Annotated in this window: 45 protein-coding genes, 1 tRNA gene, 2 pseudogenes and 1 riboswitch (2 of these 49 running past the window's edge); of the genes and pseudogenes, 19 read left to right on the top strand and 29 right to left on the bottom strand. The window is 62.5% G+C overall.

Features of this window, described 5'->3' with window-relative positions; genetic code table 11:
• The 3 genes from gyrA to SIN04_RS18335 all read right to left on the bottom strand — a co-directional run.
• On the bottom strand, window positions 1-171 hold the 5' end (the start) of the coding sequence (gene gyrA, locus SIN04_RS18345) for a DNA gyrase subunit A (RefSeq protein ID WP_134491577.1). It extends 2595 nt beyond the left edge of the window; the window shows 171 of its 2766 coding nt (coding positions 1-171); it begins with the start codon at window positions 169-171; the stop codon falls past the left edge of the window.
• 279 nt (window positions 172-450) lie between these two features.
• The gene (gene ssb / locus SIN04_RS18340; RefSeq protein ID WP_134491569.1) at window positions 451-957 is read right to left on the bottom strand and encodes a single-stranded DNA-binding protein; all 507 of its coding nucleotides are present in this window, start codon (window positions 955-957) and stop codon (window positions 451-453) included.
• A gap of 157 nt (window positions 958-1114) precedes the next feature.
• Window positions 1115-2440, bottom strand: coding sequence for a dicarboxylate/amino acid:cation symporter (locus SIN04_RS18335; protein ID WP_134491561.1), 1326 nt, complete (start codon window positions 2438-2440; stop codon window positions 1115-1117).
• A 255-nt stretch (window positions 2441-2695) separates the two neighbouring features.
• On the opposite strand from SIN04_RS18335, the gene uvrA reads away from it, so the two are divergent.
• The 4 genes from uvrA (at window position 2696) to SIN04_RS18315 (ending at window position 7641) form a co-directional block, all read left to right on the top strand.
• On the top strand, window positions 2696-5686 hold the full coding sequence (uvrA, locus tag SIN04_RS18330; protein ID WP_244605885.1) for an excinuclease ABC subunit UvrA: 2991 nt from the start codon (window positions 2696-2698) through the stop codon (window positions 5684-5686).
• A 74-nt stretch (window positions 5687-5760) separates the two neighbouring features.
• Window positions 5761-5934 (top strand): hypothetical protein, encoded by a 174-nt coding sequence (locus SIN04_RS18325; RefSeq protein WP_166795989.1) that lies wholly within the window; start codon window positions 5761-5763, stop codon window positions 5932-5934.
• A complete protein-coding gene (locus SIN04_RS18320) occupies window positions 5924-6904 on the top strand; it encodes a class I SAM-dependent methyltransferase (protein ID WP_134491555.1) in 981 nt (326 codons plus the stop codon). Before SIN04_RS18325 ends, SIN04_RS18320 begins: the two co-directional genes overlap by 11 nt.
• Window positions 6901-7641 (top strand): pseudouridine synthase, encoded by a 741-nt coding sequence (locus SIN04_RS18315; protein WP_134491548.1) that lies wholly within the window; start codon window positions 6901-6903, stop codon window positions 7639-7641. Before SIN04_RS18320 ends, SIN04_RS18315 begins: the two co-directional genes overlap by 4 nt.
• Window positions 7642-7680: 39 nt before the next feature.
• On the opposite strand, the gene SIN04_RS18310 is transcribed toward SIN04_RS18315, so the two are convergent.
• The 3 genes from SIN04_RS18310 to SIN04_RS18300 all read right to left on the bottom strand — a co-directional run bounded on the left by SIN04_RS18310 (window position 7681) and on the right by SIN04_RS18300 (window position 10604).
• A complete protein-coding gene (locus tag SIN04_RS18310; RefSeq protein ID WP_244605884.1) occupies window positions 7681-8262 on the bottom strand; it encodes a nucleoside deaminase in 582 nt (193 codons plus the stop codon).
• Window positions 8263-8282: 20 nt separating this feature from the next.
• Entirely contained in the window at window positions 8283-8780 is a 498-nt protein-coding gene (locus SIN04_RS18305; protein WP_134491539.1) for a DUF2165 family protein, read from the bottom strand.
• Between the two features lie 66 nt (window positions 8781-8846).
• A complete protein-coding gene (locus SIN04_RS18300) occupies window positions 8847-10604 on the bottom strand; it encodes an autotransporter outer membrane beta-barrel domain-containing protein (RefSeq protein ID WP_166795988.1) in 1758 nt (585 codons plus the stop codon).
• A gap of 309 nt (window positions 10605-10913) precedes the next feature.
• Window positions 10914-11013: riboswitch (TPP riboswitch) on the top strand.
• A 73-nt stretch (window positions 11014-11086) separates the two neighbouring features.
• Between SIN04_RS18300 and thiC the strand changes: the two genes are divergently transcribed.
• Window positions 11087-12919, top strand: a complete 1833-nt coding sequence (gene thiC / locus SIN04_RS18295; protein WP_341264122.1) for a phosphomethylpyrimidine synthase ThiC — start codon at window positions 11087-11089, stop codon at window positions 12917-12919.
• 103 nt (window positions 12920-13022) lie between these two features.
• Here the strand turns inward: thiC and SIN04_RS18290 are convergent, their stop codons facing one another.
• Together SIN04_RS18290 and SIN04_RS18285 are read right to left on the bottom strand one after the other, a co-directional pair.
• Window positions 13023-13748: a beta-ketoacyl-ACP reductase gene (locus tag SIN04_RS18290; protein WP_134491536.1), complete on the bottom strand. Its 726-nt coding sequence runs from the start codon at window positions 13746-13748 to the stop codon at window positions 13023-13025.
• Between the two features lie 295 nt (window positions 13749-14043).
• Window positions 14044-15216: an acetyl-CoA C-acetyltransferase gene (locus SIN04_RS18285; protein WP_134491534.1), complete on the bottom strand. Its 1173-nt coding sequence runs from the start codon at window positions 15214-15216 to the stop codon at window positions 14044-14046.
• A gap of 399 nt (window positions 15217-15615) precedes the next feature.
• Between SIN04_RS18285 and phaR the strand changes: the two genes are divergently transcribed.
• The gene (gene phaR, locus SIN04_RS18280) at window positions 15616-16212 is read left to right on the top strand and encodes a polyhydroxyalkanoate synthesis repressor PhaR (protein WP_134491532.1); all 597 of its coding nucleotides are present in this window, start codon (window positions 15616-15618) and stop codon (window positions 16210-16212) included.
• Window positions 16213-16308: 96 nt separating this feature from the next.
• On the opposite strand, the gene SIN04_RS18275 is transcribed toward phaR, so the two are convergent.
• Window positions 16309-16767, bottom strand: coding sequence for a cupin domain-containing protein (locus SIN04_RS18275; protein ID WP_134491530.1), 459 nt, complete (start codon window positions 16765-16767; stop codon window positions 16309-16311).
• A 5-nt stretch (window positions 16768-16772) separates the two neighbouring features.
• Complete coding sequence (gene gloB, locus SIN04_RS18270) at window positions 16773-17543, bottom strand: hydroxyacylglutathione hydrolase (protein ID WP_134491528.1); 771 nt, start codon at window positions 17541-17543, stop codon at window positions 16773-16775.
• Between the two features lie 240 nt (window positions 17544-17783).
• Here gloB and SIN04_RS18265 point away from each other — a divergent pair, with 240 nt between their 5' ends.
• Window positions 17784-18536 carry a class I SAM-dependent methyltransferase gene (locus tag SIN04_RS18265; protein ID WP_134491526.1) on the top strand — a complete coding sequence of 251 codons (753 nt, stop codon included), beginning with the start codon at window positions 17784-17786 and terminating at the stop codon, window positions 18534-18536.
• Here the strand turns inward: SIN04_RS18265 and SIN04_RS18260 are convergent.
• Window positions 18520-19218 (bottom strand): alpha/beta hydrolase, encoded by a 699-nt coding sequence (locus SIN04_RS18260; RefSeq protein WP_134491524.1) that lies wholly within the window; start codon window positions 19216-19218, stop codon window positions 18520-18522. The two genes, SIN04_RS18265 and SIN04_RS18260, sit on opposite strands and share 17 nt — an antisense overlap.
• A 293-nt stretch (window positions 19219-19511) precedes the next feature.
• Between SIN04_RS18260 and SIN04_RS18255 the strand changes: the two genes are divergently transcribed.
• The gene (locus SIN04_RS18255) at window positions 19512-19727 is read left to right on the top strand and encodes a hypothetical protein (protein ID WP_134491522.1); all 216 of its coding nucleotides are present in this window, start codon (window positions 19512-19514) and stop codon (window positions 19725-19727) included.
• A 65-nt stretch (window positions 19728-19792) separates the two neighbouring features.
• On the opposite strand, the gene msrB is transcribed toward SIN04_RS18255, so the two are convergent.
• The 7 genes from msrB to htpG all read right to left on the bottom strand — a co-directional run bounded on the left by msrB (window position 19793) and on the right by htpG (window position 30614).
• Entirely contained in the window at window positions 19793-20194 is a 402-nt protein-coding gene (gene msrB, locus SIN04_RS18250; RefSeq protein ID WP_134491520.1) for a peptide-methionine (R)-S-oxide reductase MsrB, read from the bottom strand.
• Between the two features lie 88 nt (window positions 20195-20282).
• Window positions 20283-22748, bottom strand: coding sequence for a DNA topoisomerase (ATP-hydrolyzing) subunit B (gene gyrB / locus SIN04_RS18245; protein WP_341264121.1), 2466 nt, complete (start codon window positions 22746-22748; stop codon window positions 20283-20285).
• 281 nt (window positions 22749-23029) lie between these two features.
• Window positions 23030-25624, bottom strand: coding sequence for an ATP-dependent chaperone ClpB (gene clpB, locus SIN04_RS18240; RefSeq protein ID WP_134491518.1), 2595 nt, complete (start codon window positions 25622-25624; stop codon window positions 23030-23032).
• 254 nt (window positions 25625-25878) lie between these two features.
• Window positions 25879-26118 carry a GCG_CRPN prefix-to-repeats domain-containing protein gene (locus SIN04_RS20320; protein ID WP_423136036.1) on the bottom strand — a complete coding sequence of 80 codons (240 nt, stop codon included), beginning with the start codon at window positions 26116-26118 and terminating at the stop codon, window positions 25879-25881.
• A 111-nt stretch (window positions 26119-26229) separates the two neighbouring features.
• A complete protein-coding gene (locus tag SIN04_RS18235; RefSeq protein ID WP_134492653.1) occupies window positions 26230-27267 on the bottom strand; it encodes a DUF4167 domain-containing protein in 1038 nt (345 codons plus the stop codon).
• Window positions 27268-27715: 448 nt separating this feature from the next.
• Window positions 27716-28606 carry a peptide chain release factor N(5)-glutamine methyltransferase gene (gene prmC, locus SIN04_RS18230; RefSeq protein WP_134491514.1) on the bottom strand — a complete coding sequence of 297 codons (891 nt, stop codon included), beginning with the start codon at window positions 28604-28606 and terminating at the stop codon, window positions 27716-27718.
• A 34-nt stretch (window positions 28607-28640) separates the two neighbouring features.
• Window positions 28641-30614 carry a molecular chaperone HtpG gene (htpG, locus tag SIN04_RS18225; protein ID WP_341264120.1) on the bottom strand — a complete coding sequence of 658 codons (1974 nt, stop codon included), beginning with the start codon at window positions 30612-30614 and terminating at the stop codon, window positions 28641-28643.
• A gap of 345 nt (window positions 30615-30959) precedes the next feature.
• Here htpG and SIN04_RS18220 point away from each other — a divergent pair, with 345 nt between their 5' ends.
• Window positions 30960-31391, top strand: a complete 432-nt coding sequence (locus SIN04_RS18220) for a DUF2794 domain-containing protein (protein ID WP_134491510.1) — start codon at window positions 30960-30962, stop codon at window positions 31389-31391.
• A gap of 5 nt (window positions 31392-31396) precedes the next feature.
• Window positions 31397-32323 (top strand): DUF4436 family protein, encoded by a 927-nt coding sequence (locus SIN04_RS18215; RefSeq protein ID WP_134491507.1) that lies wholly within the window; start codon window positions 31397-31399, stop codon window positions 32321-32323.
• A 69-nt stretch (window positions 32324-32392) separates the two neighbouring features.
• Here the strand turns inward: SIN04_RS18215 and SIN04_RS18210 are convergent, their stop codons facing one another.
• The 4 genes and pseudogenes from SIN04_RS18210 to SIN04_RS18195 form a co-directional block, all read right to left on the bottom strand.
• Window positions 32393-33178 (bottom strand): Bax inhibitor-1/YccA family protein, encoded by a 786-nt coding sequence (locus SIN04_RS18210; protein WP_134491505.1) that lies wholly within the window; start codon window positions 33176-33178, stop codon window positions 32393-32395.
• A 139-nt stretch (window positions 33179-33317) separates the two neighbouring features.
• A complete protein-coding gene (locus SIN04_RS18205; RefSeq protein WP_341264119.1) occupies window positions 33318-35927 on the bottom strand; it encodes an ABC transporter permease in 2610 nt (869 codons plus the stop codon).
• A gap of 25 nt (window positions 35928-35952) precedes the next feature.
• A complete protein-coding gene (locus tag SIN04_RS18200; protein WP_134491503.1) occupies window positions 35953-36300 on the bottom strand; it encodes a cupin domain-containing protein in 348 nt (115 codons plus the stop codon).
• A gap of 74 nt (window positions 36301-36374) precedes the next feature.
• Window positions 36375-36977: pseudogene (locus SIN04_RS18195) on the bottom strand (ABC transporter ATP-binding protein); the annotation flags it as partial.
• Between the two features lie 95 nt (window positions 36978-37072).
• On the opposite strand from SIN04_RS18195, the gene SIN04_RS18190 reads away from it, so the two are divergent.
• Both SIN04_RS18190 and thpR read left to right on the top strand, forming a co-directional pair.
• The gene (locus SIN04_RS18190) at window positions 37073-37852 is read left to right on the top strand and encodes an arylesterase (protein WP_134491499.1); all 780 of its coding nucleotides are present in this window, start codon (window positions 37073-37075) and stop codon (window positions 37850-37852) included.
• 119 nt (window positions 37853-37971) lie between these two features.
• Window positions 37972-38505 carry an RNA 2',3'-cyclic phosphodiesterase gene (thpR, locus tag SIN04_RS18185; protein WP_174511899.1) on the top strand — a complete coding sequence of 178 codons (534 nt, stop codon included), beginning with the start codon at window positions 37972-37974 and terminating at the stop codon, window positions 38503-38505.
• 20 nt (window positions 38506-38525) lie between these two features.
• Here thpR and SIN04_RS18180 read toward each other — a convergent pair whose 3' ends face one another.
• Window positions 38526-39932, bottom strand: coding sequence for a cytochrome P450 (locus SIN04_RS18180; protein WP_134491497.1), 1407 nt, complete (start codon window positions 39930-39932; stop codon window positions 38526-38528).
• 140 nt (window positions 39933-40072) lie between these two features.
• Here SIN04_RS18180 and SIN04_RS18175 point away from each other — a divergent pair.
• Window positions 40073-40148: transfer RNA gene (locus tag SIN04_RS18175), tRNA-Glu, on the top strand.
• Between the two features lie 176 nt (window positions 40149-40324).
• Window positions 40325-42022 carry a SulP family inorganic anion transporter gene (locus tag SIN04_RS18170; protein ID WP_134491495.1) on the top strand — a complete coding sequence of 566 codons (1698 nt, stop codon included), beginning with the start codon at window positions 40325-40327 and terminating at the stop codon, window positions 42020-42022.
• 1321 nt (window positions 42023-43343) lie between these two features.
• Here the strand turns inward: SIN04_RS18170 and dinB are convergent.
• Window positions 43344-44462 (bottom strand): DNA polymerase IV, encoded by a 1119-nt coding sequence (dinB, locus tag SIN04_RS18165; RefSeq protein ID WP_134491493.1) that lies wholly within the window; start codon window positions 44460-44462, stop codon window positions 43344-43346.
• A gap of 94 nt (window positions 44463-44556) precedes the next feature.
• On the bottom strand, window positions 44557-46626 hold the full coding sequence (locus SIN04_RS18160) for an ATP-dependent helicase (RefSeq protein ID WP_341264118.1): 2070 nt from the start codon (window positions 46624-46626) through the stop codon (window positions 44557-44559).
• 414 nt (window positions 46627-47040) lie between these two features.
• Here SIN04_RS18160 and SIN04_RS18155 point away from each other — a divergent pair, with 414 nt between their 5' ends.
• The 4 genes from SIN04_RS18155 (at window position 47041) to SIN04_RS18140 (ending at window position 51885) form a co-directional block, all read left to right on the top strand.
• The gene (locus tag SIN04_RS18155; RefSeq protein ID WP_134491489.1) at window positions 47041-48999 is read left to right on the top strand and encodes a hybrid sensor histidine kinase/response regulator; all 1959 of its coding nucleotides are present in this window, start codon (window positions 47041-47043) and stop codon (window positions 48997-48999) included.
• A 380-nt stretch (window positions 49000-49379) separates the two neighbouring features.
• Window positions 49380-49937, top strand: a complete 558-nt coding sequence (locus tag SIN04_RS18150) for a DUF4142 domain-containing protein (RefSeq protein WP_134491487.1) — start codon at window positions 49380-49382, stop codon at window positions 49935-49937.
• A 260-nt stretch (window positions 49938-50197) separates the two neighbouring features.
• Window positions 50198-50515, top strand: coding sequence for a hypothetical protein (locus tag SIN04_RS18145; protein WP_134491485.1), 318 nt, complete (start codon window positions 50198-50200; stop codon window positions 50513-50515).
• A gap of 92 nt (window positions 50516-50607) precedes the next feature.
• On the top strand, window positions 50608-51885 hold the full coding sequence (locus tag SIN04_RS18140; protein ID WP_134491483.1) for a DUF763 domain-containing protein: 1278 nt from the start codon (window positions 50608-50610) through the stop codon (window positions 51883-51885).
• A gap of 1 nt (window position 51886) precedes the next feature.
• On the opposite strand, the gene SIN04_RS18135 is transcribed toward SIN04_RS18140, so the two are convergent.
• Window positions 51887-52183 carry a DUF3175 domain-containing protein gene (locus SIN04_RS18135; protein WP_134491481.1) on the bottom strand — a complete coding sequence of 99 codons (297 nt, stop codon included), beginning with the start codon at window positions 52181-52183 and terminating at the stop codon, window positions 51887-51889.
• Window positions 52184-52376: 193 nt separating this feature from the next.
• Between SIN04_RS18135 and SIN04_RS18130 the strand changes: the two are divergent.
• Window positions 52377-52571: pseudogene (locus SIN04_RS18130) on the top strand (hypothetical protein); the annotation flags it as partial.
• Window positions 52572-52769: 198 nt separating this feature from the next.
• On the opposite strand, the gene SIN04_RS18125 reads toward SIN04_RS18130, so the two are convergent.
• The 3 genes from SIN04_RS18125 to SIN04_RS18115 all read right to left on the bottom strand — a co-directional run.
• On the bottom strand, window positions 52770-55571 hold the full coding sequence (locus tag SIN04_RS18125; protein ID WP_134491479.1) for a hsp70 family protein: 2802 nt from the start codon (window positions 55569-55571) through the stop codon (window positions 52770-52772).
• Window positions 55572-55634: 63 nt separating this feature from the next.
• The gene (locus SIN04_RS18120; RefSeq protein WP_134491477.1) at window positions 55635-57476 is read right to left on the bottom strand and encodes an Hsp70 family protein; all 1842 of its coding nucleotides are present in this window, start codon (window positions 57474-57476) and stop codon (window positions 55635-55637) included.
• A 95-nt stretch (window positions 57477-57571) separates the two neighbouring features.
• Window positions 57572-57671, bottom strand: the end of a protein-coding gene (locus tag SIN04_RS18115) for a DUF2760 domain-containing protein (RefSeq protein ID WP_134491475.1). Its footprint extends 515 nt past the window's final position; the window shows 100 of its 615 coding nt (coding positions 516-615); the start codon falls outside the window, past its right edge — the gene reads right to left on this strand; it ends in the stop codon at window positions 57572-57574.

Genomic DNA, 57671 nt, shown 5'->3' with positions numbered 1-57671 from the left:
CAAAATGCGCCGGTGCACCGGCTTCAGACCGTCTCGCACGTCGGGCAAGGCCCGGCTGACGATCACGCTCATCGCATAATCGAGATAGCTGCGGCGCATCTCGTCAGAGATGGAAACGGGTCTGATGTCGGATCCGGGGGCAGCCGGTCCGGTGTCGTCAGTATCGGCCAATGAAAGCTAGTCCAAAAATGAGTTCAAGGCCCAATATTAGAGGCCCACGCGCCAAAACGCCAGCTTTACGCGGCGAAAACCGAGCAAAACCAGAGATTGCACGCAAAGGCCCGACCGCACGGCGATAGGCCGGGCAGCCTTCATGGCGACTACATTCGCCGAACGCCCAACCGCTTTCCGATCGAATGGGGTCATTCGATCGATCAGAAATCGCTCCAGATTCAAAAGCTTGAGCATATTCGCGTCGATCGGATCGAACCAATCTGATCGGAATATCCTCTAGAATGGAATATCGTCGTCGATGATGTCGGCGGTGCGGCCAGCGCCCGCGGCGGCGGGACGGCGATCGGGCGCGCGCTCCATCGGCGACGACCGGCCGAAACTCGAACTCGCGTCCTCAAATCCGCCGCGGTCAGCCTCGGAATCACCTCGGCCGCGGCTATCGAGCAGAGTCAGTTCGCCGCGAAATCTTTGCAGCACGACTTCCGTCGTCTTGCGCTGGTTGCCTTCCTTATCGGTATACTCGCGCGTCTGCAGTTGACCCTCGAGATAAACTTTCGAGCCCTTTTTGCAATACTGCTCCACGATTTTCCCGAGATTCTCGTTGAAGATCACGATGTTATGCCACTCAGTGCGATCCTTGCGCTCGCCGGTCGCCTTGTCGCGCCAGGACTCCGTCGTCGCCAGGCTGAAACTTACCACCGCGTCGCCGGAATTCATCCGCCGCGTTTCCGGATCGCGGCCGAGATTACCGACGAGAATTACCTTATTGACGCTCCCCGCCATTCTTTATGCTCCCTGGAAACGCTTGCAAAAAACTCGGCTGATCCGATCACTCAATGCAGTTAGCGGCGCCGCGCGCGGCTTGTCCACCACCGCGCCTATGTTCTATGTATGTTCTAGCAGCCGGCGCTCGCGGCGGCAAGCGCCGAAGGCGGAAATTTCAGCCCGTCGAGACGCCGGCGCGAACGTCGGACACGTCGATCTTGCGGTCGAGCGCGGCCTTGAGCTTGGCGCGATCAAGTTCGCCTTCCGACCATGAAATGACGACGGTTGCAACGCCATTGCCGATGATATTGGTCAAGGCGCGGCATTCGCTCATGAATTTGTCGACGCCAAGCACGATCGCCATACCCGGAACAAGCGCCGGATCGACCACGGCAAGCGTGCCGGCCAGTGTAATGAAGCCCGCCCCCGTGACGCCGCTCGCGCCCTTTGATGTCAGCATGGCGACGATGAGTATGGTCATCTGCTGGCTGAAACTCAGGTCGACGCCGAGCGCCTGCGCGATGAACAGGGTCGCCAATGTCATATAGATATTGGTGCCGTCGAGATTGAAGGAATAGCCGGTCGGCACGACGAGGCCGACGACCGGCTTCGAGCAGCCGAGACGCTCAAGCTTCTCCATCAGCGCCGGCAAGGCGCTTTCCGATGAGCTCGTGCCGAGCACGATCAGAAGCTCGGATTTGATATAATTCAGGAATTTGAAAATATTGAAGCCGGCGATCCGGGCAATCGAGCCAAGGATCAGGATAATGAACAGGGCCGACGTCAAATAGAAGGTCGCGACAAGGCCGAGAAGATTGCCGAGCGAATGCGCGCCATATTTGCCGACGGTGAAGGCCATGGCGCCGAAAGCGCCGATAGGCGCCGCCTTCATGACGATATTGATGACGCCGAAAACCGCGTGCGCCAGATCGTCGACTAAAGACAGGATGGTCTTTCCGCGCTGGCCGAGCGCCATCAGGGCGAATCCGAACAGGATCGCAAAAAGCAGCACCTGGAGCACATCGCCCTTGGCGAAGGCGCCGACAACGCTGTCGGGAATGATGTCGAGAACGAAATCGACCGCGTGATGCGCTCCGGCCTGTTTCTCGAAGCCCGCGACCGCGGCGGCGTCGCCATGTCCCGTAAAGCCCGCGCCCGGCCGCAGCAGATTGCCGACAAGGAGGCCGAAGATGAGCGCGAAAGACGATACAATCTCAAAATAGACGAGAGCCTTGACGCCGACCCTGCCGACTTTTCGCGCATCCGATATATGCGCGATGCCGGAGACGACCGTGCAGAAGATGATCGGCGCGATGAGCATTTTGATCAGCTTGACGAAGCCGTCGCCGAGCGCCTTGACCCAGGCGTTGGTCGCATATTCGGGCAGGAGCCATCCGAACAGAGCGCCGAGCACGATCCCGATCAGAACCTGGACATAAAGAATTTTGTAGAAAGGCTTCGCCGCAGCGCCAGCGGGGGAGCTTGCCGAAATCGCGACCATTGGAGTCCGCTTCCAAAGCTGTCAGTGGTCCGGCCCGCGGCCGGACCTCTTTTTTTTGTTTTTGCCCGCGCGGGGTCGCCGCCGTCACCAGCGTCGCGCGCTCTTCAGCAGGCAGGCTTTCAGGATTCGCCCAAAATGCAATGGCAAATTGCGCGAAGCTCGCTAAATTAGGGACAGCAAAGACATGCGGAGGGCGGGCCAAATCGAGCCGCGGCCGCGTCCTGACGCTTCGATCACTCAAAGCCAGACGGATCAATGAAGAAACCCAAGCCGTCCGCCGGCCCCAAGGCGGCATCGGCCTCGCCCAAAGCTGAGCCGAAGGCCGCCCCGAAGCGCGCGGCGGCGTCTGTGCCGGCCGTGCGCGCCTTCGACGGCCGCACGATCGTCATCCGCGGCGCGCGCGAGCACAATCTCAAGAACGTCGATCTGACCATCCCGCGCGACAAGCTCGTCGTTTTCACGGGGCTTTCCGGCTCGGGCAAATCATCGCTGGCGTTCGACACGATTTATGCAGAGGGCCAGCGGCGATACGTCGAATCGCTGTCGGCCTATGCGCGGCAGTTCCTGGAGATGATGCAAAAGCCGGACGTCGACCAGATCGACGGCCTCTCTCCGGCAATCTCGATCGAGCAGAAAACCACCTCCAAGAACCCGCGCTCGACGGTCGGCACCGTCACCGAAATCTACGATTATATGCGGCTTCTCTATGCGCGGGTCGGCGTTCCCTACTCTCCTGCGACGGGTCTGCCGATCGAAAGCCAGACCGTGAGCCAGATGGTCGATCGCGTCATCGCTCTGCCTGAACGCACGAGGCTCTATCTGCTGGCGCCTGTCGTTCGCGGCCGCAAAGGCGAATACCGCAAGGAAATCGCCGATTTCATGAAGCGCGGCTTTCAGCGCCTGAAAATCGACGGCGAGTTCTACGAAATCGCCGACGCGCCGGCGCTCGACAAAAAGTTCAAACACGACATCGACGTCGTGGTCGACCGGATCTCGGTGCGGCCGGACATCACGCCGCGTCTTTCGGAGAGTTTCGAGACCGCGCTCGAACTCGCCGACGGCATCGCCATCGCCGAATATGCCGACGAAAAGGATGAGAAGGGCGCGCCGAAACGCATCACCTTTTCGGCCAAATTCGCCTGCCCGGTCTCCGGCTTCACGATCCCCGAGATCGAGCCGAGGCTGTTTTCCTTCAACAATCCCTTCGGCGCCTGCCCGCATTGCGGCGGCCTCGGCTTCGAACAGACCGTCGATCCCGATCTGATCGTCCCCGATCCGAAGCTGACGCTGCGCAAAGGCGCCATCGCGCCCTGGGCCCGCTCGAGCTCGCCCTACTATATGCAGACCCTCGAGGCGCTCGCCCGCCATTTCAAATTCCGCCTCGACGCGCGGTTCGAAACGCTCCCAAAAGAGATCCAGGACGTCATCCTTTACGGCTCGGGCAAGGAGAGCGTGCGCTTTACCTATGAAGACGGCTTTCGCTCGCATGAGACGAACAAGCCCTTCGAGGGCGTCATACGCAATCTCGAACGGCGCTATCGCGAGACGGAGAGCGAATGGTCGCGCGAGGAAATCGGCCGCTATATGACCGCGACGCCCTGTAGCGTCTGCCTTGGCGCGCGGCTGCGGCCAGAGGCGCTGGCGGTCAAGATCGACGGGCTGCACATTGGCGAGGTCACCTCCTTTGCGGTGCGCGCGGCGGCCGCCTGGTTCGACGCGCTCGCGGAAAAGCTCGACCCGAAGCGGCGTGAGATCGCCGCCCGCATTCTGAAGGAAATCCGCGAGAGACTGTCGTTCCTGATCGACGTCGGGCTCGATTATCTGACGTTAGGCCGCGCCGCCGGCACGCTGTCGGGCGGCGAGAGCCAGCGCATCCGCCTCGCCTCCCAGATCGGCTCCGGCCTCACCGGCGTGCTCTATGTGCTGGACGAGCCCTCGATCGGCCTGCATCAGCGCGACAATGCGCGCCTGCTCGATACGCTGCGGCGCCTGCGCGATCTCGGCAATAGCGTCATCGTCGTCGAGCACGACGAGGACGCGATCCTCGCCGCCGATCATGTCGTCGACGTCGGGCCGGGCGCCGGCATTCATGGCGGCGAAATCGTCTCCCAGGGGACGGCGGCGGAGATCATGGCCGATCCCCATTCCCTGACGGGGCAATATCTCACCGGCGTTCGCGAAGTCGCGCCGCTTCGCCATCGCCGCAAGCCGGACGGGAAGCGCAAGCTCGACATTATCCACGCCAGCGGCAATAATCTGAAAAATGTGTCGGCCTCGATTCCGCTCGGGCTCTTCACCTGCATCACCGGCGTCTCGGGCGGCGGCAAATCGACCCTTGTCATCGACACCCTCTATAAGGCCGCCGCGCGCCGGCTGAACGGCGCGGCGGAGCATCCAGCGCCCTTCGAGCGGATCGACGGCCTCGAGCATCTCGACAAGGTCATCGACATCGACCAATCGCCGATCGGCCGCACGCCGCGCTCGAACCCCGCGACCTATACCGGGGCCTTCACGCCGATCCGCGAATGGTTCGCCGCCCTGCCCGAAGCCAAGGCGCGCGGCTATCAGCCGGGCCGCTTTTCCTTCAACGTCAAGGGCGGGCGCTGCGAGGCCTGCCAGGGCGACGGCGTCATCAAGATCGAGATGCATTTTCTGCCCGACGTTTATGTCACCTGCGACGTCTGCAAGGGCAAGCGTTATGATCGCGAGACGCTGGACGTCAGATACCGCAACAAATCAATCGCCGACGTGCTCGACATGACGGTCGAGGAGGCCGCTGATCTGTTCAAGGCGGTGCCCTCGATCCGCGAGAAAATGGCGACGCTGGCGCGCGTCGGGCTCGGCTACATCAAGGTCGGCCAGCAGGCCAATACGCTCTCGGGCGGTGAAGCCCAGCGCGTAAAACTCGCCAAGGAATTGTCGAAGCGCTCGACCGGGCGCACGCTCTATATCCTCGACGAGCCGACCACCGGGCTGCATTTCCACGACGTCGCCAAGCTGCTGGAGGTGCTGCAGGAACTCGTCGATCAGGGCAATACCATTGTCGTCATCGAGCATAATCTCGAAGTCGTCAAAACCTCCGACTGGGTGATCGACCTTGGCCCTGAAGGCGGCGACGGCGGCGGCGAGATCGTCGCCGAAGGAACGCCTGAGACAATCGCCAAAACAAAAAAGAGTTATACAGGCCAGTTCTTGCGCGAAGTGCTGGAGCGACGGCCTCCCGCCAGCGTAAAAGCGGCTGAATAGCGAATCGTTTTCACCCACCGCAAACCGAGAGGGCCTTGTCCTTCTGGAGCAGAATTATTCTTTTGGAGCATAAAATGGCGCGCAAACCGAACTATGATTTTGAACGCAGGGAGCGCGAAAAGGCCAAGGCCGCGAAAACCGCGGAAAAGGCCGCCGCGCGCAAAGCGGAAAAGGAAAAAGAAAAAGCCGACGCCGACAAAGCCGCCGGCGTCGCCGGGGAAACCGCTCCCGAGACCGATGGCGAGTGACGCCGCGGCGCCTTTGAGCGATGTTTTGCCGCCGCGGCCGGGAAGCGAGCGCCCGTCCGAATCCGAACAATGCGGCGTCTATGGCGCGCCGCCAGTCGAACTGGCCTCCGCCCCTCCCCGCGCCATCCAGTTCTCGCCGCTCGTTCCGGGCGCGGCAGTGCTCGAGACCCAAGCGCCGGAGACGCTTGCCGGAATGACCATGTTAGGCCCCCCCGGCACAGTGGAGCGCCGCCGCGCGCTCGCCCTTGCATTGCGTGCTCTACGGCAAGGGGCGTTGCTGACCGCGCTGGCCCCGAAAGACAAGGGCGGCTCGCGCATCGCCGCGGAATTGCGCGCTTTCGGCTGCGTGGTGGACGAAAGCTCAAAACGTCATCATCGCGTTTGTGTCTGCGGGCGTCCGGCCGTCCTGAAAGGGATCGAGGACGCCATCGCGGAAGGCGCTTTGCAGCGCGTCGAAGAGCTCGGTCTCTGGTCTCAGCCCGGCGTCTTCAGCTGGAACCGGATCGATCCCGGCAGCGCGCTTCTGGCCGCGAACCTGCCCGCCCTTTCAGGCCGCGGCGCGGATCTTGGCTGCGGCGTCGGCTATCTCTCCATCGCCGCGCTCGCCGCGCCGAAACTCGCCGAAATATCGCTGATCGACATCGACCGCCGCGCGATCGAGGCGGCGCGCCGCAATATCCAGGATCCCCGTGCGCGTTTCTTCTGGGCCGACGCCCGGCGCGAGGACGCCGACCTCAAAGACCTCGACTTTATCGTCATGAACCCGCCTTTCCACGATGGCGGCGCGGAAGATCAAAACCTCGGCAAAGCATTCATCCTTCGCGCGGCGAAAATGCTGCGCAAGGGCGGCGCGCTGTATCTCGTCGCCAACCGGCATCTGCCCTATGAGGCCGCGTTGAAACCCTTGTTCCGGCATGTCGCCATGAAGGTCGAGACGGGAGCCTACAAGATTTTCGAAGCGCAGAAATGAGCGCGTCCCTGCGGCTCGACAGGCTGCTCGCCAATCTCGGCTATGGCACGCGCAGCCAGGCGCAACAATTGCTCCGCGCAAGGCGCGTCAGGCTGGATGGATCGGTGGTGGACGATGGCTCGCTCCGCATTGCGCTGACGCCGGATTTGTCCGAGCGCATGAGCGTCAATGGCGAAAAGCTCGATCCGCCGCCGGGTCTGGCATTGATGCTCAACAAGCCCTGTGGCGTCACCTGTTCACACAAGGAGGCCGGGCCGCTTGTCTACAACCTGCTGCCGCCGCGCTATCGCCTGCGTGAGCCGCCGCTTTCGACCGTCGGCCGTCTCGACAAGGAGACGTCCGGCCTGTTGCTCATCACCGACGATGGCGCGCTGCTGCACAAGATCATCTCGCCGAAGAACCATGTGCCAAAGCGCTATCTCGCCACGCTCGAATCTTCCCTGCGCGGCGATGAAGCCGGGATTTTCGCCTCTGGAGGTTTGATGCTGGAAGGCGAAGAGAAGCCGCTATTGCCTGCGACGCTGGAAGTTGTCTCGCCGACAAGCGCCTATGTGACCGTGACCGAAGGGCGCTATCACCAGGTCCGCCGCATGTTCGCGGCGGTCGGCAATCATGTTGTGGCGCTGCATCGCGATCGCGTTGGCGGGCTGGAGTTGCCTGTTAGTCTCGCGCCGGGGGAGTTTGTGGGGTTGGGCGTAGCGGAGGCGGCGGCTATGGTGTTTAGCGAAGCGATTTGAATTTACGACCGGGTTTGGCTTCAACGCGATATCGTCTCCTCACCCAAACAGCGCGATCGACTCCGCCGCCAGCACGCCGCCTGTGATCGCGATATTGGCGAAAGGCGCGGCCTTGGCCAATTGCTCGCTCGTCACCATGATCTGCCCGATCTTTTGCGACAATTGCTCGATCGAGGCGGCGAAGACGATCCGCCCGATCCCGCACCAGAGAATTGCGCCCATGCACATCGGACAGGGCTCGCCGGAGGCATAGAGCGTCGCTCCTTTCTTCAGCACGCTCTCGCGGCGCTCGGCAATCAGGCTGCGCATCGCGACCATCTCGGCATGCGCCGTCGGATCATCATTCGTTTTGCCGAGATTGCGGCCTGTGGCGATCACCTGTCCCTCGCTGACGATGGCCGCGCCAAAGGGAAAATCGCCTTTCGCGGCTTCCGCGATGGCGATGCGCATGAAGCCTTCGTCTTCAGGCAGAGGCGGTTTCATCGTCGCTCCGGCCGAGGCGTGCTGCGGCGCGCTGAACAGAGCGCTCGCAAGGCCGGCGCCAAGCAGCGCCGAAAAGCTTTTGCGACGGCTGAGGCCCCATTCATGTCCTCGACCGCACCGGCAAAAATCCTCGCTCATGTCGCCTCCTCTTGTTGGCCTCACCCCAGATCCTCATCCTTCATCGCGATGAAAATCAACACGCCGAGCATGGTGATGGCGATGCGGAAGGCGCTCGGCAGCGCCTCGGCGCCAAGGGGCGAACGCCACATGCCGAACCATTCGCCGCCAATGGCGATGAAGCCGCCCTCAAACAGCAGGAAGCCGAGCGCAAGCCCTATGATCGCGGGGCTCTTTGCACCCGCAAACGCCGGTCCCTCGGCCTTGCGGGCGCCAATCATCGACAACAGGCCAACGCCCATCAGCGCAGTGATGGCGATCTCCGTCGCGATGATCGCAAGATAGGCCGCATGGTGGAGCGCCGGCGAGGCAAGCGCGCGCCAGCCGATCATCGAGCCGCCGGGAATCCCGTCCATATCGAGCACATGCGCGACATAGGCGAAATTCGTCCAGTAATCCGTGACATTGCCGAAAGCGACAAGCGCCATGAACAGCGCGACGGCGCCAACACAGCCGATTTTAGCCAACCGAACAACCACGCAGAACCCCTGCAAGCCATAAAGGGCGCTCAAACGGCAGCCACGCGCCGGAGTTGACGTCACATTTCAAAATGACACGCGTAGACCCGCCGTTGCGCTGTTGATGGAGGCTTTGCTGGCGAGGATGCCATCGTAGCGGATGAAGAGATCCCCCGGCTGCCACGGCAGCGTCACGCGGAGGCCGACCGCTGCGGCGTCTCGCGGCGCGTTGACCCCGGCGACCGCGAAACTCGCGTCCGACAGGCCCTGAAAGCCGGCGACGACGCCACGGTGGGTATCGGCATAATCATGCGCCCATCCGATGCGCGCCGCGACATTCAGGGCGACGGAGTTCACCGGGATGTCATAGGCGAACTCCGTCCCGAGAACGCCCAGCGCGGAAGCCGTGGTGGCGGCGTTGACACGCAAGCTGATCGCGCCGGCGCCGCTTTCGCCGAAGCCGTCCTGTCCGACGACAATGCCTTGCATCGACGCGAAGGGCGTGATCGTCGCGCGATCAACAAGGGCGAAATGATAACCGGCCTCGACCCGGGACAGGAAGGCGCTGGCCGCCCAATTGGCGAAGGCCTCGCGCGACACGCCAGGAAAGGCAATAGTTCGGTTCGCGCCCGCGCTGTTGTAGGAATAGCCGAGCGCCCCATCGATATACATATTCCCGGCCGTGTAGCCGGCGTAAGTTCCAAGGGCGACGCTGTCGAGGCTGCCGCTGCCGGAAATGCCGCTGGTGTTGAAGGCGCTGCGGACATAGGCCGCCGCGACGCCCGCCTGCAACGACGGATTGAAAACATAGTCCACGCCGACCGCGCCGCCGCCGCCGCCATAGCCCAATCCATGAACATCATTGCCGCCAAACAAAGCGCCGCCGCCGCCGAAGCTGCTCATCCAGGGCCGCAACCCGCTACCGTTGTTGAGGCCCGTGAGGCTGCGCGCCAAATGCGTCTGATCGTGCAAAACGTCGAGGAACATCTGGCCGACGTTGATCGCAACCGATGGCGCATCGGCGTAGATCTCGCCATCGAGTTGCGTCAACGCCAGGCGCAGGGGCGTCGGACTGCCAACATTCAGGAGGTCCAGCGCATTGTAGATCGAGTCCATGTCGCTGAACAATGGCGGCAGCATCGCGTGATCGAGAGCGTTCGCGACCGCGCCGGCGTTGCCCCCGCCTGCACGCGGCGTATAGGCCAGGGCGTAGGCGCCGACGGGCTGCTGGTTGACATAGTCGGAAGGCGGCAGGCGTTGCGCGCCCTCGCATCCGGGGTTCGCGCTCGTGCCGATCAGATATTCCTGCGCCGGGCCGCCCTTCCCCCAGGGGCCCGCCGGATAGCCGCTCCGGCCCGGCACGCCGGGAAAACGTCCGAGGACCGGGCCGCCTGTCCCGACGAGGATGCAGGTTCCCGCAGGAATCGTCACGATCGTCACGTTCTCGGGCAGCCAGGGCAGCGCCAGAGCGTCCTTGATCTGCGCCGGGGTCAACCCGCGCACCGTATTTGAGCCGGCGAGAAAGCTCCCGAGCGCAGTGCTGGCGCCCGCGTTGCCCGTGGCCGCGGCGCCTTGGGGCGAATAGAAACGCACATATTGTGTGGGCGTCGAGGTCCGCACGACAACGGCCGGCGCGGAATCGAGAAAGGAAAAAGGCTCGTGAGTTTGGCCCAGATAGGCGTTGGCTTGAGCGCCGTTGATGATCGAGGGCACTGAGCCGTCGCCCCGGATGAACACTGGCCCAACGATGATCTGGCCGGGCGGCGCGGGCAAGCCGTCCGCGCTCTGAGCGGCCGCCGAACCCGCCAATCCGGCCGTCAGGACTATGGAGAAATACAGAAGCAAGCAGCAACGCTGTACGTGATGGAAAATATTCATAGCCGCGCCCCCGGTCAGGAATTGACTTGAATGATCCGTTTCGCCGCCGCGTTTCAAGCTTTGGTCAATTTTTATTGATTATTGAAGGATGTGATATTTTGTGAATCGGCGCAATTCATTGCGCATCTCTTCAGTCTCCGAGATTTTGTTTTCAGACAGTCAGTGCTTTAGCGGCAACACTGGAGACGGGCGGCGTGGCCGATCTGTTTGCCCCATGCGGCGGCGCGCATAAAGCTCGCGCCCGCTTGCTCAATCCGGCATAGCGCGCTACGTTGAACATTCGCCCTGGGGTGCTGCTGGAGACGGCGGCTGAGATCACACCCATAGAACCTGAATCTGGATAATGCCAGCGCAGGGACCGGCAAGTCGGCTGAAGCATCGACACGATTCGCTCCATGCCCGCCGCACCCGCCTCCTGCCCTAATGTCAAACAATGAGCGGAGGAATAGATGAATATTCACGACAAGCCACAAAATCTCGCGCCGCAATCCGTGACCTCGGGTCCGCTGCCGGGCTCCAGGAAAATCTATGCGCGGCCGGCGGGGCGCGCCGATATCGCCGTGCCGCTGCGTGAGATCGCGCTTGACCCTTCCGCCAAGGAGCCGCCTGTCCGCGTCTACGACGCCTCGGGCCCCTATTCGGAAGACGATCCGCAGATCAATCTGTCGGCGGGCCTTCCCCGCATTCGCGAGCCCTGGATCGCCAAGCGGCAGGGACTGGAGTTCTACTCAGGCCGCGAAGTGCGCCCCGAGGACAATGGCGTCGTCTCTCCCGACCGGCTCGTTCCGCCCTGCCCGGCCAATACGTCGCCGCGCAAGGCGCGCGACGGCGCGCTCGTCACGCAATATGAATTTGCGCGCGCGGGGATCATCACCGAGGAGATGATCTATGTCGCGGCGCGGGAAAACCTTGGCCGCGAACATATGGTGGAGGGCGCCGAGGCGCGGCTCAATGACGGCGAAAGCTTCGGCGCTTCGATCCCCGCTTTCATAACGCCCGAATTCGTGCGCGACGAAATCGCGCGCGGGCGCGCCATCATCCCGGCCAACATCAACCATTCCGAACTCGAGCCGATGATCATCGGCCGCAATTTCCTCGTGAAGGTCAACGCCAATATCGGCAATTCGGCGGTGACCTCCTCCGTCGCGGAAGAGGTTGAGAAAATGGTGTGGGCGATCCGCTGGGGCGCCGACACCGTGATGGACCTCTCGACTGGGCGCAACATCCACAATATCCGCGACTGGATCATGCGCAATTCGCCCGTGCCGATCGGCACTGTTCCGATCTATCAGGCGCTCGAAAAAGTCGACGGCGATCCGACCAAGCTCACCTTCGAAATTTTCCGCGACACGCTGATCGAACAGGCCGAGCAGGGCGTCGATTATTTCACCATCCACGCCGGGGTGCGGCTCGGTTACATTCCGCTGACGGCGCGGCGCACGACCGGCATCGTCTCGCGCGGCGGCTCGATCATGGCGCGCTGGTGCCTTGCTCATCACAAGGAGAGCTTCCTTTACGAACGCTTCGACGAAATCTGCGACGTCATGCGCGCCTATGACGTCTCATTCTCGCTCGGCGACGGGCTGCGTCCGGGCTCAATCGCCGACGCCAACGACAGGGCGCAGTTCGCCGAACTCGAGACGCTCGGCGAACTGACCAAGATCGCCTGGGAGAAAGGCTGCCAGGTGATGATCGAAGGCCCCGGCCATGTGCCGATGCACAAGATCAAGATCAATATGGAAAAGCAGCTCAAGGAATGTCATGAGGCGCCCTTCTATACGCTCGGGCCGCTGACGACGGACATCGCGCCCGGCTATGATCATATTACCTCCGGCATCGGCGCAGCCATGATCGGCTGGTTCGGCTGCGCCATGCTCTGTTACGTGACCCCGAAGGAGCATCTCGGCCTGCCCGATCGCGACGATGTCAAGACCGGCGTCATCACCTATCGCATCGCGGCCCATGCCGGCGATCTCGCCAAGGGCCATCCGGCCGCGCAGCTGCGCGATGACGCGGTGTCGCGCGCGCGCTTTGATTTCCGCTGGCAGGATCAGTTCAACCTGGGGCTGGACCCTGAAACGGCGCGGCTGTTCCATGACGAGACGCTGCCGAAGGACGCGCATAAGACAGCGCATTTCTGCTCGATGTGCGGGCCGCAGTTCTGCTCGATGAAGATCACGCAGGATATTCGCGACGAAGTCGCGGCGATCGAGGAGCGCGAAAAAGGAATGGCCGGCAAGAGCGCCGAGTTTCTCGAAGGCGGCGGCAAGCTCTACGTTTGAGCGCCGCCAACGCGCCTCCACATCGTAAAAGGCTTGAGGGACCAATCATCTCCCTCAAGCCTGCGGGCTTTCGCCGGGCGCGACAGACTCGAGAGTCGGCCGTTCAGATCATATACTGGCCGCCATTGGCGGTCAGCGTCGAACCGGTGATGAAACCGGCGTCATCGGCGACAAGAAAGAGGACGCATCTTGCGACTTCTTCCGGTTCGCCGAGCCGGCGCACCGGGATCTGCGACAGGATCGACTTTTCCAGAACCTCTTTCGGCACCGCCTTGACCATATCCGTCGCGATATAGCCAGGACAGATGGCGTTGACCGTGATCCCCTTGCCGGCGCTTTCCTGAGCGAGGGCCTTGGTAAAGCCGAGATCGCCCGATTTTGCGGCGGAGTAGTTCGTCTGACCGAACTGACCTTTTTGGCCGTTGATCGATGAAATATTGACGATACGGCCAAATCCGCGTTCACGCATGCCCTCGATGACGGGACGCGTCATATTGAAGAGCGAGTTCAGATTGGTGTTGATCACCTCGTACCATTGCTCGGGCGTCATTTTGTGGAACGGGGTGTCGCGCGTGATTCCGGCATTGTTGACGAGGATCTCGATGGGGCCGAGGTCCGTTTCGACTTTCTTCAGCCCCTCCGCACATTCCTTGTAGTTGGACACGTCCCATTTATAGACAGGAATGCCTGTCTCCGCCTTGAATTTGGCGGCGACGGCATCGTTTCCGGCGTAGGTTGCCGCGACCTGATAGCCGGCCGCCTTCAAAGCCTTGCTGACGGCGGCCCCGATTCCCCGCGTGCCGCCGCTCACTACCGCCACTCGCGCCATTTTCATCTCCCCAGTTCCAGCCTTGAGCCTTGTTGAAGCGCGCCTTACCCGGCGAGACGCGCTTTCGATGTTTTCGATGTGCGAACTGATTCCTATCGCAAAAGCAGTTCGGGCCCATTGATGTAGCGCACTCCAGTGCGCGCAACGCACTCCGGCGGGGCAGCGCCTTAAACTGATCCGACCAGGTTTCAATCGACCCGTTCTGGCGGCGTTTTCCGCACCTCGCGCGCAGTGACAAACGCCCCGATTTTAGCCCTGCCCCGCGGCCGCCGGCGTAATCCCGACGGTTGTGCGATCAGCGCTCGATCGTCAGCGCGATGCCCATGCCGCCGCCGATGCACAGCGTCGCCAGCCCCTTCTTGGCGTCGCGACGGCGCAATTCATGCAGCAGCGTGACCAGCACCCGGGCGCCGGAAGCGCCGATCGGATGGCCGATCGCGATCGCGCCGCCATTGACGTTGACGCGCGCCGGATCGAGGGCGAGGTCCTTGGCGACGGCGAGCGCCTGCGCCGCGAAGGCCTCATTGGCTTCAATCAGATCGAGATCCTGGATTTTCCAGCCGGCCTTTTCAAGCGCCTTGCGCGAGGCTGGAATAGGTCCCGTACCCATGATTGTCGGATCGACGCCCGCGGTCGCCCAGGAAACGATGCGCGCCAGCGGCTCGAGCCCACGCCGGGCGGCCTCATGAGCGCTCATCAGCACGACCGCGGCGGCGCCGTCATTGATGCCCGATGCATTGCCCGCCGTTACGGTGCCTTCCTTGGTGAAGGCGGGGCGCAGCTTGGCGAGCGCGTCGAGCGTCGCGCCGTGACGGATGAATTCATCCTTGTCGACGATGACGTCTCCCTTCTTGCCGCTGATCGTGAAGGCGAGGATTTCCTCGTCGAACTTGCCGGCCTTTTGCGCGGCCTCCGCCTTGTTCTGCGATGCGACGGCGAAACGGTCCTGTTCGTCGCGGGTCAATTGCCATTTGGCGGCGACGTTTTCCGCCGTCTGACCCATGTGATAGCGATTGAAGGCGTCGGTCAGGCCTTCGCTGAGCATCGTATCGACAAATTTAAGATCGCCCATTTTGACGCCGGAGCGCAGATAGGCGCTGTGCTGCGCCTGCGACATGCTTTCCTGACCGCCGGCGACAATGATAGTGGCGTCGCCGCTGGCGATCTGCTGCATCCCGAGAGCCACGGCGCGCAGCCCTGAGCCGCAAACCTGATTAAGGCCGAAGGCGGTCTTTTCCTGCGGAACGCCCGCCTTCATCGCCGCCTGCCGCGCGGGATTCTGCCCCTGGCCCGCGGTGAGCACCTGACCCAAAATCACTTCATCGACTTCGGCCGGCTCTACCTTCGCGCGTTCGAGCGCGCCTTTGATCACGGCGGCGCCGAGTTCATGCGCTGGAACTGAGGCGAAGGCTCCGTTGAAAGAGCCGACAGCCGTCCGCGCTGCGCTCACGATAACAATATCAGACATTGGGCATCCTCCGTGGTCCGGCCGTTGAGGGGCGCATGCTCCCTGGCTCTTGCCGGGTAAGATAACACGACAACTGAGCGCCGTCGGGACCGGATTATAGTGGGCTCGCAAAAAAAGGGAGGAAAAAATCGCCTTCGAAAAATAGTTCTCGCTTTGAAATAATAGGAATATCCTACACCCTCTCTGGCTGGCGGGGAGAGGTTGAGACGGCCCGCGGCAAAGTTGGAGACGCCGGCAAAGCGGCGTCAGACATACCGTTGCGGGGATTGAGACTTGACCAGGACGCTTTGATTTGGGATCGATGCTTGTGGAATAAAATTCATACCGAGATCGAATGATCATCGAGGCGCGGCGATGCAGACGGTTCCCAAAGCGACTTCCGAAGGCGGGCGACTGACCATGGCGAATGACAAGCAGCCGATCACGATCAAGAAATACGCGAACCGGCGCCTCTATAACACCGGGACGAGCGCCTATGTGACCCTCGAAGACCTCGCCGGCATGGTCAAAAAGGGCGAAGATTTCGTCGTCTTCGACGCCAAAAGCAGTGAGGACATCACGCGGTCGGTTTTGACGCAGATTATTTTTGAACAGGAAGGCAAAGGCGGTCAGAGCCTCCTGCCGATCGCTTTTTTGCGCCAGCTCATCCGCTTCTATGGCGACAGCATGCAGATGCTCGTGCCAAGCTATCTCGAATTCTCGATCGACAAATTGACGAGCGAACAAGGCAAGTTCCGCGACAAGGTCGCCGGCGGCTTCGGCGCGCAGGGCATCGGGCCAAGCTTTGGCTCTCTCGAGGAAACCGCCCGCAAGAACATGGCGTTGTTCAATCAGGCGCTCGCCATGTTCAGCCCCTTCGTCGCGCCGCTTGCGCCCGCCGAGACGACCCCGCCCAAGGCGGAGCCGGAGGCCACGACGAAAAACGACATCGACGAGATGAGGCGTCAGCTCGAGGAAATGCAAAAACGAATCGAGAGCATGACGCCGAAAGAGTGAGGTTTGCCGGCGCGTGATTTCAGGGAAGCTGCTCAAGCTTTTGAATCTGGAGCGATTTCTGATCGATCGAATGTCTCCATTCGATCGGAAAGCGCTCTAGCGGGCTGCTGAGCGCGGCCCCCACCCCGGCGGCGCAATTTCGAAATGCGCGAATTCAAACCCCGGAGCGACGCCGCAGCCAACGAGCGTCCAGGCCCCAAGACTTGTCGCGCTCTGCCACCAATGCGCCGGAACGATGAATTGCGGGCTCTCCCCTTTGAAGAGATCGGGGCCGAGCAGATGCCGGCTCAAATCCTCGCCCGTTTGCGAAACGCTGATCGCGAGCGGCGCGCCAGCGTAAAAATGCCAGCTCTCGGCCGCATCGACCCGATGCCAATGCGAGATCTGCCCCGCCGCAAGCAGAAAATAGATCGCCGTGGAGGCGGCGCGGCCAGCCTCATTCGTCGCAGGATCGCGAAAAGTCTCGCGGTAGAAGCCGCCTTCTGGATGCGGGCTCAAATCCAGCAGGCGAATGACATCTTCCGCGCTCGCGCTGGCGATCGAATCTTCCGCCATCGCGTTCAGGCGCGGTTCTTGCGGTCGCGCAATTCCGCGAAGACCGCGGCCGGGTCGGCGTCGGGCATGCCGACAGCCGCCTGAACCTCGGGCTCTTCCGCCCGCAAAAACGGGTTGGTGGCGAGTTCGATCGCGATCGTTGTCGGCAGAGTATATTTGCCCGCCGCGCGCAAAGCGGCGACCTCCGCGGCGCGCTCTCGCAGAATCTCATTGGCGGAATCAACGCCCAGCGCAAATTTCGCATTGGCCAGCGTATATTCATGACCGCAGTAGACCTCGGTCTCTCCCGGCAGGGCGGCAAGTTTCATCAGCGAATGAAACAGCACCTGCGGCGGCTCCTCGAATGCCCGCCCGCAGCCCATAGCAAAGAGAGTGTCGCCGACAAAAACGATGTCGGCTTCCTCGAACCAATAAGCGACGTGACCGCTGGTATGGCCCGGAACCTCGATCACACGCCCCTCCAAGGCTCCGATCCTGACGGTGTCGCCTTCGCCGACTTCCTGATCGAGACCGCCAATCTTCGCGGCCTCCTTGCGCGGGCCGGCGACCCGCGCGCGCGGAAAGGCGGCTTTGAGGGCGCCGACGCCCTGCACATGGTCGGCGTGGTGATGCGTCAACAGAATGTCGGTCAGCGTCCACTCGCGGGCAGCGAGCGCCGCGAGAATTGGCGCCGCCTCAGGCGCGTCGATCGCAACAGTCGACCGCGTTTCGGGGTCGTGGACGAGCACTCCGAAATTGTCCTTGAGGCACATGAACTGATAAATATGAGGCGCCATCGTTTTCTTTCCTGTTCGACGCCTGATTTTGCCACGCCGACGCCCGGCGTGAAACCCCGCGCCGCCGGGCTTTCTTTTCGAACCTTAACGGCCGATGATCGCAGGACAAGTTCGCCACATCCAAATCGCGCGAAATCGGGCCGATCGCGCTTTCCCTTTTTCTGTTTCGACGCAAAATCTTAATACGCATATCGGCTTTATCTTAAGCCGCGCCAAAGCTCCAAATGAAGCCAGCCCCAGATGTCGCTCGACGTCGTCGATCTTCGCTCTTTCTACGATTCGCCGGCCGGTGAGGTCGCGCGGCGGCTGATCGGACGCATCGTGCGTCATCGCTTTTCCAATTGCACCGGCTATTCGATTCTCGGCGTTGGCTATGCGACGCCCTATCTCGGCGTCTTCCGCGAGGAAGCGGTGCGCGTGCTGGCTTTCATGCCGGCGCAGCAAGGAGTGATCAACTGGCCGTCTTCCGGCTATTCGGCCTCCGCGCTGGTCGAGACGACGACGATGCCCTTGCCGGATTCCTCGATCGACCGGGCGATCCTGATCCATGGGCTCGAGATCACCGAACATCCGCGCGATCTGCTCGCAGAGCTCTGGCGCATCCTGACCCCGGGGGGGCGCATTCTCGTCATTGCGCCAAGCCGCTCCGGGCTCTGGGCGCGTCTTGACAGTACGCCCTTCGGACATGGCCAGCCATTCTCGCGCAGCCAATTACGCGATCTGATGCGTGAGACGCTGTTTTCGCCGACGCATTGGTCAGAAGCGCTTTATGTGCCGCCGTTCAAACATCGCACACTGCTGCGCTCCGGGATTATGTTCGAGCGCATCGGCGGGTTTTTCGGCCTTCCCGGCGCCGGCGTCCTGATCGTCGAAGCGACCAAGCAGCTCTATCGTCCGATCCCGAGCCTGCGCCGCGCGCAGGACTCCCGGCCGCAGTTCGCGCCCGCGCCGGAGCCCGTCGGCATCGCGCCGGTTTCTACGTTCGAGCCTTGACTCCGTCAGGCAGCTTCAGATTGAAGCGGTTCGCCAGGAACAGGCCGCCGTGCGTGAGCCCGGCGGCGTCAATGCCATGTCCGAGCCCGGCCGAGAAATGCCATTGGCACGGAATTTCGGCTTGCGCCAGCGCCTCGGCGCCAAGAAACAGCGCTTCTGGCGAAATCACATCGTCCTCGCTGCCATGCACCAGAAGAATCGCGGGTGACTTGCTTACACCCTTGCGGGCGCTTGCTTCCGCAAGATGCTCCGGCCCGACGAGCGCGCCGGAATAGCCGACGACGCCCGCGGGCGCTTTGGCGCGACGAAGCCCGACATGGAGCGCGAGCATGGTTCCCTGGCTGAAGCCGACGAGAGCCAGCTTCGAATCATCGAGGCCATGACGCTCCAGTTCCGCATCGAGAAAGCCGTTGAGCACGGGCGCCGCCTTGTTGACGCCGACCCAGCGCTCCTCGGGATCACGCATCGTCAAAGGAAACCATTGGCGCCCGCCCGGAGCCTGCACGCAAGGGTCCGGCGCATTGGGCGAAACGAAGGCCGTATCAGGCATAAAGGGCTGCCACTGTTTGGCGATGGCGATCAGGTCCGTGCCGTCGGCGCCATAGCCATGCAGGAACACGACGAGCTGTTTCGTCTTACGCGATTTCGCCGCCAGGCGCGGGCCGTCGATCAAAGCCGCCATAAGGATCATCCGCTGATTGGGAGGGGTTTGGCTATACCGCCACTTAGCGCATGACGCCCGAAAGTGGAAACCTGTTTTCGGGCGGCGCCATCCTCGAACTTATCAGTGAGGACGTTTCGTTCCGAACGGAACCAGACCCGGCGCTAAATCGATACGTGCGGAGCGGCGCAAAATCGCATTTACCGGGAGACGCGGCGAGATTAAGATTTTTTCGAGATCGAGGCCATTTTTCGACGCATGAAGCCTGCCGCCTTCAGGCCATGCCGCAAGGACTCGCGCCAAGGACTCCCAAAATGTACATCATAGCCCGCAACATCACCGGACCGCGGCTTCGCTGCGAAGCCTTGATGGTCGACAAGAAAACCTTCACGCCCTGGCCGCCGACGAGCGAGGACGGCTGGCGCCGCGCCTATAAATTTCGCGACAAGCTGATGGCAGAGGTCGTGCGCATGGAGGCCGATCCCATGGGCGAGCAGCTCAAGGTCATCGAGGCTGTGTATATTCCTTGAGGCCGGGAATAGGGGCCTCAAACTCCGCATTTGGCCGCGAGGCGCGTTGGGGAAGCCAGCAGGAATCACTCCGGCAAAAAATTCATCGCGACGCCGTTGATGCAATAGCGAAGGCCGGTCGGCGGCGGACCGTCGGGAAAGACGTGTCCGAGGTGGCTGCCGCAGCGGCTGCAATGCACTTCCACGCGGCGCATGCCGTAGTTGCGATCCTCTGAGGTCTCGACCGCCCCCTCGATCGGATCGTTAAAACTCGGCCAGCCGGTGCCGCTCTCGAATTTGCCATTAGAGGCGAAGAGCTTTTGCTCGCATCCGGCGCAGACAAAGGTCCCGGCGCGTTTTTCATGATTGAGGGCGCAGCTTCCCGGCGCCTCCGTGCCATGCTCGCGCATGATATGAAACTGCTCGGGCGTCAAGATCTTGCGCCACTCAGCTTCGCTATGCGTCACGGGGAAAGTCGTCGTGTGCATGATTGACGCTCCAAAAGGCGTTGGTTCACGCCGTTATATAGGCGCGCGATCTTGTCCTAAAAAGCCCGCGCCTCTGGAGGATCAGGCTCTACACGTCGAGATTGGCGACGTTCAGCGCATTGTCCTGAATGAACTCGCGGCGCGGCTCGACGACATCGCCCATCAGCTTGACGAAAATATCGTCGGCGTCATCGCCTTCCTTGATCTTGACCTGCAGCAGAGAACGCGCCTCGCGGTCGAGCGTCGTCTCCCAGAGCTGCTCCGGGTTCATTTCCCCGAGGCCTTTATAGCGCTGCATCTGGGAAATGCCCTTTTGGCCTGCCGCCATCACGGCGTCGAGAAGTTCGCCCGAGCCGGAGACCTGCGTCTGATCGGCGCGCCGGACAAAAGTCGCCGGTCGCGCAAAAACGTCGTGCAATGTCGTCGCGTGTTCATTGAGGCGGCGCGCCTCGCTCGAGGCGAGCAATCCGGCGTCAATGGTCGCAGCCTGGCGGACGCCGCGCACCTGCCGGCTGAAGACATAGCCGCCATTTGCGACCGCGCCCTGCCAGCCGCGCTCCATATCGTCGGCGAGTTCGTCGAGACGCGCGGCGATGGAGGCGGCGAAACCTTCGGCGGCCTCTTCATCATCCGGCCCGATCGGCTTCAGCGCCCCGGCGATGGCGGCCTGCTCGACCACCATACGGTCATAGCGCGAATGCATCGCATTGAGGATCTGGCGCACGATCCGCGCCTCCTCAAGGATGCCGCGCAGGTCAGCGCCAGCGCGTTCGACGCCGCCGGCAAGGCGCAGCACAGCGCCATCAAGGCCATTGCCGATCAGATAATCTTCCCGCGCATGTTCATCCTTCAGATATTGCTCGGAGCTGCCGCGCTTCACCTTGTAGAGCGGCGGCTGCGCAATATAAAGATGGCCGCGCTCGATCAATTCGCGCATCTGGCGGAAGAAGAACGTCAGCAACAGCGTGCGGATATGCGAGCCGTCGACATCCGCGTCGGTCATGATGATGATCTTGTGGTAGCGCAATTTGTCGACGTTGAAGTCGTCGCGGCCGATGCCTGTGCCGAGCGCCGTGATCAGCGTGCCGATTTCCTGACTGGACAGCATCTTGTCGAAGCGGGCGCGCTCGACATTGAGAATCTTGCCGCGCAGCGGGAGCACAGCCTGATATTCACGGTTGCGGCCCTGTTTGGCCGAGCCGCCGGCCGAATCGCCCTCGACCAGAAAAAGCTCGGCCTTGGAAGGATCGCGCTCCTGACAGTCGGCGAGCTTGCCCGGCAGATTGGCGACGTCGAGCGCGCCCTTGCGCCTTGTGAGTTCGCGCGCCTTGCGCGCCGCCTCGCGCGCCTGCGCCGCCTCGACGACCTTGCCGACCACCGTGCGGGCGTCCTGCGGATGCTCCTCGAACCAGGAGCCGAGCATCTCGTTGACAAGCCCCTCGACCGCCGGCCGCACCTCGGACGAGACCAGCTTCTCCTTGGTCTGCGAGGAAAATTTGGGGTCAGGAACCTTGACCGACAGCACGCAGGTCAGGCCCTCGCGGCAATCGTCGCCGGTGAGATCGACTTTTTCGCGCTTCAGCAGGCCGGAGCGCTCGGCATAGCCGGTCACCTGCCGGGTGAGGCCGGAGCGCAGGCCCGCGAGATGGGTGCCGCCGTCGCGCTGCGGGATGTTGTTGGTGAAAGGCAGCACGTTCTCGTGGTAGGAATCATTCCACCACAGGGCGACCTCGACGACGATATTCTCACGCTCGCCCTTGATCAGAATGGGCTTGGCGATGAGCGGGCTTTTGGCGCGATCGAGATAGCGCACGAAAGCCTCGAGGCCGCCCTCGTAAAAGAGCTCCTCCGTCTTGACCTCGGCGCCGCGGGCGTCGGTCAGTTCGATGCGCACGCCTGAATTCAGAAAAGCCAGTTCGCGCAGCCTGTGCTCGATCGTCGCGAAATTATACTCGACCATGGTGAAGGTCGCGGGCGAGGCGAAAAACGTGACTTCCGTGCCGCGTTTGGGCTTTCCGTCGATGATGGGCGCGGGGCCGGTGACTTCAAGCGGCGTCACGGCGTCGCCATGCTCAAAGCGGATCAGATGCTCCTTGCCGTCGCGCCAGATGCGCAGCTTCAGCCAGGTCGAAAGCGCATTGACGACGGAGACGCCGACGCCATGCAGACCGCCGGAAACCTTGTAGGAGTTCTGGTCGAATTTTCCGCCGGCGTGCAACTGGGTCATGATGACCTCGGCCGCCGAGACGCCTTCCTCGCTGTGAATGTCGGTTGGAATGCCGCGCCCGTCGTCGGTGACGGTCACGGAGCCATCGGCGTTGAGCGTCACCGTGACTCTCGTCGCGTGTCCTGCGAGCGCCTCGTCGATGGCGTTGTCGACGACCTCATAGACCATGTGATGCAGGCCGGAGCCGTCGTCGGTGTCGCCGATATACATGCCCGGCCGCTTGCGCACCGCGTCGAGGCCGCGCAAAACCTTGATCGAGTCAGCGCCATAATAGGCTTCCGCCTCTGGAGGAACGGAGACCTTGGACACGGCGGCGGGTTCACCCATTTGATCTGCGGACTTTCTTTGTAAAGCGTTGATTTCCGGCGCATCTCGCCAAGGCGACGCCGACAGCCTTCCCTTATAGACGAAACGTCTGCGAAGGTCATGTTTTTTAATGTTTTTTGGCCCGGTTTGCGGCCTTTTCGGCGACCTGTCCACATCTGCGCTTTCCGAGCGAGATCACTTGCGTGGACGGCGGCGGCGCAGACCGGCAAAAAGCCGCGGCCTCGCCATTTTCGCGCCCCCGGGGCGACCGGGGGCGCGTTTTTGAAGTCCGCCCTACGGCGCTACGCCGCCGCCTGGATCGCGTCTTCGCCGATCAGCAGGCCGGTCTCATCCGCGCCGATGCGAACGCGCTCGCCATCATGCACCTTGCCGGAGAGGATCAGTTCGGCCAGAGGGTCCTGCACGTTCTTCTGGATGACGCGCTTCAGGGGCCGCGCCCCATAGGCTGGATCATAGCCCTTTTCCGCCAGCCACGACCGCGCCGCGGGAGTCAATTCCAGCTCGATCTTGCGATCCTCCAGCAGCTTGGCGAGGCGTTTCAGCTGGATCTCGACGATCGCCCCCATATCCTCGCGGCGCAGGCGATGGAACAGGATGATTTCGTCGACGCGGTTCAGGAATTCAGGCCTGAAATGCGCCCGCACCACCTGCATCACCTCATCATGAACGGCGCCCGAATCCTCGCCGTCTTTCTGAAGCACCAGGAATTCAGAGCCAAGATTCGACGTCATGATGATCAGCACATTGCGGAAATCCACCGTGCGACCCTGCCCGTCCGTCAAGCGGCCGTCGTCCAGAACCTGCAGCAGGATGTTGAAGACGTCGGGGTGCGCTTTCTCGATCTCGTCGAAAAGCACGACCTGATAGGGGCGCCGGCGCACCGCCTCCGTCAAGGCCCCGCCTTCCTCATAGCCGACATAGCCGGGCGGCGCCCCGATCAGCCGCGCCACCGAATGCTTTTCCATATATTCCGACATGTCGATGCGCAGCAGCGCGTTCTCATCGTCGAACAGGAAAGCTGCGAGGGCCTTGGTCAGTTCGGTCTTGCCGACGCCCGTCGGCCCAAGGAACATAAAGGAGCCGATCGGACGGTTGGGGTCCTGAAGCCCCGCCCGCGCGCGCCGAACCGCGGTCGAAACCGCTTTCACGGCCTCGGCCTGGCCGACGACGCGAGAACTCAGCGCCTCCTCCATCTTCAGCAATTTGTCACGCTCGCCCTCGAGCATCTTGTCGACCGGAATGCCCGTCCAGCGCGAGACGACCTGCGCGATATGTTCGGGCGTCACCGCCTCTTCGACGAGGACGCCGCCGCGCTTCGATTCGATCTCGGCGAGCTTGCGTTCGAGGTCCGGAATGACGCCATAGGTCAATTCGCCGGCGCGCTGATATTCGCCGCGGCGCTGCGCCTGCACCAGTTCGTTGCGGGCGGTCTCGAGTTGCTCTTTCAGCTTCTGCTCGGAGCCGAGCTTGTCCTTCTCGGCGTGCCAGCGCGCGGTCAGCGCGTCGGATTTTTCCTGCAACTCCGCGAGTTCGGACTCGAGCTTGACGAGCCGCTCCTTCGAGGCCGTGTCGGTCTCCTTTTTCAGGGCTTCCTGCTCGATTTTCAGCTGGATGATGCGGCGATCGAGTTCATCCAGCTCCTCGGGCTTCGAATCGATCGCCATGCGCAGGCGGGCGCTGGCCTCGTCGATGAGATCAATGGCTTTGTCGGGCAAGAACCGGTCCGCGATGTAGCGGTGCGACAGCGTCGCCGCCGCGACGATCGCGCCATCGGTGATGCGCACGCCATGGTGCAGCTCATATTTTTCCTTGAGGCCGCGCAAAATCGAAATCGTATCCGCGACCGTCGGCTCAGAGACAAAGACGGGCTGGAAACGCCTCGCCAGCGCCGCGTCTTTCTCGACGTGCTTGCGATATTCGTCCAGCGTCGTGGCGCCGACGCAATGCAATTCGCCGCGCGCGAGAGCGGGCTTCAAAAGATTCGAGGCGTCCATCGCGCCATCGGCCTTGCCGGCGCCGACGAGCGTATGCATCTCGTCGATGAAGAGGATAATGCCCCCGGCCGCGGCGGTGACTTCGGTCAGAATGCCTTTCAGCCGCTCTTCAAACTCGCCGCGATATTTGGCGCCCGCGATCAGTGATCCCATATCGAGCGCCAGCAGTTTCTTGTCGCGCAGGCTTTCCGGCACGTCGCCATTGACGATGCGCAAGGCCAAGCCTTCCACGATCGCGGTCTTGCCGACGCCGGGTTCGCCGATGAGCACGGGATTGTTCTTGGTGCGGCGCGACAGAACCTGAATGGTGCGGCGGATTTCCTCGTCGCGGCCGATCACCGGATCGAGCTTGCCCGTGCGGGCGGCTTCCGTCAGATCGCGCGTATATTTCTTCAGGGCGTCATAGGCGTTTTCCGCAGTCGCATTGTCGGCGGTGCGGCCCTTGCGCAATTCCTCGATCGCCTTGTTGAGGTTCTGCGGATTGACGCCGGCCTTTTCGAGAATTTTCCCCGCCTCGGTGTTCTTCTCCATCGCGAGCGCGAGCAACAGACGCTCCACCGTCACATAGGAGTCGCCCGCCTTCTCGGCGATCTTCTCGGCATTGTCGAAGAGACGCGCAAGCGCAGGCGTCAGATAAACCTGACCCGCGCCGGATCCTTCGACTTTGGGCAATTTCCCCAAAGCGAGATCGGTTGCGACCAGCGCATCGCGCGAGCGCCCCCCCGCCTTGTCGATGAGCCCGCCGGCGAGACCCTGTTCGTCGTCGAGCAGCACCTTCAGCAGATGCTCGGGTGTGAACTGCTGGTGTCCTTCGCGCATGGCGAGCGACTGCGCGCTCTGCACGAAGCCCCGCGCTCTCTCGGTGTATTTCTCAAAATTCATGGCTGTATGTCTCCCCCGCAAAAGCACCCGTCGGCGGGCATTGGCGGCTTAACTCAATTCGTCTGGCTACCCAGGTTGCTTGAGTCAAATGTAGGAAAAAAAAGCCTGGGCGGAAGGTTATTCGCCTTCAGAAAAAATGATGCGGCGCAGAAATCGCTTACGCCACAACGGTCAGGCCCGCCGGAAGCGGCCTCAGCCGCCATGGCGAGGTCGCTTTCATCTTTGCATTCACGGACGCGACTACGACGGAGCCATCACCACGCGCAGACGCGGCGCGGTCCCCAAGGCGTCCCCCGCCACCAGCAACGCGGCCCCGGCCGCCGCCAATAGCCATTCGGACGGCAACCGCCCCAAGGCCCTCGATGCCAGCCTAATCCGCAGCCGCCCCGAATCAAAATTGTCTCGGAAGACGGCGGCAGCGGCGACGGAGCGCTCGGCAAAGCCTGAGCCTCGAATGACGTCAGCGAAAGAGAAATTCCCAAGGCGGCGAGCATTGCTTTGGAGATCATGGCTTCACCTGTTTCCGTCCCAACATGGAAACGGAAACACCATAATCCGACGAGCGCAAGACCTTGGCCCTTAAGATTGATAAAATCTCTCGCCCATCAATCTCCGACAGGGTCTTTCGCGCTGCTTTCCGCGTGATTGGAATCATCGGCGGAGGCCGAATCGATCGCCATCTCCGCCTTGCTGCGACGCCGGCGCCGCGGCCGCAGGTGAAAGCCGTTCGGCTCGCGCTCAGCATCCGAGTGGCCGTCGCCGATGGGATTCAGCGTTTCAACGCTGGCGTTTGCTTCGAGCGGTTCACTTAGCGCGTCGGACACGGCGCGGACCGGCGCGGTTATGAATGCAGGAAGGCCTTTGGGTTCGCCATCATCGACCGGCGCCCTGTCGCCGCGCTGCTCGCGCGGGGCCTCGCCACGAAAATCACGCTGGCTGCGACCGCCGCGCGACGCCCGGCTTTCCTGCTCGCGCCCCGGAGCGTCGCGTCCCGGCGCCTGGCCGGATGCCGGCTCGCGTGAGCCCTGCTCTCTGGACGGACCACCGCGATCCGAACCATACCGCTCTTGTCCACCGCGGTCCTGGCCGCCACGCTCCTGGCTGCTGCGCTCGGAATAAGGGCGATCCTGATAGGATCTTTCCTGATAGGGCGCCCGCTCCTGACGCGGACCACGCTCCGGCCGTTCAAATCCCTGCTTTTCAGCGCTGCCGCCGCCGTTTCCATAAAAGCCGCGATCCTGAGGCTGTTGCGGATTGCCGGATTGCGGCTGCGGCGCGAAAGCCGGCTGCGGCGCTGCGAAGCGTTCCGGCGGCGAAGCGAACCGGTCTGGAATACCGGTAAAATCGTCTCCATCGTCGGTCTCGTCGGCGATGGCGTCGCCCGGCTGGCGCTGGTAGCCGGCGGCGCTCTGTTGCTGCGCCTGTTGGGCCACCGCGATGAGCCGGAAATAATGTTCGGCGTGCTGGAGATAGCTCTCCGCCGTGACGGGATCCCCCGAGGACTGCGCGTCGCGCGCCAATTGCAGATATTTCTCGCCGATATGATGTGCGGTGCCGCGAATTTTGACGTCCGGACCACTCGATTCATAGGAGCGCGTCAAAGGGTTCGGCCCTTTGCGATTACTGTTAGGTCGACCGCGCATGCGTTTGTTGTTCTGTCCTGGTCTCATCGATGATCCTTGAGTGGCGCCGTAGTCGCGACCCCCGAGCATCGCCTTATGGGCGAGTCGTCACGGTCCTTATCGAACCATTTTTCAAAGAGTTAAGGCGCGAGCAGTTGTTTGGGCTCTCCAGCCGGTGACGATACTCACGGAGCTTCCGTGGCATCAATCCTAGACCCTGTATAGCCAGGATCTTGGAGCTTGGGGGACGTTACCTCGGTTTCGCCGAGCGTCTCAGCTTAGCCGGAAGCGGGCTCACCACGTTCACACACTGCGTATTATGCGAGGACAGGTGGATCTCGACGCTAACCGCAGCTTTACAGGAGCGAAAAGGCAATCCTTATTCCGTGAAACTAGCCGCTTTCGAATGAAACGCCAAGGGCTTTTAGAAAATATCTCCAAGCGACAATTTGCTGCGTCCGAAGTGCGATCAGGCCGAGGTCAGCTCGCTTGCCAAAATAATACGTTCGCGACCGCCGAGGTCAAGTCGGAACTTGAAATTCGAAAAAGAAGCCTCTCGAAGCAACGCCGCGACCGCATCCCCTTGCCCCTCGCCAAACTCCAGTGCGACGACGCCCCGAGGGGCGAGCAGCGACGCGGCTGCGGGGATGATGGCGCGAAAGGCCGCGAGCCCATCTTCGCCGCCGTCGAGCGCCAGACGCGGATCATAAATACGCACTTCCGGCGCGAGGCTTTCGATCTCGCTGCTCGCTATATAGGGCGGGTTGGAGACGATGCAATCGAAGCGCGCGCTCAAAGCAGACGCCCAGTCGCCACAGATGATTTGTCCGCGAGAGCCCAGCCCATGCGCGGAAAGATTGCTGCTCGCCACGGCGCAGGCAGCTGGCGAAAGGTCGACTCCGACGCCAAACGCGCCCGGCAGGCCTTGCAGCAGAGCGCTCAGAATGGCGCCCGAGCCCGCGCCGAGATCAAGGATGCGCCAGCTTCCCTCGATATCCCCGGCAAAATGATCGAGCACGGCCTCGATCAGGGTTTCCGTGTCTGGGCGCGGATCAAGGGTCGCCGAGCCCAGCGCGAATCGCGCGCCCCAAAATTCCCGGTACCCGAGGATTCGGGAAACCGGCTCCCTGCCGAGACGCCGCGAGGCGAGGGTCTTGAGACGATCCGCGCCTTGGCCGAGGGGCGCGTCGGGATCGCGCACAAGTCCCGCGTGATCGATCTCCAATGCCGCGCAGAGCAGGACGCGCGCATCAAGTTCGGCGGACGCAATCTCGCCATCGGCGAAGGCGCGCGCCAAAATGCGCCGCGCCTCATCGCGCGGCGTCGCAGCGTCGAATCCGAAGGCGCTGTCCGATTTCACCGCGGCGAGCGCCCCTTTTTGCGCCTCAACGCCCTCACGCCGACGACCGCTCCGCCGCCTCGAGCAGAATCCGAGTCAATCGGGTGGCGAATTCCGGCGCATTGGCCGGCTTTTCGCCTTCCATCAGGCGGGCCTCGTCGAAGATCAGCCAAGTGATGTCCTCAATCTTCTGCCTGTCGGGCGAGCCGACAAGGGACGCCAGCGCCTGGATCAGAGGATGTTTAGGATTGATCTCAAGAATCGGCTTCGTCGCTGCGCCGAGCTGACCATGTTCGGCGAGCAGTTGTTCGAGCCGCCGGTCAGGGCCGCGGTCCGGCGCGATGAGGCAGGCCGGGCTCTGCGCCAGCCTGTCGGACGCGCGCACCTCGGCCACCGAGTCTTCAAGGGTCTGTTTCATCAGCGCGAAAAGAGCCGCGAGGCCGGCTGGCGGCTGCGCCTCGGGGGCTTCGCCGGCCGCAGCGTCGAGCAGCGGGATCGAGGCGATGTCGGCTGCGCCCTGCGTTACGGATTTGAAAGGCTTGCCCTCATATCCGACGGCGGTCGAGACCCAGAAGGCGTCGATCGGATCTGGCAGGAGCAAAACCTCGACGCCGCGAGCGGCAAATCCTTCGAGCTGGGGGCTCGCCGCGAGCCGTTTCAGATCATCGCCAAGGAGATAATAGATCGCCGTCTGATTTTCCTTGAGGCCGGCGATATAGTCCTTCAGCGTGCGCCCGCCCTCGGGGTGGGACGAACTCGCAAACCGCGCCAGCGCGAACAAAGCGTCGCGCTTTTCGGGCTCCTCATAAAGTCCCTCTTTCAATACGACGCCAAAATGCTTCCAGACGTCGTCGAATTTGGCGGAATCATTTTCGGCAAGCTTTGTGAGTTCGTGCAGAATCTTGTTGGCGACGCCCTTCTTGATCGCGCCAAAGACCGGGCTTTCCTGGATCATCTCACGCGAGACGTTCAGCGGAAGATCGGCGGAATCGACGACAAGCCGCACGAAGCGCAGCCATCTTGGCAGAACGTCGGCGTCGTCGGTGATCAGAACATGGCGGACATAAAGCCTGGCGCGGCCATGACGCTCTGGATTGAAGAGATCAAACGGGCGCGAGGACGGCACGAAGGCGAGAACCGTGTATTCGTGACGCCCTTCCGCGCGCCAATGGACGGTCAGGGCCGGGGCGTCGAACTGGCCGGCGAGCGTATGATAGAAATCAGCGTATTCCTCCGGCGTGATAGCGCTCTTGGGCTTCGTCCAGAGCGCCTGGCCATCGCTAAGCCGGCGCGGCTCGGCGTCTGGCGATTCGACGAGTTCGATCGGCGCCGCGAGCGCGCTTGAATGTTCACGCACGATCCCTTCGATCTTGTGCGCGTCGAGATAGTCTTTTGAGGCCTCGGTCAGATGAAGCACGACGCGCGTCCCATGCTCCGGCGCATGGTCGAGGTCGAGCGGCGTAATGGTAAAAGACCCCTTGCCGTCGGAACTCCAGACGAAAGCCTCGTCCGATCCGGCGCGCCGGGAGAAGACCTCGACACGATCGGCGACCATGAAGGCCGAATAGAAGCCGATGCCGAATTGGCCGATAAGGTCCACATGGGCCCCGCCTTTGCTCTCCAGCTCGGTCTCTCGCACGTCCTCGGCTTCTTGCGGGGACAGTTCGCCGCTTTCGGGCCTCGCGCCAAGCCGGTCGAGAAAGGCGCGGGTGCCGGAGCGCGCGATCGTGCCGAGCGAATCGGCGAGGTCCTCGCGCGTCATGCCAACGCCATTGTCCTCGATGGCGAGGGTTCCGGCATCCTTGTCGACGCCAATCGTGATGTTGAAGGGCTGCTTCGCGAGGGCAGGATCGGCAAGCGCCTCGTAACGCAATTTCTCACAGGCGTCGGCGGCGTTGGACAGCAATTCGCGCAGAAAAATATCGCGGTCCGAATAGATCGAATGCACCATGAGATGGAGCAGCCTGGCGACATCGGCCTGAAAAGGCTGTGCCTGAAAGGATTGGGATTGACCAGCAGCTTCTGACATGACGAGCGACTCTTTCCTCAAAATCAATTTCCGTCCGGAGCAGAATGCGCCAAATCGCATTTTGCTCTCTAAGCCTTTGCTCTGACGCATGATACGGGTCCGAAAAGTCGGCAACTTTTCGGCATCACGTCGAATGGAGGCGCGTAAATAAGCCACGCCCGCTCCTTGGCGGCGCGCGCGGCCCCGCAAGGCGCTGATATTGCCTTTGCGCAGCTTCGATGCAAGTGCCGCGAGCGTGGAAAACGGCTGCGCCGGATCTGTCGCACAAGCGTCAAGATAGGCCTTGCCCTGCCCTAATCAGCGCGCGATGATGCCGCCCGTTCCTGGCCGTGAGCAGCAAAACGCATGAATGATCCGGAGCCTGCCGAGGATAGCCGCCTTCCGATCATGACCGACGGCAGGGTGCAGGCGTTCGCCTCCCGCGCTGCTCCCGTCTCGCCGCGCCTCGTTGCAGGCGCGCCCCCGGTTCATGGCTCAGAGACGGTGTCGTTCGACCGGTTCGAACTGCGCGAGATCTTAAATCTTTACGGCCGCAAGGTCGCCGAGGGCGAGTGGCGCGATTACGCCGTCGATTTCACGCCGCAAAAGGCCGTGTTCTCGATCTACCGCCGCGCTTCGGAATGCGCCCTGTTCAGGATCGAGAAAACCCCGAAACTGGCTAAGAAGCAGGGCGCCTATAGCGTCGTCGCGACGACGGGCCTTGTGCTGAAGCGTGGCCATGATCTGCGCCGCGTGATAGCCATTCTCGACAAGAGACTGAAGCTCGTCTCGGGGTAGACTACTTGAATGCATCGCCCACCCCCGACGCCGCCCCGCCGGATGGTCAAGCCGCGCCAGCCGCCCGTATCCGGCGCCCGCGTCTTGCGGCCCTGTGCCTTGCCCTGTCGGTCCTTGGGGTGGGCTATGCCGTCCTGATTTCGGATTTCTACCACCTCACTGAACCCACGGAATCCGTCTTTCGGGAACGGCAAGCGGACGCGAGGCCGCCGCTCGACATTTACCTTGAGGTGCTCGCCGTAGAGCCGGCGCGACAGGCGATCGAGGTGCGGCTCGACTTTGCGACCCAAAGCAACTCCGGCGCCCCGCGCTTTCCCGGCTTGCCTGGAACGGACATTCTGGTCGAAGTGAACGACGGCGGCGACGTCCAGGAGATCGCACTGCAGGCCGGACAGCCGGCGATTTCGAAGACGCTTTCGCTCAGCGTGGACGGCCCATTCGAGAATTATCCGCTCGACCGTTACGACGGGACGTTGCGGATCCGGGCGATCGAGGGCAAGGACGCCGCCGGCGGAATCAGCGTCCCCCTGCGCCTTAGGACATGGGAGAATATCGCCAGCTGGGAGGTCGCAATGTCCCCTCGCTACGCCGCAGCTGGCGACAAGGGGCTGTCGCTCCATGTGCGGGCGCAGCGCCCTTCCGCGCAGATCCTTTTCGCGTTCGTCGTCTTCGCCGGAATGATCCTCCTCGCCGCCAGCGCGTTGACGATCGGAGGCCTCGTCTTCCTCGGCGCGCGCAAGATCGAAGCGGCCTTGACCGGCGCCCTCGGAGCGATGATCTTCGCCGTGCCGATGCTGCGCAACGTGTTGCCGGGCGCCCCGCCCCTCGGCGTTCGCGCCGACGCCTTCGTCTTTCTCTGGGTTCAGATCGGGGTCATCCTCGGCCTCGCGCTCTTCGTGGCGGCCTGGGCGCGACGCGGTCCGCCGCCATAAGGCGAAGGCCAAATCAAAAAAAAAGGCCCCGCCTGCGCGGAGCCTTCCTTAACCGTGCCCGAGCGGGGCTTAATTGTTCCTGCTGCCGCTGAGGTAGAGGAGCGACTGGAAGATATTGATGAAATCCAGATAAAGCATCAAAGCCCCATTCACGGATTTCTTGGTCGCGACCTCATGGCCGTCGCTCTCGTAATACATTTCCTTGATCGCCTGCGTATCCCAGGCGGTGAGGCCCGAGAAGATGAGGACCGAGAGGATCGACAGGCCGAACTGGAAAGCCGAGCTCTGGACAAAGAGGTTAACGACGCTCGCAATGACGAGACCGATCAGTCCCATGACGAGGAACGCCCCCATCGCGGAGAGGTCACGCTTCGTTGTGTAGCCGTAGAGGCTGAGGCCGCCGAACGCCGCGGAGGTGATGAAGAAAGCCCTGGCGACGGAATTGCCGGTGTAAATCAGCAAAATCGACGACAGCGAGAGGCCCATCGCCGCCGCGAAGGCGAAGAACAGGGCGCGCGCGGACGAAGCCGACATCTGGTTGATGCGGAACGAAAAGAACAGCACGAAGGCAAGCGGCGCCAACATCAGCACATAACGCAGCGGACTGCCATAGATGGCCGCGCCGAACGCCGTCAGATTGATGCTGCCCATCCTTGCGGCGGCCTGCGACGCGTCGCCGGTCGTGGCGAGCATGTTCACGCCGAGCGCCACCAAACCGGTCAAGGCGAGGCCCACCACCATATTATTGTAAACACCGAGCATAAAGGTGCGCAGGCCCTGGTCGATTTCGGCGCGACCTGCCCGTGCGACGCCCTGACCCCAGCGGGCGCTTGCGTTGCGGTCGAAGTCGGACATGAGTTCCTCTGGAAGTTATGGAGGCTTCACCGCCCCCGGCCGCCGCCGTTTCTGACACGCCAGCGTATGATCCAATATGGCCCAGAGGCCAACCCCATTCAAGGGCGCGCAACATGAACTATACTTAAGGTTGCCAAAGTCAAAGATCGCGCAGATAGGGCCCCGGCTTGCGCCCGAGGATGCGAAAGGTTCCGATCAACCCAAGCAGGATGGTGAGGATCAGCGCGGCGGCGGCGCTGCCGAGCGCCTCGCGCCAGAAGAATATAAAGTCGAGATCCATGATCTTCCGCAACACGCCATAGGCGGCGGCTGCGCCGGCCGCGACGCCAAAAAGGGCCGTGGCGAAGCCGATGAGGCCATATTCATAGAGGAACGCGGCAAGAAGCCGCCCGCGTGTGGCGCCGAGGGTTTTTAGAACCACGGCGTCATGCACGCGCGCCTGCTGGCCCGCCGCGACGGCGCCGCCGAGCACCAGGATCGATGCGAGCAGCGCGACGCTCGAAGCGCCCCTGACGGCGGCGGCAAGCTCCGCCAAGATGGCGCTCGCAGCCTCGAGCGCATCCTTGACCCTTATGCTCGTCACAGCGGGAAAGGCGGCGGCGCTCTCGCGCAAAAGGCTCATTTCGCGGGCCTGATCGGCGCCGGCCGGAAAAGTCAGCGTCGCGAGATCGGTATAAGGCGCGCCAGCGAATGTGTTCGGCGAAAAAATCAGCACGAAATTGATGCCGAAGCTGCGCCAGTTCACCTTTCGGATATTGGCGACAGCGCCGACAATCGTGCGGCCGAGAACATTGACGGCGATTTCGTCGCCGATCTCGAGCCCCAGACCGTCCGCGATTTCGCTTTCCAGCGAAATCAGCGGCGGGCCGCCGTAATCCTTCGGCCACCATTGCCCTTTGACGAGCGTCGACCCGGCGGGGAGACTATCCGCGAATGTGACGCCCCGATCGCCCCGCAGCGCCCAGGCCGCGCTCTCCTTCGGCCGTGCGAGATCGGTCGACAGGCCGTTCAGCTTGACGATGCGTCCGCGCAGCATTGGAACCAGCTCGATTTTGCCATCGGGCGCGCGCTCTTTCAGGAATTGCGTGAAAGCGCCCGCCTCGGCGCCCTGCACGTCGAGAAAAAAGAAGCTTGGCGCCGTTCCCGCATTGCCGGCCTTGAGCTCGCCGCGAAGATTGCCGTCGATCAGCGCGAGCGTGACGAGGAGGGCGAGGCCAAGACCGAGCGACAGCACGACCGAGGCGGTCAGGGCGCCAGGACGATGGATGTTGCCGATCGCAAGGCGCAGCGCGACGTTGCGCACATGCGGCAGCCTCCGCGCGAAAAATATGATGGCGAGAGCGACGAGGCGCAGCAGGACAAAGGCCGCGAGCGTCGCGCCAAGATAGATTAGCGCGAGCTTGCGGTCGCTGGAAAACAGCAGCGCGGCCGCGACAAGGGCGCAGGCGGCGGCGAGCGTCAGCGAAATATAACGCGGTCGCGGCCAGGCCCGCAGCGGCTCGACGCTCTCGCGAAAAATCGCCTGCGCCGGCACGTCATGCACAACGCCGAGCGGACCGATGGAAAAGCTCAGCGCGGTCAAGAAGCCATAGAGCGCCCCCTCGCCGATCGCGCTCGGGTGAATCGAAGGGACAAGCGGAAAAGGAAGCAGCGCGCCAAATCCCCAGACGGCGATGAAAGGCATGGCGGCGCCGATCAAGGCGCCAAACGCGATGCCGAGACAGGCGACCAGCATGACCTCCGTCAGCATCATGGCGAAGGCCGCCGCGCCACTGGCGCCGAGTGATTTCAGCGTCGCGATCGTCTGGCGCTTGCGCTCGACATGGGCGCGGATCGCATTGGCGACGCCGACGCCGCCGATGATCAGGGAGGTCAGCCCGACAAGGGTCAGGAATTGCGTAAAACGGTCGAGGTTGCGCGAAAACTGCGGCGATATGTTTTTTCGCGTGCGCATCTCCCAGCCGGCGTCCGGCAAGTCGGCGCGCGCATGATTGGCGGCGTCATCGACGGCGGCGTCGCCCGCAGGCGCCGACGGCGAGCCAAGCGCCACGCGATAGAGCCAATGGGTGAGCGCGCCCGGCTGCAGCAACCCCGTCGCCCGAAGCCCCGCCTCGCTCATCATGAGGCGCGGGCCGAAGCCGACGCCTCCCGCCAACTGGTCCGGCTCCTTGGTCAGAAGCGCGCGTAACTGATAGCGCGCATCGCCAATTGAAATCAGATCGCCGATCGCAAGGTTAAGCCGCGGCAAAAGGGCCGGATCGACGGCGGCGCCAAAAACACCGTCTCGCTCCGACAGCGCGCCGTCGAGGGATTGCTCCGGCTCGAGGCCGACCTCGCCAGCCAGTGGATAAAGCGCATCGACCGCCTTGATCTCGACCATTGCCGCCTCGCCGTTCTGGCGGCGCGCCATGGCGCGCATCAGAGCGACCGACGACAAGCGTCCGCTCGCGGCCAGAAAGGCGCGCTCGGAGGCCGTCGCTTCACGCTGGGCGAGATCGAATGAGAGATCGCCGCCGAGGATCGCGCGGCCATCGCGCGCAAGACCGTCCTGCAGCGAAAGCGAAACCGATTCGACGCCAACGATCGCGGCTACGCCAAGCGCGATGCAGCCGAGGAAAATGCCGAACCCGCCGAGGCCTCCGCGCAGATCGCGCCATGCGACCCTCAAGACGAAAGGCAAGCGCATCGCCCGTCCCGCCTCCGCCCGCGCGTCTTTCGCGCGGACCGGCGCAGTTCCCAGCTCGTTCATGCAGGCGCCTTCTCGAATGGAGACATCAGCTGAAATGGACGGCGAGCCAGATGGTCGCGCCCGATTTGTCGGTCCATTCCACGCGATGCTTTTGCTTCGCGGGGATGAGCAGCCAATCGCCGGGATGCAAAACCCGTGGATGGGCCTCCCCCTCGAAGCGCAACGCCGCCGATCCGGCGAGCACAAGCACCCATTCGGCGAGATCCTGATCGTACCAAAACCCCGGCGGGCTCGCCTGCCCGGTCGAGACGATGCGCTCGATCTTTAGATTTTTCGCCTCGACCAGAGGCGTGAACCGCTCCGCGCGCGTGTCGAGGGCGGCGATGTCGAAGAGATTGCCAACGCCATCATGCGCCGACGCCGAATCGATCATGCCGCCATCCTGTTGCGATAGGCCATCTCGATCCAGATTATGGCAAACCTCCATATACGCAAAAAATCGCGGCGCTAAAGCGGAACAGCCAATGGCTCCTCTTGCTCGACGCGGCCGGAACTGATCTTGACCGTGCGGTCGCATCTGGCGGCGAGACCGGGATCATGCGTGACGAGAACGAGGGTCGCGCCGCGATCGCGCCTTAGCGCGAACATCAGCTCGATGATGCTCGCCCCTGTGGCGGCGTCGAGATTGCCGGTCGGCTCGTCGGCGACGAGAATTGAGGGGTTCGGCGCAAGGGCTCTTGCGAGCGCTGCTCTTTGCTGTTCGCCGCCCGACAATTGCGCTGGATAATGCCGCAACCTATCTTTCAGTCCAACGGACTGAAGTTCAGCCTCGGCGCGCGAAAAGGCGTCGCCCGCGCCCGCCAGCTCAAGAGGAATTGCGACGTTCTCGAGAGCCGTCATGGTCGGGATGAGGTGAAAGGATTGGAAGACGATGCCGATATTCGCGCCGCGAAAGCGCGCCAGCGCGTCCTCACTGAGGCCGTTGAGGCTAGCGCCAGCGATTTTGACAGTTCCCGAATCCGGCCGCTCAAGACCCGCAAGCACCATCAGAAGGGTCGATTTGCCCGATCCCGATGGTCCGACGAGTCCGACCGTCTCGCCGCGAGCAATTTTAAGTGACAGCCCTTTGAGGATATGAACCCGCGCCGCGCCGCGGCCAAGGCTTAGATGCACGTTTTCGAGTTCAACAGCGGGTTCAAGCATCCATGACATCCAAAACGCCGCCGCAAACAGACCCGCGCCGCCTCAATTCCCCGGCGCAGGCCCCGATCGCCAATGCGCGGGCTGAGCCTGTCCGATATAGGGATCGCCGCGACTTTCTCCAAGGCGTCCTCCAGACTGGCGCCGCGCTGCTGCTGGCGCTTCCGCTTGACGCCGGACGCCGGAGCGCCGCCGCGGAAGAAAACCCTCGAGTGACAAAACTGATTGCATTCGGCGATAGTTTGACGGCCGGCTATCTCCTGCCGGCCAATGCGGCTTTTCCCGCCGTGCTCGAGACCGCGCTCCACAAGGAGGGCTATCGCGTCGCCATCGCCAATGCCGGCGTGTCCGGCGACACCTCATCGGGCGGCCTTGCGCGGCTCGACTGGGCGATCGGCGATGGCGCGGATGGCCTCATCCTCGAACTCGGCGCGAATGACATGCTGCGCGGAACCGACCCCAAGGTGACGAAATCCGCCCTTGAGGCCATTCTCGCGAAACTCAAAGAGAAGGACGTCAAGGTTCTGCTCGCCGGGATGCTGGCGAGCCCGAACCTTGGCAAAGACTATCAAACGCAGTTCGACGCCATCTATCCCGAACTCGCCGCCGAATATGGCGCCCTGTTCTACCCCTTCTTTCTCGATGGCGTCGCCGACCGGCCCGATCTCAAGCTTGCCGACGGGCTTCACCCCAATCCGGACGGCGTTAAAGAAATCGTCCAGAACATCCTGCCGAGCGTCCGGGCGCTTCTCGCCGAGCTTGGGGATAAGCCGGCGCGCGGCTGAGAATTTTTCGCGCCCGCAGCATGAGCCGATTTTCGCCGCGAAGAAAATTTGCTAGATAGAGCCAGTTCGGCGATGGCCGCGCGATTCGGCTTTTCACTCCAGTATTTTAAGGAGGGACCATGCCTCGCCTGTTCACCGGCCTCGAGATTCCTCCAGATCTCGCCATGGACCTCGCCATGATGCGCGGCGGCATCTACGGCGCGCGCTGGATCGACGTCGAAAACTACCACATCACCTTGCGCTTCATCGGCGACATCGATGACGCCACCGCACGCGACGTGCATGCCTCGCTGGAGCAAATCCGGCGCAAACCCTTCACCGTCGAGATCGAGACGCTGAGCTCCTTTGGCGGCGACAAACCAAGAGCGATCGTCGCCAAGGCGAAGCCCGCGACGCCCCTCGTGGAGCTTCAGGCGCAACAGGAGCGGCTGCTGCGGCGCATGGGCATTCCGCCCGAGCCGCGCAAATTTACGCCGCATGTCACCTTGGCGCGGCTGCGGGCGGCGTCCTCCATGGCGGTCGCCGATTATCTCTCGACGCGCGGCTTTTTCTTTTCGCGCCGTTTCGAGGCGCAGCGCTTCGTGCTTTTTTCGTCCCGGGCCTCGACCGGCGGCGGCCCCTACGTCATCGAGGCGGCCTACCCGCTGGGTTAAGATTTTGCCCGGCGCCCGCCTCAATTGTGTGAGCGCGTGCGCCGCCGCAGGATCATCGGCAGGCCGCCTTCCGGCCGCAGCGTAATGTGCTGCACGGGCTTCACCTCGTGACCCTTTGGAACCTCGAGGGTGAACGAGCGCACGACGTGGGCGAGGATGATCGCGGCCTCCTGCAAGGCGAAGGCCGCGCCGATGCAGACGCGAGGGCCGGCGCCGAATGGCAGATAGGCGAAGCGGTCGATTTTTTCACGGGCGCCTGGAAGGAAGCGGCGCGGATCAAAGACATCCGGCTGATCCCATAAAAGCTTATGCCGGTGCAGCACCCATTGCGACACCATGACGAGCGCGCCTTTGCGAATGCGACGGCCGGCGAGCGTATCGCAGTCGAGCGCGTGACGGCTCATGCTCGCCACCGGCGGATAAAGCCGCATCGCCTCCTCGATCACGGCTTTGGTCTCGACCAGCCTTTCGGCGTAATGCTCGATGGGGCCGGGCAGCACCGCGTCGGCCTCAGCCGCGAGGCGCTGGCGCCATTCCTCCGACATCGAGAGCAAAAACAATGACCAGATCAGCGCATTGGCGGTCGTCTCATGACCGGCGCCGATGAAGGTCACGATATTGGCCCTGATTTCAGCATCGCTAAGGCCCACGCCGGTCTGCGGATCCTCGGCCTCCAGCAGTAATGTCAGTATGTCGCGCGGCGCGGCGGCGCCCTTTTGGGCCAGCAGCCGCTTGCGGCGCTCAATGATGGCGTCGACGACGTCCTCAAAAAAATTCAGCGCGGCGCCGCTGGTCAGTTTGGTCCAGCGCGGCACCCAATCGGGGAAATCAAGGAGATCGAACGGATCGAGGCGCCCGAGCGTGAGGAAATAGCGCGTGAGCGCGGCGGTGAACTCGGACGGATCGCGCCCGAGCCCATCGGAAAAGATGGTGCGGCCGAGCACGTCGAGCGTCACCCGCGCCATTTCGGGTTGAATGTCGAACATTCGCCCCTGGCGCAGCCGCAGCCATCGCGCGACGAGTTCTTTCGCCGCTTCATCCGTGGCGGCGGCAAAAGAGGCGATGTTTTTCGGCGTGAACAGAGGCGCGAGGGTGCGGCGCTGCGCGCGCCACTCGTCGCCTTCGACGATGAGCAATCCCTCGCGCAGACCTTCGCCGAGGACGCGCTTTTGCAAAGCGTCCTTATTGTAATTGGCGGCGTTGTCGAGCAGGACGCGCCTGATCGCCGCCGGTTCATTGATGACCGCGATCGTGCCGAGGATCGTCGGACCGATGATGATCGGCAATTCGAAATGGGCGCGGGTCCAGGTCTCGATTGGATTTTTGCGCAAGACGCGCATCGTGGAGATTGGCCCGAGCGGCGCGGCAAGCGGAACCGGCGCGGGTGGGCGAGGCAGAGCCGTCGCATGGGAGGAAACATCCGTCATCGCGTCAGTCTATGCCGCGAGCCGGCGCGCGCAAGAGCCGTTCCTGTCGGGACGGGCGCCGAACCAATTCAACAAAACAACAGCGACGATTGGCTTGCAGGCGTGGCCGCGCCGATATAAAAGCCTGTTTCACGCGCTGCGCTCCCTTCGTCTAGCGGTCTAGGACGTCGCCCTCTCACGGCGAAAACAGGGGTTCGATTCCCCTAGGGAGCGCCAATTGCGTCAAAACGTCGAACATCGGCGCGGATTGCGGATTGGTGCTCAGGCGATGACGGCCTGTTCGAGGCGCCGATCCCGATTATCGGCTCAGGCTCAGGCCTGCATTATTCCAGAGCAGGACGAGATCAAGCACGATCGACCGGATTCCACCAGGCAGTGTCGAGGCGCGGCGCATGAAGGAATCGACGGGCCGCCGGATTAGACTGACGCGGCTTTGGCATATCCCGTCGGTTCGCTGGCTCGCGGAATACCGCGCCGCCTGGCTGCCCGCTGACATCGTCGCCGGCGTGACCCTCGCGGCCTACGGCATTCCCGTCTCTCTTGCATATGCCGGACTGGCCGGATTGCCTCCGCAAGTTGGCGTATACGGCTATTTATTGGGTGGACTTGGCTACGCTTTGCTCGGATCGTCGCGTCAACTGGCGATCGGGCCCACATCCGCCATTTCACTTATGATTGCCGGAACCGTGGGCGCGATGGCGGCCGGGGACGCGCAACGCTACGCACAGATCGCCAGCCTTACGGGTTTCACCGTAGCAGCCCTTTGCCTGATCGCCTGGGCGTTGAAGCTCAGCGTGCTCATTAAGCTGGTTAGCGACAGCATACTTGTTGGGTTCAAGGCGGGGGCGGGCTTGACGATTGCCGCGACCCAGCTGCCAAGCCTCATTGGAGCGCCGGGCGGCGGGCACAATTTCTTTGAACGGGTGATTCTGTTTGCCGGACAATTAGGCGAGACGCATTCCCTCGTGCTTGCGGTCGGCGCCGTCGCGATCGTGCTGCTGACAGTCGGCGAGCGCCTGCTGCCGGGTAAACCGGTCGCGCTCGGCGTTGTTGCGCTGTCGATCGTGATCGCATCCGTGCTGGGGCTTCCCGCTCTCGGCGTGCCAACGACGGGAAAGATTCCGGCAGGCTTACCCACGCTGGAAGGTCCGGCGTTGCGGCTGCGCGATATAGAGGGCATAGTTCCTCTGGCCGCCGGATGCCTGCTGCTCGCCTATATTGAAAGCGTCTCCGCCGCACGCGCCTTCGCCGCAAAGCATGGATATGCTCTCGACACGCGGCAAGAGCTGCTCGGGATCGGCGCGGCAAATCTCGCGACGGCGCTGGGCCAAGGCTATCCTGTCGCAGGCGGATTGTCGCAGACAGCCGTCAACGACAAGGCCGGCGCACGCACGCCACTCGCCCTTGTCTTTGCCTCGATGACGCTTGCCATATGCCTGCTCTTCCTCACAGGGCTGCTGGAAAACCTGCCCAAGGCAATTCTGGCCGCCGTCGTTCTGACGGCCGTGTCCGGATTGTTGGATTTTCCGGCGCTGTTCCGCATGTGGCGGGTAAGCCGGCTCGATTTCTACGCTGCAACGATTGCTCTTTTCGGCGTCCTGTTGCTGGGCATACTTCAAGGCATCCTCCTCGCTGCGCTGGCGTCCGTCCTGATGCTGCTGGCCCGTGCGTCACGCCCGCATGTGGCGTTTCTTGGCCGCGTTCCCGGCACGAACAGCTACTCCGACGTCGGCCGGCACCCGGAAAACGAGCCGATCTCCGGCGTCATCGCCTTCCGTCCCGAAGCGTCGCTGATCTACGTCAACGCCAGCTCTGTGCTCGAGACGGTTCTGAACCGCCTTGCCGCATCAGCTCCGTCCGACATCCGCCTGATGATCTGCGATCTCTCGGCATCGCCCTACCTTGATCTCGCGGGTTCTCGAATGCTGCATGAGTTGCACAGCGAACTTGCCGCTCGTGGCATCGTGCTGCGAATCATCGGGGCGCATGGACGGGTCCGCGATCTGCTGCGAGCGGACGGCATCGGTGAAAAAGTCGGGGGGCTCGAAAGGGTCGTAACGCTTGATGCGGCGCTCGGCGGCGGCGGGTGAAGGCCCGGCCGGCTCCAAAAATGGTCCGGCTCAAACAAGCCCCAGTCACAAGCAATAGTTGCGGATGAGCTGTGGCTTAAGCACACGAAAGGAGCCCGGCAAAAAGCCGCACGCACGCGAACGAAGGACTGGCGGGGGGACGCCAATCCTTCGCGCACTATCAAGGACTAGGTAATGAAATATGGCGGACTAACGCCTTTTGAAAAAATTTAGTGATCACTAGACGGCTAATAACGTGCGTTCCTAAAATATTGCTTCCAAACCAGAACGGATCCGCTGTAGACGTCAGTACTATAAGTTGAAATTTTCACGTGGTCGTATATTGGTTAGCTAACAGTTGAATACTGATACAAATGGGGCCGAATAGCAAGACTGAATTGTTAATTACTTCTTTTTTATGCAAGTAACTATTCTTATTATTTAACAGTTCAATATCGTCAGGAGCGCGAAAGCGGACGGCGGTCCACGGGCATGGGCGGGCAAGAGCGGCCTTTGGCGATTAAGTCGGCCCTAGCGCCGCCCTAAGCGCGGTACAACCTTCGCTGGCGAGAAAAGCGGGAAGCCCGCAGACGGACGCAAAGCGAAGGGAGCCACCGCCAGGGAAAACAAAAAATAGCCCCGTACGGGGCTATTCCTTGGCAGGCGTCAAGGCGGCTCACTTATCGCCGCGGCCCATCCCCGAGTCCGGCTCTCCAGATGGCGTGTTACCGCTGGACGGCGCCATTGACGGTGTTCCCGTCATATCCGATGGATGGCCTGAGGTCCCAACCGGCCCCTCCGGGCTATCGGCGGCGGAGCGGCCTTCGGGCCCAACTGTCGCGGGCGCGGAACGCGAGCCTTGATCGGGAGGGCTCATCGACTGGGCAAGGGCGACGCCCGGCGTAATCGCGACCATTGCGGCGAATAGAGTTCCAAGCTTCATGAATACGGCTCCTTGGGTTTTGCGTGTCGTGAGCGCTCTAACGGGCGCCCGCGGAAAAAGTTCATGGTTTTATGCTTTTCTATTGCGCCCCGCATGCTCCGCCGAGCGTGGTCTCTCCGCCACACGTTCCCCGGCGTTTCTTCGCGATTGTGGTTGGAATAAAGCGTCCGCTCGGGCGATGCGTGGGGCCATCCTCACGGCGATTGCGTTGAATTTAATGAAATATGACGATGGAAATGGTGATTGGACAGCCAAGGTAAGCTGCCGCAATATCGCCATATTTCAGCACCTATCAATTTTCCCTTTTATTCGCGGCGAATGCTTCGCTAAAGGCCGCCGATACGCCCCGGCGCGTGCGCTCGCGTGACGGCGATCAGGCCCCCGCGGGATCTCGCGTTTTCAAAGCGCCAGGGCGAGCTGGCCACGATCCTTCACCCGCGTCTGCGACAACGAGGAAAGCGAAACTCCGAGCAGGCGCACGCCTTTTTTGACCGGCAGAAGCGGCGCAAGCAGCCCAAGACTCAAACGTTCGAGATCGGCGAGGCTTGCGATGACGTCCTCGCCGGATCGGCTGCGCGTGATCTGCTTGAAATCGGCGTATTTGACTTTCAGCGTGATAGTTCGGCCCCGGATGTCGCTTGCCTCGCAATGCCGCCAGACTTTGGCGAGGACCGGCCGCAGCGCCTCACACATCGGCTCGAATTCAAACAGATCCCGCGGAAAGGTGTTTTCCGCGCCGATCGATTTGCGAACCCGGTCGGCGCGCACCGGCCTTTCATCGACGCCACGGGATATCCAGTAATAGGCCTCGCCCGACTTGCCGAAGCTCTGTTGAAGAAAAGCCAAAGATCTTGCGCGAAGGTCAAGTCCTGTCTCGATTCCGAGCCGCCTCATCTTCGCCGCCGTCGCCGGTCCAACACCCTGGAATGTTTCGACCGGCAGGGTCTCGACGAAGCGCGCCCCCATCTTCGGCGTGATGACGAAGAGACCATCGGGCTTGCGATGATCGGAGGCGAGCTTGGCCAAAAACTTATTATAGCTGACGCCAGCGGATGCGGTGAGATGCGTTACGCGACGGATCTTCGCGCGGATCTGCTCGGCGATCTCCGTCGCCGACGCGACGCCTTGTAGATTCTCGGTGACGTCGAGATAGGCTTCATCGAGCGACAATGGCTCGATCAGGGGCGTATATTCGGCGAAAATCTCGCGGATCTGGAGCGAGACTGCTTTGTAGACATCGAAGCGCGGCGTCACAAAGATGAGTTCGGGGCATTTGCGCTTCGCCGTCACAGATGGCATCGCCGATCGCACGCCGAACTTTCTCGCCTCATAGCTCGCCGCCGCGACAACGCCTCGCTCGGAAGAACCACCGACGGCGACAGGCCTGCCGCGCAGCTCCGCATTGTCGCGCTGCTCGACCGAGGCAAAAAAGGCGTCCATATCGACATGGATGATTTTCCGGCGCGCGCCATCAGCCGGCGCATCCCCGTCGAGCGCTTCAGGCTCGGGTGCGCGCATATGAATCACGCCGGGAAGCGCGGGGATTTCGTATCAAAGACACTGGCCCATCATCCGATGATCTGTTGTCGAGAGCAAACAATCGCCTGCCTCCTCATCGCCACATGCCGCGCATACGGGCGCCGAGGTCAATTCGAACGCCAACAGCCGGGCCGCGCGCGACGGTGGCCCCCGCCGCCGCCGTCGGCCAGGCCGTACGCTCGAACAGATGCAACAGCGCATTCGGGATAAAGCGCGTTCGCGAGGCGTAAACGTGCCGGTCGCCCCGCGCGTTCTGCACATGCGTAAAAAAGCGTTGTGGCACGATGAGATGCAGATCATCCCTTGCGCGGGTCATCGCCACATAAAGCAGGCGGCGCTCCTCCTCGATCTCGTCCGAAGTCCCCGCGCCAAGATCAGATGGCATGCAGCCGTCGACGACGTTCAGCACGAAGACGGATTTCCATTCCTGCCCCTTGGCGGAATGAATTGTCGAAAGGATAAGATAATCTTCATCGAGATGTGGCGGGCCCGCCTGATCGCTGGTGGCGTCGGGCGGATCGAGCGTCAGCTCCGTCAGGAACCGCTCGCGCGAGGGATAGCCGGCGGCTATCTGTTCCAATTGCACGAGATCGGCAAGGCGCGGCGTCGCATCCTCGTGAATCCGCTCAAGATGAGGCTCGTACCAAAGCCGCGCGCACAAAAGCTCAGCCGGCCACCCGGCGGTTCTGCCGCGCAGCGCCATGACCGTCGCGACAAATGCGGTCCAATGCACGCTGGCGCGCGGCGGCGCGGGCGCGGAGCCAAGCGCGGCGATCGGATCGGACGCCGCCGCCATATGGTCGAGCGCGCGCTGCGCCGACGCCGGGCCGACGCCCGGCATCAGTAGCATGACGCGAAAGCCCGCGACGCGATCGCGCGGATTTTCGACAAAGCGCAGCAGCGCCAGAATATCCTTGACATGGGCGGCGTCGAGGAACTTCAACCCGCCGAATTTGACGAAGGGAATGTTGCGGCGGGTCAGCTCCACTTCGAGCGGACCGCTGTGGTGCGACGTGCGGAATAAGACCGCCTGTTGCTTCAGCGTCGATCCGCTCTCGCGGTTTTCGAGCACCCGTTCGACGATGTAGCGGGCCTGATCGGCCTCATCGCGAACAGCGACGAGTTGCGGGCCCTGCTGCGAATTGCGGTCAGTCCAGAGATTTTTCGTGAATCGCTCGGCGGCCAGATCGATGACGCCGTTGGCGGCGGCGAGGATCGGCCGCGTCGAGCGGTAATTGCGATCGAGCGTCACGATCTCGGCCGGCGGGCTGAACTGGCCTGGAAAGTCGAGAATGTTGCGCACCGTCGCCGCGCGAAATGAATAGATCGACTGCGCGTCATCCCCGACAACCGTGAGCCCGCGGCCGGTCGGCTTCAGCGCCATGAGTATCGAGGATTGCAGCCTGTTGGTGTCCTGATACTCATCGACCATGACGTGATCGAAGCGCTCGCCGATGTCGGCGGCGAGCGCGGGATCGCTCATCGTCTGCGCCCAGTAGAGCAGAAGATCATCGTAATCGAGAACGTTCTGGCGCTGCTTTGCTTCGACGTAAGCGGCAAACAGCTGGCTAAGTTCCGCGGTCCAGGCGAGGCACCATGGAAAGGACGCTCCAAGGACTTCCCCGATGGCAAGTTCGGCGTTGACACAGCGCGAATAGATCGAAAGGCATGCGCCCTTGGCCGGGAAGCGTTTTTGGGTCTTCGAGAAACCAAGCTCGTGCCGCACCAGATTCATGAGATCGGCTGAATCCTCGCGATCATGAATCGTGAATGCCGGATCAAGCCCGATCGCTTCGGCGTAGTCGCGGAGCAGCCGGGCGCCGACGCCATGAAATGTCCCCGCCCAACCGAGCGCGTCCGTCATGACGCCGGCGCTATCGCCGATCACCTTGCGCGAGATGCGCTCGACCCTGCGCGTCATCTCGGCCGCCGCGCGCCGGGAGAAAGTCAGAAGCAGGATGCGCCTCGGATCGGCGCCATTGACGATCAGATGCGCGACGCGATGCGCCAAAGTGTTGGTCTTGCCCGATCCCGCCCCAGCGATGACGAGCAGCGGCGCGCAATCCCTCGCACCGGCACCGTGCTCAACGGCGCGGCGCTGTTCAGGATTGAGCGCTTCAAGATAGGCGGCGGCAGCGGGCAAGGATTCGAATCATCTTTCTGGCTGAAAAATGCACGATCGCAGATTCCTGTTTTGTTCGCAATCGCCGTCTGTTTATTGACCGCATGGCGGCCCTGGCTTTTCCGGCCACAGATCCGGTCAACGGGGCCGACGGGTCCTTGTTAGTAAGGGATCATCTTGATCCGCTCGAAACGAGAAGCCTCAAATGAGCGAGAGGTCGAGGGCGTTGCAAACCATAATTTCAAAGCTAAAGTTGAGCGCGATGATCCCCGCGCTTTAACCTGCCGCCAGATTGCTTGGCGTCACTGCGACATTGAGGGTGAAAGCCAATGCGCCGCCGCGTGGGTTCGCTACGCGAAAACAAAAGGCGGAACGTTCCGCGTCGGTCGCCATTCTCCGCGCCTAGGAGCGTCGTCGGGCGGAAAGGAACCCTTGATGGATAACCTCGAGCGGTTCGACGCCTCTGCCATGGACGACGGGCGATACCGCCTCCTCGTCAACGCGGTGACGGATTACGCCATTTTCATGCTCGACCCGGAAGGCGTGGTGACGAGCTGGAACCCTGGCGCGCAACGCTTCAAGGGATATGAGGCTTCGGAAATTCTCGGCGAAAATTTTTCGCGCTTCTATGTAGAGGAGGACCGGCGCGCCGGACTGCCAAGACGCGCGCTCGATACCGCCGCGAGGGAAGGAAAATTCGAGACTGAAGGCTGGCGGGTGCGCAAGGATGGCGCTCGCTTCTGGGCTCATGTCGTCATCGATCCGATCCGCGGCCCGTCAGGCGAGTTGCTCGGATTCACCAAGATCACCCGCGACCTTACCGAACGCAAGTTCGCTGAGGAAACCTTGAAGCGCAGTGAAGAGCAGTTCAGGATCCTCGTCCAAAGCGTCACCGATTACTCGATCTTTATGCTTGATTCTGAAGGCCATGTGAGCAGCTGGAACCTGGGGGCCGAGCGGATCAAGGGCTATCTCCGCGAGGAGGTCATCGGCGAGCATTTCTCGAAATTCTATACGCCGGAGGATCTTGAAAAGGGAGAGCCTCAGCGGGCGATCGAGACCGCGGCTCGCGAGGGCAGGTTCGAGAAAGAGGGCTGGCGCGTCCGCAAGGACGGCACCCGTTTCTGGGCCAATGTGGTCATCGACGCCATCCGCGACGAGAACGGCGCGGTCATCGGCTTCGCCAAAATCACGCGCGATATTACGGAGCGGCGGGAGGCTCAACGCGCCATCGAGGAAGCCCGCGAGGCGCTCTTTCAATCGCAGAAGATGGACGCCATCGGGCAGCTCACGGGCGGCGTCGCGCATGATTTCAACAACCTGCTGATGGCGATTCTCGGCAGCCTCGAACTGGTCCGCAAAAGGCTGCCGGACGAGCCCAAATTCACCTCTCTGATCGACAATGCGATGCAGGCCGCGCAACGGGGGGCGTCGCTGACGCAGCGCATGCTCGCCTTCGCCCGCCGCCAGGAGCTGAAGCCGGAGCCGGTCGATCTGCCGACCCTCGTGCGGGGAATGACCGATCTTCTGCAGCGCTCGCTCGGGCCCGCCATGTCGATCGAGACCCGCTTCCCGCTCGCTCTACCTTCTGTCCAGGCCGACACCAACCAGCTGGAATTGTCCCTGCTGAATCTTGCGGTGAACGCCCGCGACGCCATGCCGGAAGGCGGCGTGATCATTATCGCGGCGCGGGCGGAAACCGTCTCGGGGGCCTCCCAAAATGGGCTGGCCGGCGGCGCTTATGTGTGTCTTTCGGTGACAGATACGGGAGAGGGCATGGACGAGGCGACGCTGTCGCGCGCCATGGAGCCCTTCTTCACAACCAAGGGCATAGGTAAGGGCACGGGGCTCGGACTGCCCATGGTCCACGGATTGGCGGAGCAATCCGGTGGGCGGCTCGCCCTGAAAAGTCAGAAGGGCAAAGGCACAACCGCCGAGCTTTGGCTCCCCGTGGCGCAACGGGCCGCCGCGCCGGCCAGTGACGACGAGCAGCCGCCAACGTTGGAAAACAGCCGGGAGGTGAGCCGGCTCGTCGTGGTCGCCGTGGACGATGATCCTCTCGTGCTGACCAACACCGCCGCGATGCTCGCAGATCTTGGGCATACGGTGTTTGAAGCTTCCGGCGGGAGGCAGGCGCTCAGTATTCTGCGGCGCGAGAGCGTCGATCTGGTCATTACCGACCAGGCGATGCCGCGCATGACAGGGACACAGCTTGCCGACGCGATCAGAGCGGAGTGGCCCGCGCTGCCGGTTGTTCTGGCCACGGGATATGCGGAGCTAAGCTCAGCCGACACAGTGCATCTGCCGCGTCTTTCAAAGCCGTTCCGGCAAGACGACCTCATGCGGGCGATCGCTGACGCGCTCGCGGCGAACCGCCGGCGCGTTGACCGCTAAGGTTCCAGGCTGCCGATCTCCCTGCGCTCGATGAGCATGCGGCCGCGCCTTCGCCCCAGCTGTGGATCATCACAACAGGAGCCGCTGTGTAGACGAATTCCGATGCTGGCTCGAAGTATGACCCTTCAAATCATAGCATGATGCCGGAAAGTGGAATCCGGTTTTCGGTTGGCGTTCTGCTCCAACGGATCGATGCGGGACGGATTGCGGCTTTGGAGGGAGACGCGGCGCGATGTCATCCGAATTCATCCGGCTCCAGCGGCGCCGGCGCGTCGTTATCGCCGCCTTGAGGGAGACGCGCCCTCAGGCGGTAGAGCCGGAACCATACGTTTCCTCAGGCATTCGTCCCGCAGATCTTTTTCTCATGTCAGGGAGCGATCATGAAACGCACGATCAGTATTGGCCTTGCAGGAGCTGTGGCTCTGTTGCTTGGCGGGGCCGCGTCGGCGGAGACGCTGGCGGAGAAGACGGGAGTTAATGAAGTGTTGGGCGTTAGCCCGACGACAGCCGATTTCGTCAACGAAGTTGCGCGCAGCGACATGTTCGAGATTCAATCGAGCGAACTCGCGAAGCAGAAGGCGCAAGGCGCAACCGCAACATTCGCCGACCGAATGATCTCCGATCACACCAAAACGTCGAATGAGCTAAATTCCCTCGTCCGGAATGGTTCGGTCAAGGCCGCTCTTCCATCGGCCATCGACGACTCTCATCAAAAGAAGCTCGACAAGCTGAGATCCTTGAGCGGCGCAGACTTTGCAAAGACATATATCGACGATCAGATCTCCGCGCACAAAGACGCCGTGAACCTCTTCGAGCGTTATTCAAAGGGCGGCGATAGCGAACCCCTGAAGCAATGGGCGGCCAAAACGCTCCCGACGCTGAAAGAGCACCTGAAGATGGCGCAGGATTTGAACCGCAATCGTGTCGCATCGCCCTGACGACGCGCGGCGGGACAATCGGTTCGAGCCGTGTGTGATCCTGGACCGGAAGGCGCGCCTCCTTCAGGCATGCCGCGGATCTTTGAAGGCAGCTGGCGAGGCGGCTTCAGGCGGCCTCGCAGCGTCGTGACAAAGGGGCAGTCAAATCGCGTTCAAATCAACCGAATGCCGCTGGCAAAGATCATCGATCGGGGGGATGATGCCTTGACTGATTCCGGGCTTTAGGCAAGCCGGGAGGGTTCGTTCTTCTGGGGATGCCCATGCGCGACTTCGGCAAAGCCATTTTGATCTGCGCGGCGGTGTTGATTTCGCCCGCCGCCGCAAAGGCGAATGTGTACCTCTTTCAAGTAACCTGCTCGAACGATAAATATGTCGCTCAGTGGGAAAGCGGCGACGCCGACCCCGGCAAAGAGCACTTTCGTATCGCAACCGGAGACGTCAACCTCGACTGCTCAATTTACGACTATAATCCAACGACAGATAGGGACATGCCTCGGCGCTGGTGCAGCGATCCGAACGGCGTCGTCCGCGGCTTTCCTCCCATCCTCATTCTGATTGGATATTCTCACTGCCGTTAGGCGGTCGGAGGCCAGCCGACGTAACCCACAATCGCTGGCAGATTCTTCCTTGCTCGTGAACACGAAGGCCCAATGACCGCGGAAACCCAGTCATGACGCGAAGAGGTGGAAGCGCTGATCTGCCGTTACATGGCGGCCATGTGCCGAGGTGGCTCGCGGATCGTATGACGCGCCTCGGCGCCGTCATGAGCGAGGCCATCATCCATCACTATGGCCGCGACGAACTGCTGCGGCGTCTTGCGCACCCTTTCTGGTTTCAGTCCTTCGGCGCGGTCATGGGGATGGATTGGCATTCCTCGGGCGTTACCACAAGCGTCATCGGCGCGCTGAAGCGCGGGTTGGCGCCCCTTTCGAGCGAACTCGGGATTCATGTTTGCGGCGGCCGCGGAAAGCACTCGCGCCAAACGCCGCATGAGCTTGTGGCGATCGGCGAGCGCGTTGGATTTGACGGGTCGGCCCTCGCTACCGCCAGCCGGCTCGTCGCCAAGGTCGACAGCGCCGCCCTGCAGGACGGCTTCGACCTTTATCTCCACGGATTCATCGTGACCGACGACGGCCATTGGGTCGTGGTTCAACAGGGCATGAATGAAAACCGCAAGCAAGCGCGCCGGTATCATTGGCTGTCGGAAGGGCTGACGAGTTTCGTCGAAGAGCCACATACCGCCATCGAAGGCGCCGGGCGCGGCGAGATCGTCAATCTCACAGACCGCCGCGCAAAAGCGTCACGCCACAGTCAACTCGATCTTCTGCGGCTGCTTGGCCCAGACGCCATCGCGCGGCGCGCCGCGTTCATTGAAGGGCGGCCAGAAACACACCCGAAGGCAAGTGCGCCGGATCAACTTGTTCTGCCGCATTTGACCATGCCAGCCCATCATGATGTCCGCGCGAGCGATGTGCTGGCGCCGCGTCTTCGCGCCAGCCTCGCCGCCGCGGCCGATCGCGGCCCCGCCGATTTCGCCGAGCTTCTGCTTGTCCCCGGCGTTGGAGCGCGCACCGTGCGCGCGCTGGCTATGGTCGCTGAGGTCCTGCACGGGACGCCCTGCCGCTTCGCCGATCCGGCGCGTTTCTCCTTTGCGCACGGCGGCAAGGACCGGCATCCCTTTCCTGTTCCTTTGAAGGTTTACGATCAGACGATCCAGGTGCTGAAGTCCGCTGTCAGGAACGCAAAGCTCGGACGAGAGGACGAGCTTGCGGCATTGAAGCGGCTCGATGATCAGGCTCGAGGGATCGAGCTTCGCGCTTCGGATCGCCCTGTAGAAGTTTTGATCGCCGAAGAGCTAAGGCTCTCGCATTCCTACGGAGGGCGCAGCGTCTTCGGCTGGGAGGGCCCAGACGGGCATGGCGCGGATCAGGCCGGCACGATCGCATGATCTAGTCCGGCTTTCGGCCAAATAGCTTGCGCAATTCAACCTTGGCGGCGTCGAGCTTCCTTGTGCGGGCCGCGCTCAAGTTCTTGCCGGCCCTGTTGAGATAAAACGTCAGCATCGACATGGCCGAACGGAACGGTGAGGATTTTCGCCGGCCGCTTTGCTCCGCCGAGCGCTTGAGCGATCGCGCGATGTGCGCCGGATCATCGCTGTTGAAAACTCCCGTCTCAAGATCCAGGGCGTCGCTCGTCTGCGTGACCTCCGCCGACCATTTGCGCGTCTTTCGCTTTCGCTCGGACATGGCTGTCTCCCTCGTATGCGCGACTGGGCAACCCGCGTTCAGGGCGATCCGTTCCACGCAATCGTGCGCCCGTTTTCAACACAGATTATTTTGCTGAGCCGCCCGGAACGGATTCGATTGCGCCCGGTTAGGAGGGCCAGACCGAGTGGTTATACCCGGGTCTGATCACAATAATCTTCAAAGGGATGATGCAATGGCAAAGGAAGAGCATACCCGTGGCGGATCGCACGAACAGCACGTGAAGGCCGGCGAACAGAGCCACAAGAATACGACCGACTCGTCTGCTCAGGGTCGTGAAGGCGGCCAATCCGGCAGCGAACGTGGGAGCGGCTCGTCCCGCGGCGGCACTCATGAACAGCATGTGAAGGCTGGAGAGCAAAGCCATAAGGGCGGATCGCCCAGCGGCTCGTCTCAGGGCGGCACGCACGAACAGCATGTGAAGGCGGGCCAACAGAGTCACAAGAACAGCTAAACGGCGGCGGCCCGGCAGGAGGCGGGGAGGCTTGGCCTCGACGCCTCCTTGCTCCCGGCGTGTTGCTCATCGAGGAGCGAACGGGCGCCGGGGCGTTGATCCGCCTTGCGAAATTCAATCGCCGCTCAGGATCAATCCGGGGGGTACAGCCTCTCCGTAAACGCTCAGGCGCTCCGCGCGCTCAACCGGCACGACAGTCCTGAGACGGCCGGTCTTGACAGCTGCTACGCCGCACTTTTCCAATTTGTCGGCGATTTTGTTGCGCAAGGGCGCCGGCGCATCGAGGCGGCGGTCGTCCAGGGCGCGGGCGGCGCGCTGGAACAGCGCCTGCGCCTCCGCGAATTCCGGATCGCTCCAATCGAATCGGCGAAACGCCTCGTAAGCCTTTTCCACAAGCGCCGGCGAGGCGATGGTCTCCGGACCACCGTAAAGCGGCGCGCGGTTGAGGAGGAGGCCGAGCGCCGCGAGGTAAGGCGCACAGTGCTTTTTCTGCGATGCAAGCTCCACAGCCGTCTCAATGAAGCGCCCGATCAGATCCGCCTTGAGCTCAACGCCGATTCGCTCAAAAGATCCAGCCATGCGGATCAGTTCGGGCGGCGCGTTTTTTTGCTGGAAAAGCCTGTCCTGTTCGGCCAAAAGCAAAAGTTCCTGCCGTTCCCGCGAAAGGCCGCCCGCCACCCGCCGCCACAGAATATATTCTTGAAGCTTGGTCCGCTTACCCGGAAAGCGCAGCCCCTCTCCGCGAATCCGCCACAGGCTATCGATGCGCGTTTCATCCCTTGCGACTCCAAAGCCGGGGCGCAGCAGGAAACCCGCCAGCATCAACCACGCCTCTTCGTGCTCGACTGAAAGCGCGCGGCCGGTTTCGCAGGTTTCAAGGCTCGTCCACAGGTCGCGCAACAGGACCCCGTTCCAATCGCCTTTGGCGGCGCCAAGAGCCTGCTCCAGACTGTGAAGGAGTTTTGGCGCGCCCGGCTTCTCGCCTTTACGGGGAGACGGCGTGAACGCCGTTCTGATCAGTCGCCCGGCCTCAGCCAATGCGTCCGGCGCGACGCCAGATCCCGCCTGCCCCGGCGCCGGGGGCTCTCTCACCGGCGGTGGTGAATCGTCCTCAAGCGGGCGAAGATTGAATTCAAGCGGCCATGACTGCGCGATGCCGGGGGCGAGGCTGCGGCATGACAGCTGCAGCAAGCCCAATTCATTCACGCCGGCGTCCAGCGCGACAGGAATCGTGGAAGCGGGCTCGCCGCTCAGAGGACCGGCCAGCGTCGCCGCCGTCTCGAGGGGCGGCAGGGCGCGGAACTCCTCCGGGACCAGTTCGACAATGTCGCCGACCTTTTTTTCATCATGGCGTGTCGAGGTATAGATCTGGAAACGCACGAGCGTGTTGACGCGAAGGCGCAGATCGAGGTCCGCGAGTTCAAACGTCTGTCCGGGCGAGGCCCCGTGCGGAAGAATGCAAACGAGCGAGAGCCGCGCCGCCATGCCTTCGCTATTCGCCGCCGCCCGGTGCGTTTCAACAAAAACCGCGCGCGCCGCGCCCGCCTCGATGCGGCGCGCTTTTTGGCGCAGCAGCGCGCCGGAATAGGCGGCGCCATGCGCGACGGCGAGATCAAGCTGAGCATTCTCCAGCACCATGGGCGGACGCCCGTCCTGCCATTTTCCGATCTGCTGGCGCAGCCTTTCCCGCAAGCGCCGCGGATGCAGCGAGCCGCCGTTGAAGAGCACGGCGTCGACAACTGGGCGACCACGCAGGAAAGCGGCGAGGTGCCGGGTGATCGCCCCGTCGAAGGCATAGGGCAGCCCAAACTCCTTGATCGCGCCAAGCGCCCGCCTTGGCCGGTCGGCAGCCCCGCAGTCGGGGAAGAATCCGTCAAGCAGCCGAGCCTCCAGCTCGGTGCGCGACGCCTCGGCGGATAGCGAAGCAGCAAAGAGATTCGAACCGCGGGCCGGAATCGAAACAGTGAATATCTCGTCCGGCGCGCCTTCGCCTCCGAAAACCTTTTCCTTGAGCGAGCGGCAGCGGGCGACCAGATGATCCCATTGGGCGGCCGAAAGTCCGCCCTCGCCCGTCGTGAGACGCTGTTCGAGCAGATGAGCGATGGCGAGATCGATATTGTCGCCGCCGAGCAGAATGTGGTCGCTAACGGCGACCCGCTTGATGACCGGCTCGCGGGCGCCCTCCTCGCGGCGGAGTTCGAACAGGCTGAAATCGGATGTGCCACCGCCAATGTCGATCACCAGTACATGGCGCGCGTCGCCGTCGAGATCAGGCAGCGCCCGCCACGAATCGCCAGCCTGCCGCTCCAGCCACCAATAGAAGGCGGCCTGCGGCTCCTCGATAAGACGCACGGAGGCGGGGTAGCCGGCTTGCTGCGCGGCGGCCAGCGTCAGCCGCTGCGCATCCGCGTCAAAAGAGGCGGGAACGGTGATCGTGATGTCCTGCGCGTCGAACGCGAAGCTGGAGCCTTGCCCGGCAAAGCCGGCGTTCCAGGCCGCCCGAAGATGCCCGAGAATGAGCGCGGAAGCATCAACGGGAGAAATCTTGTCCTGCGACGCCAGCGCGTCCGATCCCCAGGGCAGAAATGACGCGGAGCGATCGGCCGCGGAATGGCAGAGCCAGGATTTCGCGGATTTGGCGACGCGCCCCGGCGTTTCGCTGGCTTTGCGCTGCGCGAGCCGGCCGACGACCCATCCGCCGAAGTCGAGGCCCCGGTCCCGGATTTGCGCGGCGACGGCTTCCTCCGGCAGATAAAGGAAGGACGGCAGCGTCGCGGAATCAATCTGTGTCGAGGGCGTGTCCCACTGCGGAATGGCGAGAACCTGCGAGCCGCCCTCGCGCCCGAGCGGCGAAAACGCCAGCACGGAGTTGCTTGTGCCAAGATCAATCCCGATACTGAATTTTGGCTGCGCCATCGACTGTCCGTGCCGCGTTCTGTCAGGAAGGGAGCGCCTCGGCGGTCAGGCGGCGCTCGCAGTCTATTCCGTCCTGACCTGGAATTCGACCTTCCAGCGGCGGTCGGATTTCGCGTGTTTCATCCAAAGCTCGAGATTTCCAAGCTCGGTTACGACCGCGTTGATCTTTACGGGAACGGGCTGTCCCGCGGGAATGTCCTCGACCGCTGGCAGATCGACCTCAAGGAGGCTGATTTCCAGCAATTCACGTTCAGCGTCGGGGATGATCTGCCCCGGCGCATCGCCGCTTCTGACTTCGGATGAGAAAAACCGGAACTCGGCCGGTTGCCCCGTGACGAGAGCGAGGTCGCGGCCTTCGATCAAGATCTCGGAGCCTTCCTCCATCCCCTGGGGCACAACGCAAAGCGCCTTCAGCGGCGGAGCGAACCCCGGCACCGCCGGCATCGAAGTCTCGATGCCGATATAATATGAGCGCGACGCGCCAGCCTTGACCCGGATGCCCTTCCCGGTGATGCGATTGCGGCCATAGAACGATGCGCCCTTCGCCACCGCGAGATCCGGTTGGTAGCCGGCGAGTTCGCGAACAGACCCGCCCTCGTTCCAGCTCTCCAGCAGTTCCAGCACGCGCCGTCTTATCGACGCCGCCTTGAAGACCCCGCCGTTGAACAGCACCGCGGTCGGCGTCAAAAACGGCCTGGAACGGGCCTTTTCGCCGATCAGGGCGCGCAGCGTCTCGCTCGACTGCACGTTCTCAAGGCTGCGTGTGAGGAAGCGCGCAAGATGCTTGCTGACGACTGGATCGCTCGCGTAAGGCAGCCCGAATTCCTGCAGCCCAGCCCGTCGCGTCTTCTGCGGCAGATCTTCGATCCCGGTACGGGCGAAAAAACCTTCGAGAATGACCTGTTCCAGCGTTTGCCGGTCGAGCTTCGTCGAAACGGTGGCGCCGAACAGGCTCGACCCGCGCGAGGGGACGGCGATCGGGAACTCGGCCATAGCGTCGTCTTCAAGCATGGCGACTTTGGCCTTGCCGGCGGAATGCGTCAGCGCCAGGAACTGCGTATCGCTGATGGATCTGCCATCCGCCTCCAGCTTCGCACGCAGCGTATAGGCGAGCGCCAGATCCATATTGTCGCCGCCAAGCAGGATATGCTCGCCGACGCTGACGCGGTTGAGGTCGAGGAGGCCATCTTTCTCCGAAATGGCGATGAGGCTGAAGTCCGCCGTTCCGCCGCCGATGTCGCAGACCAGCACGATGTCGCCGGGACGAATCTCGGCGCGCCAGTCCTTTCCGGCCTGCGCAGTCCATGCGTAGAACGCCGCAAGGGGTTCTTCCAGCAGAACCACCTTGCCAAGGCCGGCCGCTTCCGCCGCCTCCGCTGTGAGGTTCCTTGCTATGTCGTCGAAGGAAGCCGGGACCGTCAGCACGACCTCGGCGTCGGCCAGAGCCATATCCCTGCCCCTGCTCAGCATGGCGTAGCGGAAACTTTCCCGGATATGTTCGAGATAGCGGCGCGAGCAGTCGAACGCCGACAATTTCTGCTCCCCGATCTCCGATTTCCACGGAAGCACCGCCTGCCGGGGATCAACATGCGGGTTCGAGAGCCATGACTTTGCCGAGGTGATCAGGCGATCTGGAACGAGCGCGCCATGATCGAGCGCGAAATGGCCCATGATCGGCTCGCCACGATCCGCGGCGCGCCACGGCAAGGGGAAGGCGCCCTCAGGAAACTCATCCGGGTGGGGAATATAAAGGGCGGACGGCAAGGTCGGCTTGTCGCCGATCCGGTTGGGGCCCAGAACCTGCGTCAGTTCGATGACTTCGATCTGACCGCTCTCGACCTCCGAGATCGCGATCGCGCTGTTGCTCGTGCCAAGGTCGATGCCGAGACTGAATCGATGGTTCATGGAAAAGCGCAGCGTCCTTTGTTATGGAAGATGATTGGAAAATCCAGGCGAACGCGAGCCGAGAAGCCGCGAGCCGCGAGCGTTGCAACCCGCCGTCATTGAAGTTCGACCTCGGCGGGAGCGATCGCGGGCAGCCGATCGCTGCTTGCCCCCGCAAGGCGTGGCAGCTTCACCCAGTCCACCTTCCATCCGTGG

The organism is Methylocella tundrae (assembly GCF_038024855.1).
GTDB lineage: Bacteria > Pseudomonadota > Alphaproteobacteria > Rhizobiales > Beijerinckiaceae > Methylocapsa > Methylocapsa tundrae.
This window is presented reverse-complemented; position numbering and strand designations above follow the sequence as displayed.

Bases quoted from the DNA above. Each gene is read 5' to 3' on its own strand.
- SIN04_RS18125 (WP_134491479.1), bottom strand. From the start codon at position 55,571: ATGGCGCAGCCAAAATTCAGTATCGGGATTGATCTTGGCACAAGCAAC.
- SIN04_RS18290 (WP_134491536.1), bottom strand. From the start codon at position 13,748: ATGGCGCGAGTGGCGGTAGTGAGCGGCGGCACGCGGGGAATCGGGGCC.
- SIN04_RS18150 (WP_134491487.1), top strand. From the start codon at position 49,380: ATGAAACGCACGATCAGTATTGGCCTTGCAGGAGCTGTGGCTCTGTTG.
- gloB (WP_134491528.1), bottom strand. From the start codon at position 17,543: ATGGCGCCTCATATTTATCAGTTCATGTGCCTCAAGGACAATTTCGGA.
- clpB (WP_134491518.1), bottom strand. From the start codon at position 25,624: ATGAATTTTGAGAAATACACCGAGAGAGCGCGGGGCTTCGTGCAGAGC.
- SIN04_RS18325 (WP_166795989.1), top strand. From the start codon at position 5,761: ATGGCGCGCAAACCGAACTATGATTTTGAACGCAGGGAGCGCGAAAAG.
- SIN04_RS18220 (WP_134491510.1), top strand. From the start codon at position 30,960: ATGAATGATCCGGAGCCTGCCGAGGATAGCCGCCTTCCGATCATGACC.
- SIN04_RS18170 (WP_134491495.1), top strand. From the start codon at position 40,325: ATGAAGGAATCGACGGGCCGCCGGATTAGACTGACGCGGCTTTGGCAT.
- msrB (WP_134491520.1), bottom strand. From the start codon at position 20,194: ATGCACACGACGACTTTCCCCGTGACGCATAGCGAAGCTGAGTGGCGC.
- SIN04_RS18285 (WP_134491534.1), bottom strand. From the start codon at position 15,216: ATGTCTGATATTGTTATCGTGAGCGCAGCGCGGACGGCTGTCGGCTCT.
- thiC (WP_341264122.1), top strand. From the start codon at position 11,087: ATGAATATTCACGACAAGCCACAAAATCTCGCGCCGCAATCCGTGACC.
- SIN04_RS18255 (WP_134491522.1), top strand. From the start codon at position 19,512: ATGTACATCATAGCCCGCAACATCACCGGACCGCGGCTTCGCTGCGAA.
- SIN04_RS18155 (WP_134491489.1), top strand. From the start codon at position 47,041: ATGGATAACCTCGAGCGGTTCGACGCCTCTGCCATGGACGACGGGCGA.
- SIN04_RS18260 (WP_134491524.1), bottom strand. From the start codon at position 19,218: ATGGCGGCTTTGATCGACGGCCCGCGCCTGGCGGCGAAATCGCGTAAG.
- SIN04_RS18335 (WP_134491561.1), bottom strand. From the start codon at position 2,440: ATGGTCGCGATTTCGGCAAGCTCCCCCGCTGGCGCTGCGGCGAAGCCT.
- SIN04_RS18205 (WP_341264119.1), bottom strand. From the start codon at position 35,927: ATGAACGAGCTGGGAACTGCGCCGGTCCGCGCGAAAGACGCGCGGGCG.
- SIN04_RS18315 (WP_134491548.1), top strand. From the start codon at position 6,901: ATGAGCGCGTCCCTGCGGCTCGACAGGCTGCTCGCCAATCTCGGCTAT.
- SIN04_RS18210 (WP_134491505.1), bottom strand. From the start codon at position 33,178: ATGTCCGACTTCGACCGCAACGCAAGCGCCCGCTGGGGTCAGGGCGTC.
- SIN04_RS18320 (WP_134491555.1), top strand. From the start codon at position 5,924: ATGGCGAGTGACGCCGCGGCGCCTTTGAGCGATGTTTTGCCGCCGCGG.
- uvrA (WP_244605885.1), top strand. From the start codon at position 2,696: ATGAAGAAACCCAAGCCGTCCGCCGGCCCCAAGGCGGCATCGGCCTCG.
- SIN04_RS18200 (WP_134491503.1), bottom strand. From the start codon at position 36,300: ATGATCGATTCGGCGTCGGCGCATGATGGCGTTGGCAATCTCTTCGAC.
- ssb (WP_134491569.1), bottom strand. From the start codon at position 957: ATGGCGGGGAGCGTCAATAAGGTAATTCTCGTCGGTAATCTCGGCCGC.
- SIN04_RS18190 (WP_134491499.1), top strand. From the start codon at position 37,073: ATGACATCCAAAACGCCGCCGCAAACAGACCCGCGCCGCCTCAATTCC.
- SIN04_RS20320 (WP_423136036.1), bottom strand. From the start codon at position 26,118: ATGCTCGCCGCCTTGGGAATTTCTCTTTCGCTGACGTCATTCGAGGCT.
- SIN04_RS18310 (WP_244605884.1), bottom strand. From the start codon at position 8,262: ATGAGCGAGGATTTTTGCCGGTGCGGTCGAGGACATGAATGGGGCCTC.
- gyrB (WP_341264121.1), bottom strand. From the start codon at position 22,748: ATGGGTGAACCCGCCGCCGTGTCCAAGGTCTCCGTTCCTCCAGAGGCG.
- SIN04_RS18135 (WP_134491481.1), bottom strand. From the start codon at position 52,183: ATGTCCGAGCGAAAGCGAAAGACGCGCAAATGGTCGGCGGAGGTCACG.
- SIN04_RS18140 (WP_134491483.1), top strand. From the start codon at position 50,608: ATGACGCGAAGAGGTGGAAGCGCTGATCTGCCGTTACATGGCGGCCAT.
- SIN04_RS18275 (WP_134491530.1), bottom strand. From the start codon at position 16,767: ATGGCGGAAGATTCGATCGCCAGCGCGAGCGCGGAAGATGTCATTCGC.
- SIN04_RS18235 (WP_134492653.1), bottom strand. From the start codon at position 27,267: ATGCGCGGTCGACCTAACAGTAATCGCAAAGGGCCGAACCCTTTGACG.
- phaR (WP_134491532.1), top strand. From the start codon at position 15,616: ATGGCGAATGACAAGCAGCCGATCACGATCAAGAAATACGCGAACCGG.
- SIN04_RS18145 (WP_134491485.1), top strand. From the start codon at position 50,198: ATGCGCGACTTCGGCAAAGCCATTTTGATCTGCGCGGCGGTGTTGATT.
- dinB (WP_134491493.1), bottom strand. From the start codon at position 44,462: ATGCGCGCACCCGAGCCTGAAGCGCTCGACGGGGATGCGCCGGCTGAT.
- htpG (WP_341264120.1), bottom strand. From the start codon at position 30,614: ATGTCAGAAGCTGCTGGTCAATCCCAATCCTTTCAGGCACAGCCTTTT.
- thpR (WP_174511899.1), top strand. From the start codon at position 37,972: ATGCCTCGCCTGTTCACCGGCCTCGAGATTCCTCCAGATCTCGCCATG.
- SIN04_RS18265 (WP_134491526.1), top strand. From the start codon at position 17,784: ATGTCGCTCGACGTCGTCGATCTTCGCTCTTTCTACGATTCGCCGGCC.
- SIN04_RS18120 (WP_134491477.1), bottom strand. From the start codon at position 57,476: ATGAACCATCGATTCAGTCTCGGCATCGACCTTGGCACGAGCAACAGC.
- SIN04_RS18180 (WP_134491497.1), bottom strand. From the start codon at position 39,932: ATGACGGATGTTTCCTCCCATGCGACGGCTCTGCCTCGCCCACCCGCG.